Here is a 57,671-nt window from a genome sequence, read left to right on the forward strand (position 1 = left end):
GAAAAAGCTACTGGCCAATATGGTAGATTTGATGATGCTGTAAAATATATCGATCCACGTCAAGAATAGTCAAAAATAGTTTAGAGAGGGGAATTTTTGGTATGGCAAAGTTTGAAGGTTATGAACGTCGTATTGATACAATCACAAAAGCTATGCAAGGTTTTGGGATTGCATCTCTTGAAGAAGCAGAAAAAATCTGTCTTGATAAAGGAATTAATGTTGCAGAAATCGTAAAAGGTATTCAACCAATCTGCTTTGAAAATGCATGTTGGGCATATACTTTAGGTGCTGCAATTGCAATTAAAAAAGGTTGCACAAAAGCTGCTGAAGCTGCAAAAGCTATCGGTGAAGGTTTACAAGCTTTCTGTATTCCTGGTTCCGTTGCTGATAATAGAAAAGTTGGTTTAGGTCATGGAAACTTAGCTTCCATGCTTTTAACTGAAGATACAAAATGTTTTGCTTTCTTAGCAGGTCATGAATCTTTTGCGGCTGCTGAAGGTGCAATTGGTCTAGCTAGAAGTGCAAATAAAGTAAGAAAAGATCCATTACGCGTTATCTTAAATGGTCTTGGTAAAGATGCTGCATTAGTAATTTCTCGTATCAATGGTTTTACTTATGTACAAACTGATTATGATTATTATACTGGTGAATTAAAAATTGTTAACGAAACTGCTTATTCTAATGGTGAAAGAGCAAAAGTTCGTTGCTATGGTGCAAACGATGTACAAGAAGGTGTTGCAATTATGCGTAGTGAAGGTGTAGATATTTCCATCACTGGTAACTCTACAAATCCTACTCGTTTCCAACATCCAGTAGCAGGTACATACAAAAAAGAATGTGTTGAAAATGGTAGAAAATACTTCTCCGTTGCTTCTGGTGGCGGTACTGGTAGAACGCTTCATCCAGATAACATGGCAGCAGGTCCTGCTTCCTATGGTATGACTGATACTTTAGGTAGAATGCATTCCGATGCACAATTTGCAGGCTCTTCTTCCGTACCAGCTCACGTAGAAATGATGGGGTTAATTGGTATGGGGAATAATCCAATGGTTGGCGCAAGTGTTGCTGTAGCAGTTGCAATTGAAGAAGCAAGTAAATAATATTAGTAGAGATAAGCGGTATTCACCCATGTGGTGGATACCGTTATTTTTTTATGTTATAATAGCTCATATTATAGTATTGTGAAGTGTATAGTGGAGGTTATGATGGAAAATTGTAAAAGAGCGGCAGAGAATGGAGACCAAGAAGCTCAATGTCAATTAGCTTATGCATATTACATGGGAAATGGAGTAAAAAAAGATTTAAAAGAATCATTAAATTGGTATGAGAAAGCTGCTATGCAAAATAGTCCTTTAGCATTATGTAAACTTGGTTATATGTATACTAAGGGTGAAGGTTGTAGAAAAGATTATGCAAAAGCGGCCGAGTATTATTTGAAAGCAGCCGAGTTAGGAGAACGAGTTGCGCAAAATAATTTAGCTGTTGCATATGAGTCTGCTAAAGGTGTGAAAAAAGATAACGACGAAGCAATTCGTTGGTATAAAGAATCAGCATCAAATGGTTATGTTTTAGCTGAATATAATTTAGCTGCATTATATGAAGATATGAAAAATTATACGGCGGCAGCGGATTGGTATATTAAAGCCGCAAATAATGGAAATGCAGCGGCACAAGATTCTTTAGGACGATTGTATGAATTCGGTGATGGTGTTGAACAAAATGATGAAGTTGCTATGCACTGGTATAGAATGGCTGCTAAACAAAATTATTTTGGTGCAAATGAAAATTATAAACGCGTTAGTTTTAAATTTACATCCAATGCATCTTCTGATTTTTTTGATAAAATTTTAAACTTTTTCCGTAAAAAAAAATAAAATAGTAAAAAAAGTAAATGGATTTGTGTAAAACTCCTATAATTTGCGAAAATAATTTTATTATCTTTTGGATAATTTTCGTGAATTTTGTAGGAGTTTTTATTCTTTTTGTTTAATTATAAGTACAAGAAAGAAATATATGAAATTAGGCTAATGAAGCAAAAATAGGATAAAAGTACCAGGGGGATTCTCATAAAGTGATTTAATTTATAGAATTTTTATAGGTGATTTTGGTGGAGGAAGATAAATGAAAAAAGTACTTATCGTGGATGATGCTGCATTTGTTCGATTAGCATTGCGAACAATATTGGAAAAGAATGGATATGAAATTGCAGCTGAGGCGAATGATGGAAATATTGCTTTGCGAAGATATCAAGAAGTCAGACCAGATTTTGTTACATTAGATATTACAATGCCGAATATGGATGGAATTACTACTTTAAAAGAGTTGAGGAAGATAGATAAAGATGTTGTTGTGATTATGGTTTCTTCTATGGGACAAGAGGCCATGATTAAAGAGGCTGTTTTACAAGGGGCTAGATATTTTATTGTAAAACCATTTAAAGAAGATTTTGTTATTCAGACAATTGAAAAAATTGTAGGCAGATAATCATTCGTGCTGCAATTTTTTATGATGTAGAAAAAATTTGTGTTTTATTTAGTTTTAGGATAAATATAATAACCATTGGATAGGTTGAAGGAGATGATAAAGTGGGAAATGTACATGAACCGATGATGGAGATGTTCATTTTTGAGACAAATCAGCTTTTAGAACAACTGGAACAATTGACTATTCAAAGTGAGAAAAATGGTGCATTTAACAATGATGAAGTCAATGAAGTCTTTCGCATTATGCATACTATTAAAGGATCATCGGCGATGATGTTAGTAAATGAGGTATCGAATTTATCTCATGCGATTGAAGATATTTTTTATTACATACGCGAGAAAAATCCACCTAATATAGATTGTTCTGGTTTAGCAGATATTATTTTATTAGCTGCTGATTTTATAAAGGGAGAGATTTCAAAAATTGAAGATGGGCATGATGCAGATGGAATTGCAGGCAATTTAGTAGAAGAAACTAAATCTTTTTTAACAAATTTAAAGTCAATAAACGGAGATATATCTGAAAATTCAGAAAAGAAAAAATCTTCCCCAAAACAGCAATATTATATAGGGGCAGATAAAAATATAAAAAGTAATCAGGGATTAAATGTATTTGCTGCTACTATATTTTTTGAATTAGATTGCGAAATGGAAAATATTAGAGGATATGCGGTGTTAAATGCATTACAGGATGTTGTAAGTGAAATTTATTATAAACCAGAAAATATTTTAGAAGATGATGATACGGTTTTGGTAATTCGTACAAATGGTTTTCAGATCTGTTTAACGACTGATAAGTCATATGAGGAAATTGAACAGATATTGAATCAGACTATATTTTTAAGAAAATTAGAATTAAAAAAGCTGGATAGTGTTCAGGAATGTGAATATTGGCTAAAAGAACAAAAAGTTGTAAAAGAAATTGTTATTGAGGACTTGCCAATAAAACCGATTCTTACAGAGAAATCTTTAAAACCTGAAAGCCACGAAGGTATCATTACACAAAGTATGATCAGTGTAAATGTTCAGAAATTGGATCATTTAATGGATTTAGTGGGAGAACTTGTAATTGCTGAAGCAATGGTGACACAAAATCCTGACTTAAAAGATCTTGAGTTGGAGAATTTTTATAAGGCGTCGAGGCAATTGAGAAAGATTAGTGCTGAGCTGCAAGATAGTGTGATGTCAATTCGTATGGTTCCTTTAAATGCTACCTTTCAGAAGATGAATCGTATTGTACGGGATATGTCGAAAAAGCTGGATAAAAAGGTAGAATTAGTTTTAGTCGGGGAAGATACGGAAGTTGATAAAAACGTTATAGAGCATATTTCCGATCCGTTGATGCACCTTATTCGGAACTCAATTGATCATGGCATTGAAATGCCAGAAGAGAGGAGTGCTGTAGGAAAGCCAATAAAAGGGAGAGTAACTCTTGAAGCGCAAAATGCCGGGAATGAAGTTATTATTAACATTATTGATGATGGTAGAGGTCTTAATCGTGAGAAAATTCTTGAGCGGGCAAGAAACAATGGCTTAATAACAAAAACGGAATCAGAGCTTACCGACAAAGAAATTTATTCTTTCATCTTTGCACCTGGTTTTTCTACGAAAGAGAAAGTGACAGAGTTTTCCGGTCGTGGTGTTGGGATGGATGTGGTTGTCCAGAATATTAAAGCGGTTGGTGGGAATATTTTACTGGATAGTATTCAAGGAAAAGGAAGTACTATTACATTAAAGATTCCATTAACTTTAGCAATTGTAGATGGAATGACTGTTGAAGTAGGAAAATCATCTTATACGATACCAATCATGTCAATTCGAGAATCGTTTAGACCAGCTAAAAAACAAATTTTAGTCGATACAAATGGTAATGAGCTTATTATGGTGAGGGGACAATGTTATCCAATTATACGATTACATAAATTTTATGATATTGAGACAAACGTTATTGATTTAACAAAAGGAATTATCGTTATGGTTGAATCTGAACATATGACAATGGCAATATTTGCTGATAATCTTGTAGGAGTTCAGCAAATTGTTGTTAAGCCGGTTCCTAACTATATAAAGAAAATATCTAATATGGCAGGAATTACTGGCTGTACATTACTAGGAGATGGCAGTATCAGTTTAATTTTAGATGTGATTGGTTTAAGTAATAAAATTTAAGAAAAAAGGAGGAGGGATAAGATGGCGGAAAATATAGTTGAACAAATGATTGAAGAGGAAGATACACAAAAAGGAAAATTCCTTACATTTATTATTGGTAATGAATTTTATGGGATTGAAATTGCCGTTGTAACAGAAATTATTGGGATTCAACCAATTACCGAAATCCCAGAAGCTCCAGAATATGTACGCGGTATTGTTAATTTACGTGGTAAGATCATTCCTGTTATGGATATTCGATTAAGATTCAAAAAAGAATTTCGAGAATATAATGATCGAACGTGTATTATTGTTGTTGATGTTAGAGATATATCAATTGGTTTTATTGTGGATGGTGTATCAGAGGTTCTTTCAATTCCAGAAGAAAATATTGTTGAACCACCAGCCATTAAATCTTCACAAAATAAATATATCAAGGGTATTGGTAAAGTTGGTGAAGAGGTTAAATTATTATTAGATTGTGATAAATTAATTGGAGATGATGATAAAGCTAGATTTACAGCATTGGAAGCTTAATTTACTTTTAGACATATATCAAAATTGAAATAAGTATATAATTTTAGAGGAGGCATAAAGATGGGATTTTTGAAGAATATGAAAATTGGAAGTAAAATTATGTGTGCATTGATTGGTGTCACAATTATTATGGCTTGCGTATGTATTTCTGGGATATATCAAATGGATAAGTTAGACGATGAATATAGTGAAATTTATAATAATTATGGTTTAGCAACAGGTGACATCGCAAATATGGCGACGATTTTCAACCAGAGCCGCAGTGTTTTTCGTGATGTTTTTTTATACGATGATGCAAAATCAATTAATGAAAGAATTCATACCTTACAAGAAGTTGATAAAAATTTAGAGAACGCTTATCAAATAGTTCTTTCAAAGGCACAATCGGAAGAAGCAAAAAAAGAACTAGGTGAATTTAAAAACAATTTAGAAAAATATAACTATTTCAGGGATCAGGCTCTTCAAATGGCTTTGCAGAATAAAGATAAAGAAGCTTGGAGTTTTATGGTTAACAGTGGAGCAGTAGAGGCTTCAAATAAAATTAATACAGGTCTTGCATCGCTATATAATTTGGCCAAAGAAAATGGGATGAAGCAAAGTATAGCTGCTAGTGAACGCGCACATCAAACGATGTATATGATGTGGATTGTTATGCTAGTTGTCACAATTGTAGCGATAGTTGCAGGGGTATTATTAGCTCGTACAATAGCTAAACGATTAAATATATTGGTAGATGCATCTGAAAAAATTGCGAATGGGGATTTATCTACGCAACTAAAAATAAAAAATCTAGATGAGATTGGTTCTTTGGCAAAAGCTTTTGAAAAAATGAGGAATCATATGAATATTGCATTAGCTAATATTGATGTAGCTTCGGAACAGGTTGCTGCGGGAGCAAAGAATGTATCGGATGCCAGTATATCTTTATCACAAGGAGCGACAGAACAAGCAAGCTCGGTGGAAGAATTATCGTCATCCTTGGAAGAAATTTCATCCCAAACAAAATTAAATGCAGAACATGCTGATGAAGCGAATAAACTTACGATAAATGCGCAAAAAAATGCAAAAATAGGTAATGAACATATGAAAGCTATGTTAACTTCTATGACGGAGATTAACGGCTCTTCAGCAAATATTTCAAAAATTATTAAAGTAATTGATGAAATTGCATTCCAGACAAATATTTTAGCATTAAATGCAGCGGTTGAAGCTGCACGGGCGGGGCAACATGGAAAGGGATTTGCTGTAGTTGCAGAAGAAGTAAGAAATCTAGCTGCGCGTTCGGCAAAAGCAGCAGAAGAAACTACGGAGATGATTGAAGGGTCTATTGTTAAAGTGAATGAGGGAACAAAAATCGCGAATAAAACAGCGGAAGCTCTTGATGTTATCGTAGAGGCAGTAACAGGTGTCGCTAGCCTTATCGACAATATAGCTCATGCCTCTAACGAACAAAGCATAGCACTTGAACAAATTAATCAGGGTGTACTTCAAGTTTCACAGGTTGTTCAGGCTAATTCGGCAACAGCAGAGGAATCGGCAGCGGCTAGTGAAGAACTTAGTGCACAAGCAAGCTTATTAAAAGACACCATTGGTGAATTTAAGTTTACAAAGAATAGTGTAAAGCAAAATTTTTATGAAGATAAAGTTGAGTTTGATGATAGGAAAAAATCATCATCTGAGATAAAATTAAATGGTAAAAAGAAAAGTGATATCAATCAAATTGCTTTAACTGATGATGAATTTGGAAAGTATTGATTACTAGGAATTATTTGCTCGCATTAGATGATATATCATCTAATGCGAGCAAATTTTAAATTGATAATCGTTGGTAGCGAACGGGTGATAAAATGGGGATATTATCAGAAGAAGATTTTCGGAAATTAACATTATATATAAAGAATAAATTTGGTATTCATTTAGGAAGAGAGAAAAAAACTCTTGTTGAGGGCCGTCTACATAAAGTGCTTTTGAGTTTAGGAATTGATAATGCAAATGATTATTATCAATATTTATTACAGGATAAAACGGGGCAAGCAGATAAAATTTTAGCAAATGCAATTACAACAAATCATACATTTTTTATGCGAGAATCTCAGCATTTTGAGTATTTTTCGGAAGAGGTTTTACCTTATTTTTCAGAAAAACTTTCAGACAATGATTTGCGGACTTGGTGTGCTGCATGCTCAACGGGAGAGGAAGCGTATACATTAGCTATGATCATTCAAGACTTTTTTTCTTTACAAAAACAGTCTTGGGATACAAAATTATTGGCTACGGATTTATCTACTTCTGCTTTGAATGATGCACGCCTTGGAATTTATAATGATGAATCTATCGATATGTTGCCTAAAAGGTGGCGCAAAACTTATTTTAAACAGATAAACGAAAATAATTTTCAAGTAAAAAATTCTTTAAAAAACGAAATTATTTTTAGGCAGTTTAATTTAAATAATCCTCAATTTTTATTTAAAAAAAAGTTTCATATAATTTTTTGCCGTAATGTAATGATTTACTTTGATCGTGTGACAAGAAAAGAACTTGTTAATAAATTTTATCAATGGTTGGAACCGGGAGGATATTTATTTATTGGGCATTCGGAAGTTATTGAACGTGGTGATTTTTCTTTTCAATATGTAATGCCAGCTGTGTATAGAAAGGGATTATGATATGAGAAAAATAAAACTTTTAATTGTAGATGATTCAATTGTTTTTCGTGAGGCATTATCAAAAGCATTATCAAAAGATTTAATGATAGAAGTAGTTGCAACTGCTGTTGATCCATTCGATGCTAGAGATAAAATCCTTCAATATCACCCTGATGTTATGACTTTAGATGTAGAAATGCCAAAGATGAACGGGATAGAATTTTTGCGAAAATTAATCCCTCAGTATCCGATCCCAACAATTGTAATTAGTTCTATAAATGATTGTGTTTTTGAGGCAATACAACTAGGTGCCGTTGATTTCATTAAAAAACCTGACGGAAAGGCGATCCTGACGAATAGAGATTTTTTTAATGATTTGATTACAAAAATAAAGATTGCTGTAAATGCAAAAATTCAGCAAGGAACATTACATAAAAAATCTTTCATTGATTCGTCTATGCCTTCTCATCAAGTACAAAATAAAATTATTGCAATTGGTGCATCTACAGGTGGAACCGTTGCATTGACAGATGTGATTACTGAGCTAAAAGGGAATATACCAGGGATTGTCATCGTACAGCATATCCCTCCGGTTTTTTCAGATATGTTTGCTAAAAGACTTGACTCAATTTGTGAGTTAGAAGTAAAAGAAGCGAAAAATGGAGATGAAGTTTTTCCAGGAAGAGTGCTAATAGCTCCAGGGAATATGCAAATGAGAGTAAAGAAGCGGGGTGCGGAAATTTGCGTAGAGTGTTTTGAAGGGGAAAAAGTCAATGGTCATTGTCCTTCAGTCGATGTTCTTTTTAATTCGGTTGCAGAGATTTATGGTAATAAGGCAATCGGTGTAATTATGACTGGAATGGGTTATGATGGAGCGAAAGGGCTACTCAATATGCGTAAAGCTGGTGCGAGAACGATTGGACAAGATGAGGGAAGTTCAGTTGTTTATGGTATGCCTCGCGTTGCCTATAACATTGGTGCAGTGGAAAAACAAGTGCCTTTAGATCAAATCGCAGAGCAAATTTGTTCTTTTATCTAGTATAGAGAGTAGTGTGATATTATGCTAAAAGAATGTATTGAAGAATCGTATATGCCAATCCATGACGTGTTAGATTGCATCGGTGATGGGATCATTATGACAGATATTCAGAGAAATGTTGTTTATATTAATGGGGCGGCTGCTAAAATTATTAATGTGACTACTGAAGGATCCTATGGGAAAAATTTTACTGAGGTTTGTCCAATTATCAATTTGGATACAGGGGAAATTTTAGATAGTCCGATAAAACGTGCAATTTCTGAAGAAAAGGTTGTGGGGCTTGAAAAAAACTCAGGAATAAAGCGTAATGATGGACAAAAAATTTATTTATCGGCAACGTGTTCGCCAATACGAAGAAATGATAATTCTATTGCTGGTGGTGTGGTAGTATTACGTGATATTACAAGATTGCATAATTTAGAAGAATATGTTGTAGATGAGCGTGAAAATTTAAAATTGATATTTAATTCATCGCCTGTAGGAATGTGCACGCTAAATGAAGCCGGAGCAATTACAAATATCAATCAATCTGCGTTATTAATTATGAATAAAGATCGTAGTTGCATTATGGGAAAACAATTTGGAGATGCATTTTGCTGTATAAATAGTTTAGAATACGGATGCGGAAAATCTTCCGCTTGCAAAGAATGTGCAATTCGTGCAGGTATTGTTAATGTGCTTACGAATGTAAATGCGGTAGAAAATATAGAAACATTGCTTAATTATATAAATGGAGAAATGAAAAAATCCGTTTGGTTAAGAATAAGTATAACTCGAACTAAACAAGGAGAAAATCAGAATATTGTCGTTAGTCTATTAGATACAACAGAAAGAAAAGAGCGAGAATTGGAAATTGCTCGTTCTAGAGATTTTCATATTAAAATTTTATCAAGTTTTCCTGGAATTGTTTGGTGGATTAAAGGTAAGGAATTTATCTATTTAAATGATCAATGCAAAAATTTTTTAGGGTTTGATAGTAAGGGACTTCATCATACAAAATGGATTGATTACATACATCCAAATGATTTAAGTGCTTCTTTTAAAAAATTGAATCAAAAAGATAATTATGAAGCTGAAATTCGGGTGAAAAATTGTCAAGGGATTTATAGATGGTTATGGTGCATAAATCAGAGAGTATATGGTGTAGACGGATTGCCAGCTGGATATGTGGGAATTGGTATCGATATTACGAGTAAAAAAGAGTTTGAAAAAGCAGTACAAGATAGTAGAACTAAATATCATACGTTGTTTATGAATATGCATAGTGGCTTTACTTATAATCGAATTGTAACGAATGAAAAAAATATACCGCTGGATTTTCAATTTATTGAAGTGAATAGCGATTTTTTTAAAATTATGGGGATTGGGAGAAAAAAAATTGTTGGGATGAATTTTTCGGACATTTTCCCAGAGTGTTCGATTAATTATAGTGATTGGATTGCTGAATGCGGGAAAGTTGCATTGGCTGGATGTGGCAGATTTGATAAAGAGTTTTATTGTAGAATGACGAAAAAATGGTTGTATTTATCCGTGTATAGTTTGGAAAAAGGGTTTTTTGCTGCATTATATAGAGATATAACAGAGCAGAAATCGGCTGAGAAGCAATTGAAAAAAGCAAAACTAGCAGCTGAAGAGGCAAATCAAGCTAAGAGTCAATTTTTAGCAAATATGAGCCATGAAATTCGTACACCCATTAATGGAATGGTAGGAATGATTGACTTAACTTTATTAGGAAACTTGAGTGAAGAGCAAAGAGAAAATTTAAAGATAGCAAAATCATGTTCTACCTCCTTGTTAAGAATTATCAATGATATTTTAGATTTTTCAAAAATGGAAGCTGGGAAACTTTTAATGGAAATGATTCGGTTTAATTTGTATGGAGTGATAGAAGATGTTATTAAAGCACATGCAGTTAAGGCTGAAGAAAAAGGCTTAGAATTGTCCTACTTGCTTTCCTCAAATTTGCCTAGATATATTGTTAGTGATCCTACACGCTTAAAACAGATTTTTGATAACCTTATCAGTAATGCGGTTAAATTTACCAGAAAGGGAAGTGTCACTTTAGCTGCAAAAAAAATAGTCGAAGATGGAATTGAAAAATTAAATTTTTCTGTTATAGATACGGGGATTGGAATTGCTGAAAATGATAAGAAAAAGCTTTTTCAATTATTCAGTCAAGTTGATGGGGCAATTACACGCAAGTTTGGCGGGACTGGATTAGGACTCATGATTACTAAACAATTGGTAGAAATGATGGAAGGTGAAATTTTTGTAGAGAGTACGTATGAAAGTGGCAGTAAATTTACCTTTGTTTTGCCTTGTCGGGAAGTTTCAGCTCTTGAAAATTTAGAAATAGAAAAGAATAAAAGTGTAGGTACGTCGAATGAAGGTAGAAAAGAAAAGATAAAAAGAAGAATTTTACTTGTTGAGGATGACCTCGTAAATCAGCTTGTTATAAGTAAGATTTTAAAAGAATTGAATTATGATGTAACCGTTGTTAGCAATGGAAGAGAAGCTATAGAAAACGTGCAGACTGATAAATATGATTGTATTTTAATGGATATACAAATGGCTGAAATGGGTGGCGTGGAAGCAACACAATATATTAGAGCTTATGAAAAGAGGGAAGAGACATATACACCAATTATTGCGCTTACTGCAAATGCTCTAAGTGGCGATAGGGAAAAATATTTGTCCTATGGAATGGATGAATATATAGCAAAGCCAATTCCAATGGATGAGTTGGATGCGAAAATAAAAGAAGTGATAAATACACATTTACAAAAGTATGTTGAGAACGCATCTACGAATATAGACGAAGTAAATATAGACGATTTAATGACATATTGTTTAAGTAAAATTAGTGATAAAACGAATGAGCAACAAATACATGTAAAAAATTTATTGGAATTAGTTAAGGATTTAGAGGTTGAAATTTGTAAAGAGAATATTAACAATATTGAAAGAAAAGCCGAAGTGTTGAGAGATATTTTTCAAGAAAATCATCAAGAAGAAGAAAATGGTATTTTATTTAAAATTCAATTAGCAGCTAGACGGGGAGATTTAGACGAAGCAATGGAACAGTTAAATTTATTGAAAGATATACTAAATATTTTTAATGAATAAAGGGGTGTAGAAAATGAAAATACTATTAGCAGAAGATGATTTGATTAGTCGTAAGGTGATTTCAAAAATGTTGGGACAATACGGCGAGTGTGATATTACAGTGGATGGAATGGAAGCGTTAGATGCTTTTTTATTAGCACTAAAAGAAAAAAATCCATATGATTTAATTTGTCTTGATATTATGATGCCAAAGGTAGATGGAGTAAGAGTTTTGAAAACAATTCGAGCCTTAGAGAAACAGCAAAATATTCCAAGTGAAAAAAAAGCAAAAGTTATTATGACAACAGCTTTATCTGATAAAGAATATGTGAATAAAGCTTTTGAAATTGGCTGCGAAGCATATGCTACAAAGCCTTTAGATGCAGAGAAATTAAAAGAAGTATTGCAAAAATTAGAGCTGATTCATGCATAAAATACTTGAAATTCCTCAAGATAATCGTTAAACTAACAATATGTGTATCTTCATTTATTTTTAAAAGACATGAGTTATAAATGAATAAAAAGATTATTTTACAGAGGAGTATATATGGAAAGTTTAATTGATTTGTTGCTTGAATGGGGAATGCTAGGTTTAATTATTGTAACTTTTACTGAATCTTTTTGTTCACCGATTTTACCAGATGTAATTTTATTGCCTATGGCATTAGCAAATCCTAACATGGCGATTTATTATGGAACAGTAGCCACATTTGTATCTGTTTTAGGTGGTTTTATTGGGTATTGGATTGGACATAAATGGGGTATGCCTGTGGTACATAAAGTTATGCCAGCTAAATACGCATATAAAATTCAGGAGTTTTCAGAAAGTGATAACGTATCATGGACAATTTTTCTAGCAGCTATGTCGCCGATTCCTTATAAATGCGTAAGTATATCCGCAGGGGCTTTTAATGTAAAGTGGTCTGTTTTTATTGTTGCATCAATTTTTGGACGAGCAAAGAGATTCTTTTTAGAAGCTGTTATTATTTATTATTTTGGTGAACCCGCGGTTCGTTATTTTCAAAATAATACAAAAGAAGTTGCAATATATTCATTGCTTCTTGTCCTGGTTTTAGGCGGTGCGATTTACCTTTATAAACGTTATAAAAAAGCAAAAGTTCAGCCAGAATGATAAAAATTTTTGCCAAAGACTGATTGAAAATCAGGGTTTTTTATAAAAAATGCTACATAGTTGTGGCATTTTTTTATGTCATATAGTCAAAAAGTCAAAAAATATTTGACTTTTTGACTTTTAGAGATATAATAATAATCAAAGAAAATTAATGATATTTTTGTAAACGTTGGTAAACAATAAATAAGCAGATAAAATTTTAAGGAGGCTATAGTTATGGCACAAGAAAAATATACGCAAAGAGTAATGGCGGTTTTACAAGATGCACAACAAACTGCAGCATTACATTATAATCAAGAAATTACAACAAGTCATCTTTTGCTTGCATTAGCAAAGGAAAGCGAAGGTCTTCTGTCCACAATTTTTAATGAATGTAATGTAAATGTAGAGTTGTTAAAAGCGCGTATGGAGCAGTTAATTCAAAGAATTCCGTCTGTACGTGGTCAAGATAGTGGTATGCGGATGAGTACATCGATGTATCGTGTAATGGCTTTAGCAGAAAAGTTAGCAACAGAAATGAAAGATGATTATATCAGTACAGAACATTTATTATTAGCGGTTGTTGAAGATGGAGATAGTGATGTTGTAGCCGTATGTAGAGAATTTGGTTTAGTAAAAAATAAAATTCAATCAGCAATAAAAACGCATCGCAAGGATAATGTAACAAGTGATAACCCAGAGGAAGGATATAAAGCTCTTGAGAAATATGGGCGTGACTTAACAGAACAAGCAAGAAAAGGGAAACTTGACCCAGTAATTGGCCGTGATGATGAAATTCGTCGTACGATTGAAATTTTGTCAAGAAGAACAAAAAATAATCCGGTTCTGATCGGGGAACCCGGCGTTGGTAAAACAGCGATTGTTGAAGGACTAGCGCGAAGAATCGTTGCAGGTGATGTGCCGGAATCTTTAAAAAATAAAACGCTGTATTCTCTAGATCTTGGGTCAATGGTAGCAGGAGCTAAATTTCGTGGGGAATTTGAAGAACGTCTAAAAAGTGTATTAACAGAGATTGCAAAATCCGAAGGAAAAATTTTATTATTTATTGATGAAGTTCATACGGTTGTTGGTGCAGGTGCGGCAGAAGGTGCAATGGATGCAGGAAATATTTTAAAACCTATGATGGCGCGTGGAGAATTACGTTGTATTGGTGCAACTACGCTTAATGAATATAGAAAATATATTGAAAAGGATACGGCTCTTGAAAGAAGATTTCAGCCAGTAATGGTTGGACAGCCGTCAGTTGAAGATACAATTTCTATATTGCGTGGTTTAAAAGAACGTTATGAAGTACACCACGGGGTAAGGATTCGTGACACAGCTTTAGTATCAGCAGCAGTTTTATCTGATCGTTATATATCTGATCGTTTTCTACCAGATAAAGCGATAGATTTAGTAGATGAAGCAGCAGCAAAATTGAGAACTGAAATCGAATCTATGCCAAGTCAATTAGATGAAGTTTTGCGTAAAATTATGCAACTTGAAATAGAAGAACAAGCGCTAAAGAAAGAAACGGATGAAGCATCAAAAGAAAAGTTAGCGACAATTGCGGATACGAAAAAAGATTTGCAAGCGCAAGCTGATGAGTTAAAAGCAAAGTGGGAAAGTGAAAAACAAGCGATTTTACGTGTGCGTGGAATCAAAAAGGAAATCGATGCAGTAAAAAGTGAAATGGAAGCTGCTGAACGTGCGTATGATTTAAATCGTCTATCAGAATTAAAATATGGCAAATTATTAGCGCTAGAAAAACAGCTAAAGGAAGAAGAAGAAACTTTAGCCGAAAAAGAAAAAAGCAATCAATTACTTAAAGAAGAAGTTGGAGAAGAAGATATCGCACGTGTTGTCAGTCGTTGGACGGGGATTCCAGTAACGAAAATGTTAACTGGTGAACGCGAAAAGCTTTTGCATTTACAAGATATTTTGCATAAACGCGTCGTGGGGCAGGATGAAGCGGTGCGTGTAGTAAGTGAAGCGATTATTCGCGCGAGAGCAGGAATTAAAGATCCGAATCGTCCAATTGGTTCATTTATTTTCCTGGGCCCTACAGGTGTTGGGAAGACAGAACTTGCCAAAACACTTGCAGAGATTCTCTTCGATGATGAGCGCAATATGATTCGATTAGATATGAGTGAATACATGGAAAAACATTCTGTAGCGCGTTTAATAGGAGCACCTCCAGGGTACGTTGGATATGATGAAGGCGGACAATTAACAGAAGCTGTACGACGTCATCCATATAGTGTCGTATTGCTAGATGAAATTGAGAAGGCACATCATGATGTGTTTAATGTACTGTTACAAATTCTAGACGATGGACATTTAACAGATAGTAAAGGTAGAACAGTTAATTTTAAGAACACGGTAATTATTATGACTTCAAATTTAGGTTCATCTGAAATTTTGCAAAAAGACTTTATTGAAGCTGAAAAATCAGTAATGGAGATTTTAAAGGAATATTTCCGCCCAGAATTTTTAAATCGTTTAGATGATATTATAGTGTTTAAAGCACTTGCGTTAGAACAGGTAAAAGCAATTGCTGCTATTTTATTAGAAAACTTAAATAAACGGTTGGAAAAACAAGTGAAAATTCATTTGAGTTGGGATGAATCGGTTCTAGAGTTCCTTGCTGATCACGGTTATGATGCAGCATATGGTGCGCGTCCACTAAAACGATTATTAAGCCGAGAAGTTGAAACTGCATTAAGTAAAAAAATTATAGCAAATGAAATATCAGAAGGCGATAACGTAACAATACGAGTAGTTGGGGATAGTTTAGAATTTAAATGATTTAATAAAATAAATTTTATATGCTAAGAAAGTATGCACTGGGTGGCAAAAAGCCGCTTAAGTGCATATTTTATTTTATCTGATGAATAAACAAAAGTTAAACTGTCCTATTCTATAACTGATAGTTAAAAGTGCTTAAGTCTTTGGTTAAGTGAAATTGGATTCAAATGGAGAAGGACTCAAATTTTACTTTATTTGATATTGAAAAAATTGGCATATTGTTTTTATCAGAAAGAATAGAAATAAGAATATGGAATAATTACTTTTTAAATGTAATATTTATTTATCAAAAGCTGAAATTTGGAATTATTATTGCAATATTTTTTGAATAAAAAGAGAGTTTTTGTTAAAAGATAACAATCTATAGATTGTTTTTTGCGTAGAGGAGCTGAATGAGATGTGTGGTATAGCTGGGTGGATTGACTGGGAAAATCGTTTGGAGGATCCGGTAAACCAAAAAACTTTGACTGCGATGATTGATACGCTAAAGATGCGTGGTCCGGATGATAGTGGGCGTTATGTTTGTCCAAATATTGCTTTTGGGCATCGGCGCCTTAGTGTTGTTGATCCTGCAAATGGGGCACAACCAATGATTAAACGAAGAAATGGACACGATTTTGTGATTACTTATAATGGTGAGTTATATAACACCAGTGAATTGAGGGCAGAATTAGAGGGATATGGTTACCATTTTGAAACAAATTGTGATACAGAGGTATTATTAACCGCGTATATGGAATTTGGTACGAAATGCGTAGAGAAGTTGAATGGAATTTTCGCTTTTGGAATTTGGGATGCAGCGAAAGAAAGACTTTTTTTAGCGCGTGATCGTATAGGGGTTAAGCCTTTATTTTATGCAATTAGAGATTGTCAATTTATTTTTGGCTCAGAAGTTAAGACTTTGCTTGCAAATCCATTGATAAAGCCGGAAGTTAATATTGAAGGGTTGGCAGAAATTCTGATGGTTGGTCCAGCAAGAACACCAGGAAATGGCGTGTTTAAAAATGTTTTTGAATTAAAACCAGGGCATGCTTTTGTTTATACGGCAACTGGAAGTCGTAATTATCGCTATTGGGCATTAATGAGTCATGTGCATGAAGATAATTTTGAGACAACTGTTCAAAAAGTACGTGAATTACTTATCGATACGGCACAAAGACAGCTTGTTGCCGATGTTGATGTATGTACTTTTTTATCTGGGGGACTGGATTCTAGTGCATTAACTGCATTAGCCGCAATGGAATTTCAAAGGTCTGGTAAAGGCAAGTTAAATACGTACTCGGTAGATTACATCGACAACGATATTTATTTTAAAGCGAGCAGCTTTCAGCCAAATTCTGATGCACCATGGGTAGAAAAAATGGTGAAAGCATGTGATACATGTCATCATAGAATTTTAATTGACAATATTGAATTAGCGAAGAGTTTGCCAAAAGCAACGTTAGCCAGGGATTTCCCAGGTATGGCTGATGTTGATACCTCTTTATATTTGTTTTCTCGTGAGATTAAAAAGGGAGCCACAGTTGCATTATCTGGCGAATGTGCAGATGAGGTTTTTGGTGGATATCCATGGTTCTATCGTGAGGAAATGATAAATTCACATGCTTTCCCATGGTCACCTAAACCTGAAATGCGTTTAGATTGGTTAAATGACAATGTAAAATCACAAATGGATTTAGTTGAATATGTAAAAACTCGTTACGATGATGCAATTAGCGAAGTTCCGCGATTAAAAGGAGAAGATAAAGTTGCTGCACGTATGAGAGAAATTTTTTATTTGAGTTTAACAAGGTGGATGCCGACTTTACTTGATCGCAAAGATAGAATGAGTATGGCTTTTGGATTAGAAGTACGTGTACCATATTGCGACCATCGTTTAGTGGAATATGTTTGGAATATTCCATGGAAAATGAAAAATTATAAAAATCGCGAAAAAGGATTGCTGCGTCAAGCGTTGGCAGGAATTTTACCTGATGATGTTTTATGGCGTAAAAAAAGCCCTTATCCCAAAACTCATCATCCGGAGTATTTAAATATTGTTAGAAATTGGGCGCTGGATATTTTAAATGATGCAAATTCTCCGTTGACTGAATTAATGGATGTTAAAAAATTAAATGAAATTGCTAAACAAGATTTAGCAGCAAGTAATATTCCATGGTTTGGGCAATTAATGGGTGGTGCGCAATTATTTGCCTATTTGATTCAATTAGATACATGGTTAAAAGCTTATAAAATCAAAATTGTATAATAAACCATTTAAAGTGAAAATAATAAACGTATGCAAGTGATTTGCTGCGAAAAGCAAGACTAAAATTTAGATGGAGTTATAACTCCATCTAAGTTTTAGTTACATTTATCCAGAAGTTTAGCTGGTCCTAAATTCTATTTATAACAAAAAAATTTTAGGACGAGTTAGTTGTTGGATAAAAAATTTTTGCTTTATCAAGATTTAATTGATACAGATGATAATTGACAGAATTTTATTTAGTTGAAAAGGAGATGACGATGTTGGGGCAAAATAATTGGTTAAAGTATGTGTTGGTTGCTGTAGTATTGGTTGCAGTTGTCAGTGTTGGAGCAGCTTTATTTGGTATTGGTGGAGCGAATAAACAAGAAGAAGTGCATGAAGAAAAAGTTGACTTTGGAAATGAATTATTTGATTTTGAGGCACACCGAGGTGGTCGTGATGCTAGGCCCGAAAACACCTTATACGCTTATGCTTATGCAATGGAAATGGGTGCGACAACGATTGAATGTGATATGCAGTTAACAAAAGATGATCGTATTGTAATGAGTCATAATCCAATTCTCAATCATAATTTAACTAAAGATGAAAATGGAAAATATGTTGAAGACGGAAAATATGATATTCGCAATATGACATTAGCAGAAATACAAAAGTTTGATGTGGGTACAATGGACCCTAATAGTGGTGAATATTATGAAGGGCATGGCAGAACGCAAGTTAGCGTGCCTGGTGCAAGAATTCCTACATTAGATGAAGTTTTTGAGTTAATTAAAGAATACGGTGATGACAAAGTAATTATAAATGCTGAAACTAAGTCTTATCCTGATCCACTTTCAGGTGCTGCATATGAAAATAATGTTGATCCAATACGTTTTGTAAAAGTCTTTAATGAAGTTGTGAAAAAATACAATATGGAAGACAGAGTTTTACTACAGTCTTTTGATTGGAGAACTTTAATTGAAATGAAGAAAATCAATCCGAAAATTAAGCTTGTTGCCTTATGGCAGGAACAACCATCATGGGGCCCAGATGCATTATCCTTAAGAGCCTATGAAGAAGGTAAATCTCCCTGGCTTGGTGGACTAGATATTGATGATTATAAAGGTAATCCAATTTTAGCTGCTCATGCAATTGGGGTAAATGTAGTTTCTCCATATTTTATGGAATTTTCAAAACAGAATGTTGAGCAGGCGCATGAATTAGGGATGAAGGTAGTTCCTTGGACAGTAAATGATGTAAATGATATGAATATGATGATAAATATGGGCGTTGATGGGATTATTACCGATAAACCTTGGATTTTACGTAATGTACTTGAGAAACGGGGAATTGCGATGAGACAGCCTGTAATAAATGAAGGTAGTATATATCATACTGGAACAGAGCATATTGAAGTTGAAACAAAAAAATTAACGGGTGGAGCAGATGCAGCTGAATAAAATTTTATTTTTAGAGGATGTTATAGATAATTAATGATTTTATAAAGCAATATAGGTTAGGGTCATTGATTTAAATACAATTTTTAATAAAAAGAAGGTATATAATTTTTATTTTAATATTTGTATACCTTCTTTTTGTATATAAAATTGTGACAAAAGTTTTTGTAAATTTGCAAAATAAATAAATAATAAAATTGACTGAACGTTCTGGAAAAAATCCTACGAAAATCAGAAAAAATCCGACTGCTTTCTTATAAAAATTTTTATATGATTTTAAGAAAAGGGTTAGAACTTCTTAAAAGAATCTTAAACGGATGTATTAATTAATCAGTGCAAAAACAAATCATTGAAGTTTTCATTAAGAGAAAGGTTTGCGTATAATTTTAATATTAAAGATAAATGTTAAAGGGGATTTTTATGAAAAATGAAAAAAGATTAGCAAAAATTATTAGCAGTGCATTAATAGCGACATCTCTTTTGGTTGGATTTCATACTGAACAGGCCGTGGAGGCAAAATGTGTGATTGAAGGTTTTGACTTAGAGGCACATCGTGGTGGACGTGCACTTCGCCCAGAAAATACATTAGATGCATTTGCGAATGCATTGGAACTAGGTGTTACTACCTTAGAAATGGATACATATATTTCAAAAGACGGTGTAGTGTTTGTGTCTCATAACCCAAGTACATATTATTATTTGACGAAAAAAGATGGTAAATGGCTAAAGGAAAACGAGGAAAAAGATGTTCGCCTATTAACGATAGAGCAATTGAAAAAATATGATATTGGTGGAATTAATCCTGAGCATAAATATCATGATAATTTTTCAAAACAAATTTCTTTCAAAGATGCCAAATATCCAACTTTAGCTGAAGTTTTTGAGCTGGTAAAAGCATATGGCAATGATAAGGTAACTTTTAATATTGAAACGAAATCATTTCCTGATAAAAATGAAAAGGAATATGCTAATAACACTCCTCCTGATGTTTTTGTGAGAAAATTGCATGATGTTATCACTCAGTATGGAATGCAAGATCGAGTTGTATTACAATCTTTTGATTGGAGAACACTGATAGAGATGAAGCAATATGATAGTGATATTACACTTGCAGCTTTGATTTCTAAAAATCCGAAATTATTGGCGATGGATAAAGTAGCACCTTCCCCTTGGCTAGGTGGATTAGATGCGAAGGCTTTTGATGGAAACTTTGTAAAAGCTGCACATGCAATCGCCGCTGATATTATTTCACCTAATTATGCGCAGGTGACCAAAAAAACTGTAGAAGAAGCACATGCATTAGGAATGAAAATTTTGCCATGGACAGTAAATGATAGAGCGGAAATGGAAAGATTAATAGATTTGGGAGTTGATGGAATCATTAGTGATGATCCAGCGTTACTTCGAGAAGTTTGTATTGAAAATGGGATAGCAGTCCCTGAGCCAAGTAAAAGACCATTAAATAGTCAATATAATAATGATAATAGAAGAATAAATTAAAGTTATATAAGGCAGCCAATAAAAAACTTTTATTGGCTGCCTTATATTATCATAAATTTGTATCAGATTAGCAAAAAGGCTCATTCCATTTATAGTAAGAATAAATCTTACTATAAATGGAATGAAGTAAAAAAATAGATAATTATTTTTTGTTTTTAATACAAATGCAAATATTTCTAAAGAATTTTTTAAACACTTATTTTTCTTGGGTTTATTGACTAGTAGCTAGAAATATAAAGGGGTTGTTTAAAATTTGAAAATTTTTCTTATTATAAAAAAGCGTGGAAAATCAATATTATTGTAGTTTATATCGTAAAAAATATAATAAAATCTCGATAAAAAATGGGGGAATGAAACGATTAAATTGATATAAAAATCCTACAATAACTTCAGATTTTATCTGATTTTATTAATTGGGGAAAATAGTATACTTGAAAAGTGAAAAGGGTCATTTCATTTAGAGAAAAGGAGATGGAGTAAAATGAACAGTAAATTAATGAAACGTATGGTGATTGCAGGTGTTGCAACAGCCGTAATCGGATTTGGTGGCAGCTTGGTAGACCAACAACAAGCTTATGCAAAAGTAAACCTTGATGTATTCGACTTCCAACCACATCGTGGTGGCCGTGATGCTCGTCCGGAAAACACATTATATTCTTATGCATATGCAATGGAAATGGGTGCTACTTCGATTGAATGTGACATGCAATTTACTAAAGATGGCAAAATCGTAATGAGTCATAATCCAGTTTTAAATCATGATATCACGAGAGATAAAAATGGAAATTACGTTGAAAATGGCAAATATGTTATCAGCAAAATGACTGTGAATGAAATTAAAAAATTTGACGTTGGTGTAATGGATCCGAAAGGTGAATATTATGAAGGTCATGGAAAAACTCAAGTTGCTCAACCAGGTGCACAAATACCTACTTTGGAAGAATTATTCCAACTGATTAAAGAGTATGGTGATGACAAAGTTGTAGTTAATGCTGAAACTAAGTTGTGCATAGATCCAGAAGGTGGCGCTGCTTATACAGCTACAAAAGATGTTGATCCAGTTGCTTTTGTAACTGAATTTAACAGATTAGTTAAAAAATATGATATGGAAGATCGTGTAACTCTTCAAACATTTGATTGGAGAACTATTCCTATCATGAAACAAATTAATCCAAATATTACAACTGTAGCATTGTGGTGTGAACAGCCTTCATGGGGGCGTGATTCCGTATGCTTACGTGCATATGAAGAAGGTAAATCTCCATGGTTAGGTGGCTTGGATATTGATGATTATCAAGGTAATCCATATTTAGCAGCAAAAGCAATCGGTGCGGATGTTGTTTCACCTTACTATCCAGAAATTTCCCAAGATGATGTTGCTTTAGCACATTCTTTAGGTATGAAAGTTGTTCCTTGGACAGTAAATAGTAGAGAAGATATGGAAATGTTACTACATATGGGTGTTGATGGCATGATTTCTGATAAGCCTTGGTTATTAAGAACTGTTCTTGAAGAAAAAGGTGTTGAATTAAGAGATCCTGTAGTTAACTTAAAGAGCAAATATCATACAGGTACTAACTATAATCGTGTTCACACTACAAAACTTGCTGGCGGAATGGACGCTGCTTACTAATTAAACTGAATAATTCAGGAAAATAAATGTTTGAATTTATTTTCCTGAATTGGATACTCTACATTTGAACAAATATTAAGGAGGCTTGTAAAAAATGTTTCAAGCTTTTATGAACTTTTTTAAAACGGGTGAGGATAAACCGTTGATTAGTAATGACCCAAATGTTATTGCTAAGACTTTTAACAAAGCCCGTTGGTCAGTCTTTATTTCAATTACATTAGGTTATGCTTTTTACTACGTAACACGCTTAAACTTTTCAGTTGTAAAAAAACCTTTATTGAATTCAGGGGTTATTGATGCACAACAATTAGGTATGATGGGATCGGCATTCTTTATCACTTATGCTATTGGTAAATTTGCAAATAGCTTCTTATGTGATCGATTGAATGTTAAAAAATTCATGGCTGCAGGTCTTTTCTTATCCGGTCTATGTACAACTTTCATGGGATTAACCAGCTCATTTACGTTCTTATTGATACTATATGGTTTAAATGGTTGGTTCCAATCTTTTGGTGCTGGTCCTTCTATTATTGCATTAAACCAATGGTTCTCTAATAAGGAACGTGGTACCTTCTATGGTATTTGGTTTATGAGTCATAATATTGGTGCTGCTGTTACTTATATGGTTACTGCTGTATTGGTTACAAAATACAGTTGGCAAGCAGGTTTCCTTGCTCCTGGTATCATTGTTATGGTTGCTTCTGTGTTCTTATATATGTTCTTATATGATAGACCGGAAACATATGGTTTACCTAACGTTGCGGATTTTAAAGGTGAAGAAGTTACTGGTGCAGTGAAAGATAAAACTGTTAGTGAATTACAAATGATGGTTGTAAAAAGTCCAGCAGTTTGGATTCTTGGCTTATCTAGTGCTTGTTGCTATATCACTCGTTATGCAATTGAGTCTTGGGGGATTGTATATTTAACTGAAGCAAAAGGATATTCAATGCTTGGTGCTTCTGGTTTGTTATCTACAATGCAAATGGCTGGTGTTGTTGGTACAATTCTTGGTGGATTTATTTCTGATAAAGTGTTTAATTCAAGACGTAATGTTCCAGCTTTAATTTTTGGTATTCTTTATGCTGCTTCTACAGCTGCTTTCTTATGGGCTCCTCAATCTGATACAATTGATTTTATCAGCATGGTTTGTTACGGTTTCTCCATGGGTATCTTAGTATGCTTCCTTGGTGGTTTAATGGCTGTTGATATTGCACCTCGTAAAGCTACTGGTGCTGCAATGGGTATGATTGGTTTATTCAGTTATATGGGTGCTGCTCTTCAAGAAAATGTGACTGGTTACTTCATCAATGCACATAAAACAGTTGTTGATGGTAAAACAATTTACGATTTTACTGCAGCAGGTGAATTCTGGGTTGGTGCAGCAGTTGTATCTTGTTTACTAGCATTGCTAGTATGGAATGCAAAACCCAAAAATTAATCTTGGGTTAGTGCGCTGAATATAGCAAAAACCGCAATTTATATTAATTGCGGTTTTTCTTTTTTGTTACAAAATAAAATTGAATATAGAAATTTAAGAGAAAAGAGAAATTTTTTATGACAGGAGATTATAAAATGACAGACTTATCAAAAATTAAGTGTTTTTTATTAGATATGGATGGGACGGTGACAATTGGTAATGAACTTTTACCAGGAGCAGCCGAATTTCTGAAATATCTAAAAGAAAGTGGTCGTGACTATCTGTTTATGACGAATAATTCTTCTAAAAATAGTGATGATTACGTTCAAAAAATGCGAGGCTTGGGTATAGCATGTAATCCAATTGACGTAATGACATCAGGAGAGGCTACTGTTAACTATTTATATAGCTTAAAGCCAAAAGCTAGGGTTTACTTAATGGGAACACCAGAATTGGAAAAACAATTTTTGGACTACAAATTTATTCTTACAGATAAGAATCCAGATTTTGTTGTTTTAGGCTTTGATAAGACATTAACTTACGAAAAACTTGTTATAGGCTGTGATTTAATTCGTGCAGGAGTACCTTACATAGCAACGCATCCTGATTTTAATTGTCCAATGCCGAATGATGCGTATATTCCTGATTGTGGAGCGATGATGGAGTTAATTAAAGCTTCCACAGGAAAAACGCCAAAAGTCATTGGAAAACCTAATCGTGAAATTGTAGAAAGTGTATTCAGAAAAAGATGTCAGTATAAACCGGAAGAATTTGCAATGGTTGGGGATAGATTATATACTGATGTCAAGACTGGTATAAATGCAGGGATTACTTCTATTCTTGTTTTATCTGGTGAAGCTACAATGAAAGATGTTAATGAGTCAGATGTAAAGCCAACTTATATTTTTAAAGGTGTAGGGGAAATCTACGAATATTTAAAAGAAAAAGATGGGATAGACGTAAGTTGTGTAGTTAATTCATAATCTTTTATTTATTTACTTATGTAATTCTTTAATAAAGGTCGTTATAGAATATCCTCCCAGAATAAAGGGTGTAATGATGTTCTATCTGTAGATTATACATAAAAAACAGTATCATAATTTATGATACTGTTTTTTTATTATTTATTCCTCAATCTAAAGTTGGCATATCATTATCATCAGCTGTCAGAATACCATGCTCTAATGCATACTGAACAAGCTCACTTTTTTTTGTCAATCCAAGCTTGACAAAAATTCTAGTCTTATAGGTATCTATAGTTTTTAAGCTTAGAGAAAGCATTTTGCCGATTTCAGATAGCGAATAACCGCGAACAAAAAGCTTTAATACTTCAATTTCTCGTTTGCTAAGAAGAACGTAAGGGTCTTTTTCTTTTGTTTCTTCTGACGTATTATTTAGTAGAGAATTTACCATCAGAAGTGCATGCTGGTTGTTTAAATAAATTTTACCCGCTGCAACAGTTTTAACGGCCGTAAGCAATTCTGTATCGAAAGCGCTTTTTTCAAGATATCCAGAAGCTCCAGCTTCCATAGCAGTTTTGATATATTGTTCCTCACTATGCATTGTTAAAACCAATATATTAATTGGGTTATTATGCTCTTTTAATTCTTTAATCACATCAAGGCCATGAACACCTGGCATAGATAAATCTAGAATGAGGACGTCTGCTGGAATTTTTTCTGTAAGTTCTAAAACTTCATTACCGTTACTTGCTTCGCCGACAACTTCGACGGATTCTTCATTGCTTAATAATAATTTTAATCCAGTGCGGAGAATCGCGTGATCGTCAGCAAGAATAATTTTTGTCTTTTTCATAATATCACTACTCCAATTTTAATGGGATTCTAATTGTTATCGTTGTTCCAATGCCAATTTTAGATTTAAGATTAAATTCACCCTCTAGTAATTCAATGCGCTCTTTCATACCATAAACACCTAAGTGATTATTTTTTTGTGCTTTTTCTAATGTTGCCTTACTAAAACCACGTCCGTTATCACGGACGATAAGTTGAACGTTATTTTGATTTTTACTTAAAATAATATCAATATTTGTTGCTTTAGCGTGTCGGATGATATTATTCGTTGATTCTTGTAGAATACGATATAATGCGGAAGTAATCTTATCAGGAAATTCAAAATCATCTTTCGGTAAACTTACGTTAAAGTAAATGTTATTGTGTGCAACGGTGAGTCCATGAATATATTTTTCCATTGCAGAAATAAGGCCTAAATCGTCAATTGCTGGTGGACGTAAATCTACAGCAAGCTGCTTTAATTCGTTTAATACGTTAACAATAACGTCACGTGCTGCTAAAATTAAGGATTGCTGGGAGGCATCGGATGTTTTTGCTAACAAAATTCGCAAGTAAGCGAGGATTGATGTAATAGATTGTCCAGCGCCATCATGCAGCTCACGAGAGATTCTTTTTCTTTCGTCTTCTTGCGCAGTAAATATTTTGTTAAGGAGTACGGTACGGTTCATTTCTTTTAAGCGTAAAGCTTCTAACAATTTATTATTTTCTTTTTCTTTTTGATCAAGACTTAATGCCATTTCATTAAATGTTTTTGCTAAATTACCAACTTCGTCATTTGTATCATAATCTGTTTGAACAGCATAGTTATTATTTTTAATTTCTTCGGCTGCTTTAGCTAAATCAATAATAGGTTTTATGATAATAGAAGTTAACCAGCCCGTTAGGATAACGGCGGTGAAGGCTAGAGCAAAAATTGTTAAAGAAAATTCTGTTAAGGTTACGGCTAATAAATTATACATGATCTTATTAGACATTCCAACACGAATCGAGCCGACGTTACCGTTTTCTAATGGAACGATAACTTCATAAATCGTTCCTTCTGAACTATTATATTTGGTAACTTGCCTTTTTATAATATTATCAGTTGAAATATGAGCAGGCAACCCTTTAGGTAAACCTTGTTCAAATGTACTACCGATAATTTTACCCGAATAGTCGACAACTAAAATATATCGGACATCCTCATTATTATCTTTAACCTTTTTTATTAGATCAAAGATAGCATAAGCATTTTCTTGTAAAATATCATTTGTCCCAGAAGCTGCAATATAATTTGCAATTTCATAACCCCGCAGTTCGACTTGGCGCTCCATAATATCGCTAGTAATTCCATGCATTAAAATCACCATAATTGTGCTAAGTGTAAGGAGTGTTCCAAGAATGAGAGTATTTATTTTTGTTGATAATTTTTGTTCTCTTAACCAATTCATTATATGCCACCAATTTGATCATAAATTTTTTGCAACGGTTTGTATAGCTCAACGTTTGGAAGAATGAAATTATCAATAAGTAAATTATCTAAAGAATTTCGCATGTCTTCATGTTTGTGCATTGTTAAAAAGATATGTTGGATTGCATCTTTTTGTTCCTTATTTAATTTAGATCGAACAACTACAGGCCCAGTTGGATAAGGTCCGATTATACTAATAATACGAATGTTTTTTGCGAGTTCAGGCTGGATTTTCTGGCTGTAATCAAAAATCATGCTGTCAATACTTGCTGCATCAACAACTTTATTAGCGACAGCCCAAATTGATTTATCGTGGCTGTAGGTATAAAGATAACGGCTAAAATATTGTTCCGGCCGAATATTTCTTTTATTTAAAAGATCAACGATTGCAATATGACCAGAGAAGCTCAAAGGATCAGTGAATGCAAAGCTTTTTCCTTGTAAATCGGCTTCAGTGAAAATATCACTATCTTTATGAACAATGATTTGGGCATGGTAAGATGAAGTTTGCCTGTGATTCACCATTGCGATGATCTCAATATCGGTGAGTCCTCGATATGCAGAATAAGCTCCCGTGGACATGAAGGCAATATCAGCATCTCCATTAGACATAATCATATTTACTTCTTCATAAGTTTTTCTTTGAATTAGAACTGTGGGACGATTTAATTGTTTGGATATGTGATTTGCAACATTTCGGTAATATTCTATTGTAGCATGGGGTGAAATAACGGTTGCAACAGCGATTCTTAACGGACGGCTAGATTCATCATTATACGTATTTGTTGGAGGGGTAGATTGCGTTTTATCAAAATCAATATATGGTGTATTGCTTGGCATGCAGCCAAATAAATTAAAAGTAAGAAGTAAAAAAAGTAAAATTGAAAACTTGTGCAAATAATAAAACCTCCCCAAAAAATAAATAACAAAAGATAAAACATATAAATTTTCCTTTATATGTTTATTTGCAAAATATTTTTGTCATAACTGTATCATTTCGCTATATTTATAGTTAAACCCTTTATTTTATGAAATATTCTTTTTGAGGCTTGCGAAGAAAGAGTCAATGTGATATCATACTTGTAAAGTTGTAAATATAGAAATGCAGTGCAAAGGAATAGTAGTATTTCAGAAGCTTTCAGAGAGTTGTTGGTTGGTGAAAAACAACAGCGATGGAAATATGAACTCGCCTTGAAGGCAGCATGCTGAAATGTATAAGAGTAGGTATTGACGGAGCCTGACCGTTATCAGACAGGGGGATATAAGATTATTTTTATAATCCGTATCTACAGAGTGCATTTGCAAAAGCAAGTGAATTAGAGTGGTAACACGTAAGATTTAAGTCTTTCGTCTCTTAGTATAGAGATGAAAGACTTTTTTATTATACAGTATTGGAAGGGAGAATAAATAAATGGACAAATGTAAAAAATATACTAGAGGGTATTTTATGCCTCCTGTTGTAGATTTAAGCTGGGCAAAGAGAGAATATGTGGATAAAGCACCAATATGGTGTAGTGTAGATTTACGAGATGGAAATCAAGCGTTGATTATTCCGATGAGTTTAGATGAAAAAGTTGAATTCTTTAAATTCTTAGTGAGAGTAGGCTTTAAGGAAATTGAAATTGGTTTTCCAGCTGCATCAGAAACAGAATATGCGTTTACACGCAAATTAATTGAAGAGAATTTAATTCCTGATGATGTTACAATACAGGTGTTGACACAATCAAGGGAGCATATTATAAAAAAGACTTTTGAAGCATTGCGAGGTGCTAAGCAGGCTGTTGTGCATTTATATAACTCTACTTCAGTTGCACAACGTGAGCAGGTTTTTAGAAAGTCGAAGAAAGAAGTTATTGATATTGCATTATTTGGGGCAAATTTACTTAAAAAATATGCAAATGAGTATGAAGGAAACTTTAAATTTGAATATTCCCCTGAAAGTTTTACTGGAACAGAGATTGATTTTGCGTTAGAAATTTGTAATAAAGTGCTGGATGTGTGGCAACCAACACCAAATAATAAGGTGATTATCAATTTACCAGTGACGGTATCTATGTCAATGCCGCATGTTTATGCTAGTCAAATTGCGTATATGTCACAGAATTTAAAATATAGAGAAAATGTAATTGTATCTCTTCATCCACATAATGATCGCGGTTGCGCGGTTGCTGATTCTGAAATGGGGCTTCTTGCTGGAGCAGATCGTATTGAGGGTACTTTGTTTGGTAATGGTGAGAGAACGGGAAATGCGGATATTGTAACGATTGCATTAAATATGTTTTCTCACGGGATTGATCCAAATCTTGATTTTTCGGATATGCCAGCAATTGTTGAATTATATGAACGTATGACCAGAATGAAAGTGTATGCACGTCAGCCGTATTCAGGACAATTGGTATTTGCAGCCTTTTCTGGATCGCATCAGGATGCAATTGCTAAAGGTATGAAATGGCGTGAAGAGGAAGAACGGAGATATTGGTCAGTCCCATACTTACCAATTGATCCGAAAGATATTGGCAGACAATATGATGGGGATGTTATTCGGATTAATAGTCAATCTGGTAAAGGTGGAATTGGATATCTACTCGAGCAGAAATACGGCTTTGTATTGCCAGCGAAGATGCGCGAACATTTTGGTTATGCAGTAAAAAGTGTATCAGATCATCTACATAAGGAATTAATGCCAGAAGAAATCTGCGAAATTTTTAATAAAGAGTATGTAAACATAGAAAATCCAATAAATATTCTTGATTATCATTTTGTTAAAACAGATGGATTTGCGGTTATGGCTAGGATATCTGTGAATGGAAAAGAACAAGAAATTTCAGGGCACGGAAATGGGCGATTAGATGCGGTAAGTAATGCAATAAAAGAAAACTTGCATATTTCTTATAGTGATTTAACTTATACAGAACATGCATTGGACCAAGGGTCTACTTCAAGAGCCGTTGCTTACATTAGCCTAAAGGGTGAAAAGGGCAAAGTTGTATGGGGCGCAGGTATTGATCACGATATTATTACTGCTTCGGTAAAAGCATTATTGAGCGCGATTAACAAAGTAAAACTTGATTCGGGGATTTAGCTGATCCTTGGCTCCACATTATAGAAGATGGAAATCGTAACGGCGGTAACTAAAACCATTGATTTTTTATGAGTTGCTTGTTTCACTAAATGGGCGGGTAAAACAATGAAGAACCTCGAAGACAGATAGTCTTCGAGGTTCTTCATTGTTTTAAGCAATATTTTCTTTGGCTTTTTTTGTTACGAGGATTTTATCTACTCTTGCGCGATCCATATCAATAACTTCAAAAATAAAATTGTTCCATATAAATTTTTCGGCCGGAGATGGGATATAATCCAGATAAGAGGTTACAAAGCCACCCATAGTTTGGTAATGATCTTCATCTTCATCTGGCAATTCATCTAAATCAAAGTATTCTTTAAAGTCATCTATGGATAATAAACCATCAACTAACCAAGACCCATCTTCGCGTGCAATAATTTGGTTTTCTTCTTCATCTTGACCTAAAGAAATGTCGCCAACGATTTCAGAAACAATGTCCTGAATAGTAATAAATCCAATTACGCCACCAAACTCATCGAGAACGATAGCTTCATGAATACTTGCATCTTTTAACGTTTCGAGAACTTTAAAAGATTGCATGGATTTAGGAACAAAAATAGGGGTACGGATGCATTGTTCTAAATTAATTTTTTTACCATCTAGAATATCTAAAAGCAAATCTTTTGTATGAAGAACACCGACGAAATCGTCAAGACTGCCTCTGCCAACAGGAAAGGTAGTATCTTCATTTTCTTTGATAATCTTTAAATTTTCTTCTAAGGATTCTTCTAGATCGAGCCATATCATTTGTGTTCGTGGTGTCATTAAAGCATAAGCATTCTGATCGCCAAGACGAAAGACTTTATCAACCATGTCTTGTTCGGTTTTTTCAAACGTACCTTCTTCTGTACCTTGCTCAATTAAAGTTCGTACTTCATCCTCTGTTACAGTAATCTCTTTTTTTTCTTTCAAACCAAGAAAGGTCAAGATGAAATTACTGATAAATGATAGAATAGCAATAAACGGAGTAGAAACATTAAGGAAAATTTCTAACGGTTTTACCATAAATTTTACAACTGCTTCAGGCTTATTCTCTGCTATCTTTTTGGGAAATAATTCGCCAAAAATTAAAGTAAAGAACATAGTGCTGACAATTGCTGCTGTCCATGAGATGAAGGTAGAATATTCATTTAAGAATGGAATATTCTCGATATAGTATAAAAATGCAGGCATAAGCTCTGCTGTGGTTAAAATACCAATTAAGATACCAATTAAAGTAATACCCAATTGCAATGCTAATAGTAATTTATTCGGTTCATCAATTAAATCTAAAATACGTGTTGCTTTTTTATCGCCGTTATCAGCTTGTTTTTCTAATTTTGTTCGCCGCACCGAAAGTACAGCTTTTTCCGTCATGGCAAAGATTCCGTTGCCAATAATTAAAGATAAAATTATAAATAATCCAAGACTCACTGACGGGGTGTCCAATGAATCCATCACTCTCCTTCTATGCTTTTAGAAAATTTTTCAAAGATTATAAACTATTATATCATATTAATAAAGTTTTCTGAAATAGGCAAATTTGATTGAAAATAAGCAAAAAGTACTTATTATATTAAATATAGAAGGCTGAGCTTAATATACCGTAAGAGCAGTAGCTGATAATTCATCCATGCTTTACTTGGACCAGGTCCCAAGCTGTGGTTGGTAAGTACATTTTTCTGTTACATAAGAACAAGCATCGGATTGTGAGAAAATTTTACAATCAGGGCATGCGTAACGATATTCACAGTCTTTACATTTTGGCATTTTATCTTTATTAAGTGTCCAGCAATTTTGTAAAGGTTCAGCGTTCACGATGTCATGAATTGATTGGTTTTTAATATTGCCGACAATATATTCACGGGAAAAGATACAAGGTAAGGCATTCCCTTGACTTGTGATTGCAATTTTGCCGACTAAACAAGGGTTATAATGCTGCGCTAAGTAAAATTCAGTTTCATTTACATAAAATGGAGGTTGGATAGATGGTTTTTTATAATGAAGCGGTAAAAGATTTTCATTAGCCCCTCGTCCCGCTGGACGGATTACGTCAGGTGGTAAGGACTCAATCCCTAGACTGTTGCAAAATTTCATAATTGCTTCCGCTTGGTTTTCATTGTTACGCATAATGATAGATGCGATTCTCACAGGTATTCGGTGATTGAGTAACTTTTTGATTGCATTGACAGTTTTATTGAAACTTCCTCTGGATTGTGTGATTTCATCATGAAGTTGGGCGTTATCTGCATAAAGGGTAGTTGCAATATGAATGTTGTGTTCAGAGAAGAAACGAATATCATCATCATCAATTAATGTAGCATTTGTAAAAATCTCAATAAAATCAAAATTTTGTTGTTTGGCTTTCAAGACGATTGTCCTCCAATGAGAGTATAATAGAGGTTCACCGCCAATGAGCTGCAATCCTGTCGCACCATTTTCTTTTAGTTCTGTAATTAAACTTAACCAGCGTTGCAAAGGAATCTCATCACTTGTTGATTGTGGAGTGCTTGATGTATAACAATGTAAACATTGATTATTGCATTTGGTTGTAAGTTCTAGCCAAGCGAAATCAAGCCTTGCAGGAACAAAACCATTTTCTTCTTTATTTTCTTCTATTCGGGGGAAAAAATAATATCCACCAAGATTTTTTCTGGTGAGTTCATCAAAGAAAAGTTTTTCTTGCTCATTTTTCTCTAAACTTTCTGCTTCTAAAGTTAGAGTAGTTTCAATAGGAGTTTCTTTACATTTTGATAGAAGTTCAACAGCGCGGTTATTGATTGAATACACTTTATTTGTATGTAAATCGTAAATAGCACCACGTAATGCACCCTTAACTAAATGACAATGTGAATGCAAATAATAATACAAAAGATAACCTCCTTCGAAAAATAAAAGAATCAATGATCACTTTCTTCATCTATATGATTTGTTTTTAGTTTTATGTATCAAACTTTCTTCATTTTGAATGGATTAGAAAACTTTCTTGACAAGGATTATGATTTATTTTATTATGTATAAGGTCATTACAGTGAACTGCGGAAATAGCTCAGTGGTAGAGCATCGCCTTGCCAAGGCGAGGGTCGCGAGTTCGAATCTCGTTTTCCGCTCCATGAAGATTATGCCCAGCAGATTTTGCTGGGCTTATTTTGTATTTACTTGTGTTTGGCGGATAATTATGGTATGATGGGTTGTATGGCGTATTGGGTTCTGCTGATTCGGAATGCTGTGACTGCAATACACTCTTAAGCCAAAAATAAACAAATATTTATATGAAAAAAACGGAGGGCACAGTATAAATGAAACTTACTGCGGAAAGAATAGACAATCATAAAGTTGTTTTAGAAATGGAAGTACCACAAGAAGATGTAAAAAAAGCAATGGATCAAGCAATCGCTAAAATTGCAACTAGAATCAATGTACCAGGCTTCCGTAAAGGTAAAGCTCCACGTAAAGTAATTGAAAACCGTGTTGGTGAACAAGCTATTTTAGATGAAGCTTTTGATATTATTGCTCCAAAAGTATATAATGAAGCTTTAACTAAAGAAAATATTACTCCAGTTGGTCGTCCAGAAATTGAAGTTGTTACTTTAGCGGTTGATAAAGATTTAGTATTTAAAGCGACAGTTGTAGCAAGACCAGAAATTGAGCTTGGTGAATATAAAGGATTAAAAGTTGAAAAAACAGTTGAAGAAGTTAAAGAAGAAGATATACAAAAACAAATTGATGCTATGCTTGAACATAATGCAAAAATGGTTGTAGCTGAAGGCGCTGAATTAAAAGATGGCGATTTTGCTGTGATTGATTTTGAAGGTTTTGTTGATGGTGAAGCTTTTGAAGGTGGAAAAGGTGAAGGCTATCCACTTCAAATTGGTTCTGGTAGCTTTATTCCAGGATTTGAAGAACAACTTGTTGGTGCAAAAGCTGGCGATGAAAGAGATGTAAATGTTGTATTCCCTGCTGAATATCATGCTCCAAATCTTGCTGGTAAATCAGCGTTATTTAAAGTTAAAGTAAATGATGTTAAACGCAAAGAGCTTCCTGAGCTTAATGATGAATTTGTAAAAGGCGCAAGTGCTTTTGCTACAGTAGATGAATTAAAAGCAGATATTAAAGCGAACTTAGAGAAATCAGCAGCAGAAAAAGCTGAAAATTCAATGCGTGCGGAAGCAATTAAGCAAGCAACTGATAATTGTAAAGTTGACCTACCAGAACTTATGATTGAAAACCGTATTGATCATATGATTGAAGAACTAGATATCAATTTACAAAATCGTGGTATGGCTTTAGAACAATATTTAGCATTTACTAAAATGGATTTGGAACAAGTTCGCAACAATTATCGTGAAGCAGCAACAATCAATGTAAAAACTGATATGATGCTTGAAGCTATTGCGAAAAAAGAAGAAATCAAAGTAGAAGCTGTTGACTTACAAGCAGAAGTAGAAGGTATGGCAAAAGCTTATGGCGCTACACCTAAACAAGTCCAAAAAATTATTCAAGAACAAGGTCGTGTAAATGATCTTATTGGCACAGTTTTACGCAAAAAAGCTGCAAAATTAATTATTGACAGCATTGCACAATAAGACATTTGGTTAATTTGATAACCGAGGTGATTTTATGAATTATGTACCTATGGTAGTGGAACAATCTAATCGCGGTGAGCGTGCTTATGATATATATTCACGTTTATTAAAAGACCGTATCGTTTTTATTGGAGGTCCAATTGATGATAATGTAGCGAATGTAGTTATTGCACAATTGCTATTTTTGGAGTCTGAAGATCCAGATAAAGATATTCACTTATACATTAATAGTCCAGGCGGTGTTGTAACTGCAGGCCTAGCAATCTATGATACAATGCAGTACATAAAACCTGATGTATCAACGATCTGCTTGGGGCAGGCAGCTAGCATGGGGTCTTTACTATTAACTGCTGGAGCTAAAGGAAAACGATTTGCACTTCCTTATGCTCGCATTATGATTCATCAACCTTTGGGGGGAGCTCAAGGGCAATCGACTGATATTCAGATTCAAGCAAAAGAAATTCTTCGCCTTCGTGAGATTGGTAATGATATCTTGGTAAAACACACTGGGCAACCACGTGAAAGAATCCAATTGGATACGGAACGTGATTACTTTATGTCTAGTGAACAAGCCAAGGAATATGGATTGATTGATGAAGTGATTGTTCGCCTTAATCAAAAAGCCGATAGCACTAAATAGTGAGGTGATAGTATGTTAAAGTTTGGGGATGAAAAAGGTCAACTAAAATGTTCATTCTGTGGTAAAGTTCAAGAACAGGTGAAGAAATTAGTTGCAGGTCCAGGGGTATATATCTGTGATGAATGTATCGAACTTTGTAACGAAATTATTGAGGAAGAATTTAGCGAAGATGTTGAAGTCGAGCTAAAAGAAGTTCCCAAACCAAAAGCAATACGTGATATTTTGGATCAATATGTTATTGGTCAAGATGATGCGAAAAAAGCTTTAGCAGTTGCAGTATATAATCACTACAAGAGAATTAATTTTGGCAACAAACCAGGTGATGTAGAACTGCAAAAATCAAATATTGTAATGCTTGGACCTACTGGTAGTGGTAAAACATTACTAGCACAAACATTAGCAAAAATATTAAATGTTCCTTTTGCAATTGCTGATGCTACATCGTTAACAGAAGCGGGTTATGTAGGTGAAGATGTAGAAAACATTTTACTAAAATTAATTCAGGCTGCTGATTATGATGTAGAAAGAGCAGAAAAAGGGATTATCTATATTGATGAGATTGATAAGATTGCTCGCAAATCTGAAAATCCATCAATTACGCGCGATGTATCTGGTGAAGGCGTACAGCAGGCGTTATTAAAGATTCTTGAAGGGACAGTTGCTAGTGTTCCACCTCAAGGGGGACGCAAGCATCCGCATCAAGAATTTATCCAAATCAACACGACAAATATTTTATTTATTTGTGGTGGTGCTTTCGATGGAATCGAAAAAGTTATTGAAGCACGTATTGGTAAAAAAACAATGGGATTTGGTGCGGAAGTAAAAAGCAAGGAGAAGAAGAAAGTTGGCGAATTGCTGAAAAAAGTTCTTCCAGAAGACTTGCTTAAAATTGGCTTAATTCCAGAGTTTGTTGGAAGACTGCCGGTAGTGGTTACTTTGGATGCATTGGACGAAGATGCACTAGTAAATATTCTTTTAAAACCGAAAAACGCATTGGTAAAACAATATCAGCGTTTCTTAGAAATGGATAATGTGAAGTTAGAGTTTGAAGATGAAGCTTTAAAACTAATTGCTAAAGAAGCATTAAAGCGCAATACAGGTGCAAGAGGTTTGCGTTCTATTATTGAAGCTGCTATGTGCAATGTCATGTTTGAAGTTCCTTCACGCGATGATGTTGCAAAATGCACGGTAACCAAAGAGGTTATTTCAGAAAAAGCAGAGCCTGTTTTAACGCTAAACGATGCGAAATCAAAAGAAGAATCTGCATAAATAAAGGGAGAGCAAATGCTCTCCCTTTATTTATTTTCGGGGATAAAAATATTCCCTTTGCTCATACTAGAAATGTAGTTAAAAATTCAGATGAATCAAGTTTTGCTTTATGAGTGGATAAGTATGAGGGGGAATTTAGAAAAGTGGATTATGCAATTAATGTTATTACTGTTATACAATTCTTTTTTGCGATAGTGATTGGACTCTATTTTTTTAATCTGTTGAAGTCGCAACAAGGCAATAAAGTCGCTGTTGAAAAGGAATCTAAAAAAGAAATGGAAAAGTTAGCAAACATGCGAGAAATTTCGCTAACAGAACCACTTGCAGAGAAAACACGCCCGCAAAGTTTTGAAGAAGTTATTGGGCAAGAAGAAGGAATAAAAGCCTTAAGAGCAGCTTTATGCGGTGCAAATCCACAACATGTTATCATCTATGGTCCGCCGGGAATTGGTAAAACAGCAGCAGCTAGACTTATTTTGGAAGAGGCAAAAAAATGTCCAGTATCGCCGTTCGGCAAAAAGGCAAAGTTTATTGAAGTCGATGCAACTACAGCAAGATTTGATGAAAGAGGAATTGCAGATCCTTTGATTGGTACGGTGCATGATCCAATTTATCAAGGCGCTGGGGCATTAGGCGTTGCCGGTATTCCACAGCCAAAGCCAGGGGCGGTTACTAAAGCGCATGGTGGAATTTTATTTATAGATGAAATTGGAGAGTTACATCCTTTGCAAATGAACAAGCTACTTAAAGTATTAGAAGATCGTAAAGTTTTTCTTGAAAGTTCCTATTATAACCGAGAAGATGAAAATATACCAAGTCATATTCATGATATTTTTACGAATGGATTACCAGCAGATTTTCGTCTTATTGCGGCAACAACTAGGCAAGCACAAGAAATACCAAGCGCAATTAGATCACGATGTGTCGAAGTATTTTTTAGACAAATATTGCCGGAAGAAATTTCTGTTATAGCACAAAATGCTTTTCGTAAAATACATTTTGAAGTTGAGTCAGAAGCGATAGAAATTATAAAAAAATATGCGATGAATGGACGCGATGCAGTAAATATTGCTCAGATTGCAGCGGGAATTGCAGTGAATGAACGTGGTAGCCTAGTGAAAACTGAAGATGTAGAATGGGTAATTAATTTTGGGCAGTATAGCCCTAGACCTGACAAGAAGATTCCTGTTATTCCGCAAATTGGTGTAGCAAATGGATTAGCGGTCTATGGCACAAATTTGGGGACAATGATGGAGATAGAAGTTTGTGCGATGCCAAATAAAACGCATACAGGACGATTAACTCTTACTGGTGTAGTAGACGAAGAGGAAATCACGACAACGGGGCATAAAATGCGTCGTAAAAGTATGGCAAAGGGATCAGTAGAAAATGTTTTGACTGTACTTACGAATCAATATCATATTGATTTTGCGGATTATGATGTTCATGTAAATTTTCCTGGTGGAACACCTGTAGATGGGCCATCTGCAGGGCTTACCATTGCAATTTCAATCTATTCTGCAATTTATAATCAGCCAATTGATAATAAAGTGGCAATGACAGGAGAAATATCTATCCGTGGTTTTGTAAAACCAGTGGGAGGAGTTAATGCAAAAGTTGCAGCAGCAAAACAAGCCGGGGCGCAAAGAGTTCTAATTCCAAAAGAAAATTGGCAAGTTTTATATGGAAAGATGGATATCGAAGTTATTCCAATTGAACATATTAGTGAAGCTATTCCATATGCAATTTTGGATAAAAATGAAATTACTATAAAAGAAATTCATATGGATAAACCAGATATACTTGCTGCTTCCGGCGTAACAACGCAGAATTAATTTGTTTTTTCCATAAAAATTTTCTTAAGATAGAGTTAATCGGCGGATAAAGTTAGCTAAAAGTGTTTAATTATACAAAATAAGCACTTTTAGCTATTTTTTTTCTAAAAATAGGTGTTAATAGAGGATTTTCAATGGGCGAGTAAGAATATAAGAATATTTGTGACACTTAACGCTGAAACTAATTAAAGTAGTTATAAATAGGAGGTTTTTTATTATGACAACTCGTAAGTTACCGTTATTACCACTGCGTGGAATAATGGTCTTTCCATATATGATTATCCATTTAGACGTTGGACGTGAAAAATCTATTGCTGCGCTAGAAGAGGCAATGGTACAAGATCGTATTATTATGTTAGCAGCACAAAAAGATGCTTCTACTGATAATCCAACACCGGAAGATATTTTTAAGATAGGAACAGTTGCAGAGGTTAAACAGCTGCTAAAATTACCAGGCGGTACGATTCGTGTTCTAGTAGAAGGACTTTACCGTGCAGAAATTACTGAATACGTTACAGATAGTTCTCATTATGAAGTCGAAGTAAAAGAATTCAATGAAGACAGTGAACCCAACTTAGAACTTGAAGCATTAAGCAGAGCGGTCATTCATCAATTTGAGCAATGGGTAAAATTGAGCAAAAAAATTCCACCTGAGACTTTAGTATCTGTTGTTGTAGTAGAAGATTTAGGCAGATTAAGTGATTTGATTGCTAGCCATTTAACTTTAAAAATTGAAGATAAGCAAGAACTATTGAATGCAATTGAAGTGAAAGACAGATTAGAAAAACTGTGCGAAATTCTGAGCAGAGAGATGGAAATTCTTGAATTGGAGAAGAAAATTAGCGGTCGTGTGCGTAAACAGATGGAAAAAACGCAAAAAGAATATTATTTGCGCGAGCAATTAAAAGCAATTCAAAAAGAGCTTGGCGATAAAGATGATAAAGCGGTGGAGATTGCTGAATACCGTAAAAAACTCGAAGATGGAAATTATCCAGAAGAGATTATTGAAAGAGTTAATAAAGAGATTGCTCGTTTAGAGAAAATGTCCTCTAGCTCAGCAGAAACAGGCGTCATTCGAACTTATATTGATTGGCTATTAGCTTTGCCATGGAATGAAGTTACCGAAGATCGACTAGATATTAATGTCGCCGAAGAAGTGTTAAATCAAGACCATTATGGACTTGAAGAAGTAAAAGAACGCATTTTAGAATATTTAGCAATTCGCAAATTAGCGGATAATATGAAAGGTCCAATTCTATGTCTAGTCGGTCCTCCAGGGGTAGGAAAAACATCTTTGGCACGTTCCATTGCACGTGCAATGCAGCGTAAATTTGTTAGGGCTTCCTTAGGTGGTGTACGTGATGAAGCAGAAATTCGTGGACATCGTCGTACTTATGTCGGTGCAATGCCAGGACGAATTATTCAAGGCATGAAAACGTCAGGCTCTAAAAATCCTGTATTCTTGCTTGATGAAATTGATAAGATGAATGCAGATTTTCGTGGTGATCCATCTGCTGCACTGCTAGAAGTTCTTGACCCAGAGCAAAACAATACCTTTAGTGACCATTATGTAGAAGCACCATTTGATTTATCTAAAGTTCTTTGGATTGTAACGGCTAATGGCATTCATAATATTCCAAGACCACTTCGTGATCGTATGGAAATTATCACCTTAGCAGGTTATACGGAAGAAGAAAAAATTCAAATTGCGAAGCGTTATTTAGTGGATAAACAAAGAAAAGAACATGGATTGAGTGAAAAACAATTACAATTGTCTGATGCAACGTTGAAAAAGCTCATTAGTGATTATACGCGAGAAGCTGGGGTACGTAATTTAGAGCGGACAATTGCAAAAGTCTGTCGTAAAGTTGCACGTCAGATTGTGCAAGAAGATAAAAAGTCTGTCAAAGTGACTGTGCAAAATCTTCATGTATTTTTAGGTGCAGCGAAATATCAACATCGTAAGGCAGAAGAAAACCATCAAGTTGGCGTAAGCACTGGACTTGCCTGGACTGAGGTTGGCGGGGACGTATTGCCTACGGAAGTTACGATTATGAAGGGCAAAGGAAATTTAATCTTAACTGGTCAGCTTGGTGATGTAATGAAAGAATCGGCGCAAGCAGGTATTTCCTATATTAGAAGCAGAGCAGAAGAGTTTAATATTCCAGCAGATTTTCATGAAAAGCAAGATATCCATATTCATTTGCCAGAGGGTGCTATTCCAAAAGATGGACCATCTGCTGGGATTACAATGGCAACAGCAGTTATTTCTGCGTTAACTGGACGAAAAGTACGTAGCGATGTTGCAATGACTGGTGAGATTACGTTAAGAGGTCGTGTTTTACCGATCGGCGGATTAAAAGAAAAGGTATTGGCGGCACATCGTATGGGAATTAAGACAATTATTCTTCCAAGAGAGAATAAAAGAGATATGGATGAAATCCCAGCAAATGTGCGTAAACAATTAGAATTTGTATTAGCAGAAAATATGGACGAAGTTTTAAAATGTGCGTTGGTGAGTGAATAATGAAAGAGGAAATAATTATTACACAAGGAAAGTATATTGCATCAGCAGTGCGTGCTGATCAATACCCAGAAGGCGATTTACCAGAGGTTGTCTTTATTGGCCGCTCTAATGTAGGTAAGTCATCCTTAATTAATTCGCTTAGCAGAGTTGGTGGACTTGCTAGAGTTAGTGGCACACCAGGGAAAACACAAACGATTAATTTTTATGAATTAAGTGCGAAAATCCCTACCATAGAAGAACGGAGATCCTTTTTTCTTGTTGATTTACCTGGCTATGGGTATGCAAAAACAGGACAGGCAAATCGAAAAGTATGGGCGAAATTCATTGAAGAATACTTATTAAAATCGCCGCGGCTACAATTTGTTTGCCAATTGATAGATATTCGCCATGATCCAATGAAAAGTGATATTGAAATGTTTAACTGGTTAGTGGAAAATAATTTGCCTGTACTAATCATTGCAACAAAGGCGGATAAGTTAAGTAAAAATGCTGTACAAAAGCAGGTAAAACAAATAAAAAAGGTATTGGGTGTTCCAGAGCTTGATGTATTACCTTACTCTTCTGTAAAAAGTGAAGGGCGTTCAGATTTGCTTGACGTGATTAGTACCGTTTTGGTAGAATAGAATAGGTTGATGATAAAAGACAGTAATTACTGTCTTTTATTTATATAAATATATCTATGAAATGGAAAGATAATAGAGGAGCGGGGAAATTTGTTAACATCGTTTGATAAAGATTTACTGAATTTACTGCAAACAAATTTGCCGTTAAGTTCACATCCATTTGCTGATTTAGCGGAGATTTTAGGAACGGATGAAATGACTGTGATTCATCGATTGCAAGAATTGCAAGCAGATGGATATGTGCGGAGAATAGGTCCATTTTTTGACTCCGCAAAACTGGGATATGCAGGAACGTTAGTAGCGGCTAAAGTAACAAAAGAAAGTATGGATGATGTTGCTCTTGCCATTAATACATATCCAGGTGTGACACACAATTATGAGCGTGAAGGTGAGTTTAACTTATGGTTTACTTTATTGACACCTAATAAAGTAACGCAAACGAAAATTTTAGATGAGATTCGTCAAATTTCTGGAGTTGAAAAGATTATAAGTATGGCTGCTAATCGTAAATATAAGGTTAGCGTTCAGTTTACGTTGAAGTAGGTGAAAGTTTAATGAATGAACTAGATAAAAGAATTATTCGGGCATCACAAGAAGAATTTCCTTTAGTAGCTCAGCCGTATAAAGAAATTGCAGAACGTATCGGAATTACTGAAGAACTTTTGCTAGCAAAGTTAAAAGAATATAAACGGTCGGGAAGAATCCGTAAAGTTGGTGCGGTATTAAGACATCGAGAAGTAGGTTTTGCTGCAAATTCTCTGTGTGTATGGATTGTTCCACAAGAGCGGATTGAAGAAGTTGGAGCTTTGATGGCGATGAATCCGTCTGTATCCCACTGCTATGATAGAGATACAGTGCCAGAATGGCCATATAATATGTATACCATGATTCATGCCCATACACGAAAAGAGTGTGCTGAAATTGCCGATGGAATTGCGGAACAAACGAATTTATCAGATTATATGATGCTGTATTCTGTAAAAGAGTGGAAAAAAACAAGTATGCGCTATTTTTGTGAGTAGTATAAGTTTTATTTGACATATAGGAATTCATTTGCTATACTAACAAAGCTATATATTATGGATGTTAGCCAATGAACTTTATTTAAATATTTAATTGAAATAAATAAAAAAAGTTATTGACAAGAACATTGCAAGTCGCTATAATATATATTGTGGTTGACGGGGCATGGCTCAGTTTGGTAGAGCACCTGGCTTGGGACCAGGGGGTCGCAGGTTCGAATCCTGCTGCTCCGACCATCAATCGCGCCTGTAGCTCAGTTGGATAGAGCAACGGCCTTCTAAGCCGTGTGTCGCACGTTCGAATCGTGCCAGGCGCACCAGTGAATATACCGCTTCCGAGGTTCGGAAGCGTTTTTTATTTTATAAAAGTGTGCAACCGGTGTGCAACGATGTTAAAAAATTAAGGCTGTCCTCATAAATTTGAGGGCAGCCTTTTTCTAGTTTAAAAAAGCATTTGCAATTTTATCAGCAATAATTTGTTTGTTTTCAGGAATTGCATGTCCATAAATATCAAGTGTAGTAGATACTCTAGCATGTCCTAAAGAACGAGATACATCAATAATGGGAACACCAGCGGCCAATAATGTAGTTGCGTAGGTGTGTCTAATTACGTGGAAGTTTCTTCGAGTAAATTGTTGCCAGCCTTTTTGTTTACGACAATCATTTAATATATCATCAAGTTTTTGTTTAATACTCATTGGCTTAGCTTCAAATTTATTCAGATTGAATTCTACATCTATTTGTACACGCTTCCAAAAACGTCTTAAAAAATTTTGTGGCAATAAAGGCGTATGTTTTGAAGTTACAAAAACTAAATCAGGGTAGGGGGCATCCGGATTTTTTAATTTACTTTTTGACCATAATTTCTTATGCTCTTTTAATGCCGAAATTGTTTGAATGGGTACTGTTATTTTGCGTTTACTATTTTTTGTCTTTGGTGGTTCAAAAATAATACCTGCTTTATTACTAACTTGTAAATTCTGATTAACACTAATCTGATTATTTTTCATGTCGATATCTTGCCAGCGTAATCCAAGTAACTCTCCGAGTCTCATTCCGGATGTAAAAGCTAATACTAGAAATGGATAATGCTTTGATGATTTCGCTTGATCTAAAATTAATTCTACTTCTTTAGGTGTAAATATCTCTATTTCTTTACGAATTACTTTAGGGGTATCAACTAATTCTGCCGGATTACTTTGAAGGTACTTATTGATTTGTGCACGATGAAAAGCGGAATTGAGAAGTTGGTGTACTTTCTTAGTTGTTTCACCAGAAAATCCTTCTTCCTGCATTGAATTATAAAGCGTTTGTAAATGGGTAGGCATTACTTTTTGAATAGGAATATGCCATAACATTTCTGTATGAGAAATAAGTGATTCATAGCGTTCATAAGTTCTTTGTCTTACCTTTGGTTTAGCATATGTCTCTACAAATGTTACTAGCCATTGATATAAAGTTAATGCGGATGGCTCTACGTGTTGGTTGCGTCCTATTAATAAACGTTGTTCGTTTAACCAATCTTTTACGATAGATTCATCTTTTGATGATTTAGTCATTCGTTTACCAGCTGGTGTAACAAGCATAGCTCTATACGATTGTTTTTTCTCATCGAAATATATCGTTCCCTCGCCATTAGCTCTTTTTGCCATTTTTTTACCTCCTAAAATTGAATTTTGGAGGTCAATCGTGTTATAATTTAATTGGTTGACAGCCGATTGACCTCATGGTTGATTGGAATACCGCTTAACATTGCAGTGCTAAGCGGTATTTTTTATTGCCTTAATAATAAAATGTGTGTTATACTCTCAAAAGGTGCTACTGAACGTAGGCGGTTAGTTCTCATTCGTATCCCGTGTTTTGCGGAGGAATGGGGGTGATGCCATGAATGATGTAAATTTAACGTTGTTACTTTTCATCATCCTGGTTTTTGCCATAAAAAAAGATTAACCGCCCAGCTACCAACTCGTGCGGTTAATCTTTTTTAACTAAACAATTGGGGAGCTAACCGTTTATCGGTAGCACCTTTTATATGTTTATCATAACACAAATAAATTATACTATCAACCGCATATTATTTTGTTTTATTGCCGTCCTTAGAGGACGGTTTTTTTAATAAACTGGTTTTTCAAATAGTTTAAGTCGTAGATTTATAATTTCTGGTGTGACCATAAAATATTCTGCTAGTTCTCTTGGTGTATCTATACAATCGTGAAATGCATCTAATAAATTATTGTCGGATATAAGATAGTTGGCTGCCCATCTGAGTGCTTTATATTCGGCTTTAGAAATAGAGAGGCGGGCTGAATAATGGTAAAACTGATGGGGGAGACAATTACCTACGCTTGTAAAATGATGTCCTAATTCTTCGGCCATAATAGAACGTTTTTCTGCGATGGATTCTATTGCGGTGCTAAGTCCGATAAGTGGTGGACGTCCTTCTTGGCAAATATATATTCCCATTAATGGTGGTTTCAAATAAAATTCTTCAACGATAATTCCTTCGTTATAAGCTAATTGCAGCATTTTTTCCACTATAGAGCCACCTCAATTATATTTAATGCCGTGTTTTTCAAATATAAACTTCTTAAAATCCTCAATTGATTTGCGGGCTTCTTCTGGAAGTTCATCCATTAGATTATCACTACGATGTGCAGCTATAGTCTCATTTGATGAAATAGCATCTACAACTTTTTCAACTTCCTTCTGTTTGTCGGTAGGGAGTTTTTTTATTTTATCAGTAAGAGTTTCTTCTGAAGATGTTTCTAAATCAACTCCTAATAGCTTAAGAGGTGATATGTTTAATGCATTTGCTAAAAGCGCAATTTTATCTCTTTTCATATTATCTATATCGCCTGATTCCCAGCGTGAAATAGTTGCTTCACTTACGCCAACTTTTTTTGAAACGTCTAGCATAGTTAACCCTAACTCTAAACGTCTTTCTTTTAAATAAGATTTATCCATAAAAGCACCTCATAAAATAATTTATGTATGTATTTTACATCTAAACTTGCGTATTTGCAATAGCATTACCTAAAAATAAATAAAAAACTTACGTAAACGTATTGACAGCCTTTTTTGTATGTGATACGATTTACTTGCGTAAACGTAAGAGAAAAGGTTTAAAATTTGAGGTGGTGGTATTATTGTTTAATAAAAATAAATTTAAAGCTAGTGTAATTGAAGTTGGATTAACAATATGCGATATTGCTAAGTTCTTAAGTATTAATCCAGCAACTCTTTATCGAAAAATGAATGGTACTAGCGATTTCACATTAAATGAAATCCAAATGATAAAAAGTAAGTTGAGTTTAGATATGGAAAAAGTAAAAGAAATTTTTTTTGCTTAACAACTTACGTTTACGCAAGTGGATTTAAGAAAGTGAGGTGAGAGAGGATGGAAATTACTATTTTATGTATTAGCATAGCTTCGCTAATAGCTAATATTGGGGTTATAGGTATTTTAGTAGTTGTTTTTTGTTCTGGTGCAATGATTGATAAAAACAATGAAAAAGAAATTGCCGAACTCAAGCGACAACTTGAAGAACGGCAAAATAGATAAAACATTAATTATTGAAGAAATCATTAGCTTTTTCTATCAAATTCTTTAAAAAATTAAAAATATTTTTCAAATCTTCTTTACTGTCAGGGCTACTTGCATACTGTAACAATTTAGAAATAAATGTTGCAATATTGCAGCATGAACTGATGTTACTTAAATTGATTTTTGATAATTCTTTGCTAGAGCTCTCGGCTGTGACATTAACAGTTAGTTTTTTAAAAGCTTCTTCAATATTATCTTTTTTAAGATTTTCTTTAGAGGCAGATTCCCAATCAATATGTTTAACCGCCTTATTCCAGCAAGCCCATGCTTGAGCAATATTAGAAATTTTAATAGCGGATTGTAAAGCTGGAGTATCAAAGTGTTTATAGCTTTTGTAAGCATTTTGGAATTGGTGAGCAATTATTTCATATTGCTGATAGCTACCAAAAATACTTTCGATAAGCATGTTTTGCTTTTGAGCTACTTCTAAGGCTTGTATATGAGCAGGAGTACATATTTGGTTTAATTGTTTTTGAATATTAATCAATTGTTTTAAGGAATCTTGATTATTCACAGTAATCACCTCCTCTCAGTTACCAATATTCGACAGGAGGTAATAAATTCCTTGTACTGTAACGAACACTTGGCAGTCGGTTGGTTAAAGTGCATTAATTGTAATTGATAGCTAATGTACCGGTAGCAACGGAATGAGTCGAAAGGATAAATTATTATGTCAGAAATATTTGAATCAATTGCTGATTTTTCTAAACGTGTGAATTTACCAGAGAGGTTAATACGTTCATTAGTAAAGCAAGGACAATTGCCACATATGAAACTCGGTAAATGTCATGCAAAAGTACATATTGAAGCTGGTTTAGAATTTTTAAAACTATATTCACAACAAAATGCCAATGAAATTGCAACAAGTATGCCAGTACCTATTAATATTTCAAACATTCCTATGCCAAAAAGTAAAAAGCATAAGGGGAGATTACCAGATAAAGTTCGTCTGGGACTTATTGAGAAAGCGAGGTGAAAACAATGATTACTGTTGATGTTCCGAATTTAACAAAAGTAAGTTTATTAGCTATTTCAAGAGCTTATCAAGAATTAAAAATTGCGGTAATCGTCAATGATGGCATAGTTGCAGGAATTGAGCTTGAAGATGAATCGGAATATTTAAATTGAGGTGAAAACAATGGGTACATTTCTCACAGTTATGGAAATGTGTAACGCTGATTTTCGTACCGTTTACGGTTGTAAAGCAGCGGAAGAATACACGGTATTATTTATTGCGGAATGCTATGAAGAAGTTTTTGGGAAGGAGGAATCAAATGTTTAGAAAAGTGTTAACGCCACGTGGCGAGGACGTATTTTATGCAGTAATTTGTTCAGTAGTAATTGCAGCGATAGTGTTATTTATTTAGTGAGAGGGGGTGAGGAGTTGAAACTTCAAAAAACAACGTTATCAAGAATTATCTCTGAGCAACGTCAAGTCAAGAAAACTTCTTACAAGGAGCTGTCTGATAAATCTGGAGTAAACATACATACGATAAGAGGTTACGGTGTTGGTAGTATTGATAATGTTCTTGGGAAAGTGGCTAAGGTTTTAAAAGCTATGGGTTACAGATTATGTATAGCAAAGGAAGTGAGACGGTGAAAAATACGTTAGGTGATTTAAATAATCATTTATTTGCACAAATTGAACGCTTAGGTGATGAAGAATTAAAAGGTGATCAATTGGCAGAGGAAATCAAAAGAAGTCAAGCTATTACCGGGATTGCAGAGCAAATTATCTCAAATGGAGCTTTAGTATTAAAAGCGAAGTGCGCATATGATGATAATTTATCAGCAGATAAGTCTGATAGACCAAAAATGTTAGAGGGCTGAGTATGTGGCTAAATTATTGACGGTAGAGCAACATAAGTTTCTTCAAAAAAATGTTACAGAATTAGGTAACCAAGATTTAACTAATCTAATTAATGAAAAATTTAATTCGGCATTTACAGTAAATCAAATTAAATCGTATAAGAAAAATCATGGTGTAAAAAGCAATTTAACAGGAAGATTTGAAAAAGGACATATTCCAGTGAATAAAGGTAAGAAATTCCCGGGCATGGTGAATAGAACGACTTTCAAGAAAGGTAGATGTCCACAAAATTATCAACCTATTGGCTCAGAAAGCATGACGAAAGATTGGTACATAAAAGTAAAAATAGCTGACCCAAACAAATGGGAATTTAAGCATGTGTTAATTTGGGAGCAAGCTAACGGAAAAAAACCTAAAGGGACAGCGATAATTTTCACTGATGGTAATAAACGCAACTTTGATTTGAATAACTTAACGCTAATAAGCCGAAAAGAACTTTTAACAATGAACCAAAAAGGGTTGATTAACAGTAATGCTGATATAACAAAGACCGGAATAGCGTTAGCTAAATTACACGTCAAAATAAATGAATGTAAAAAAAAAAGACCGCACTGGCGGCAACCAGCACGGTCTAAACGATTAAATAAAAAATTTACGAGTTGAGTGTAACACATTGAGAGGAGTTTTGCAAATGAAAAATTGCGAACGATTATACAATTTATTTTGTGAGTTTCCGAAAATCTCTAATCCGGAAGCAATGGAAAAATTAAAATGGACTTCACGCCAAGTTATAAAATATAAATATTTACTTAAAAACGCGGATTTATTGGTGTAGATGGTGATGAAATAGTAATTTTACGGGAATATTCCGGTACTGACTTAGAATCAATTAATTTTAAGCAAGAAGCGTACAAGCAGTTATATGACATATGTATTGAGCGTGCTGAAAGTAAGGATATTTCAACCCCGCAATTAATTCAATTAATCCAGGAAATCAGATTGGTATTAAATCAAATTGTATAAGGAGTGTTGTTAGGTATGGAATTAACCAATGAAAATTATTATTCGCCTCAGGCTAATTTAGAGTATATGTCAGTATCACAATATAAAAGTTTTTTAGATTGTGAAGCTGTAACGATGGCAGAATTACGTGGAGAATATACCCGGGGAGACAGTACTGCATTAATTGCTGGTAATTACGTTCATGCATGGAATGAGGGAACGCTTGATACATACAAGGAACAAAATGCAACACATATTTATCAGAAAAATGGTAAGCCACGTGCAGATTTTGTTAAAGCAGATAATATGATTGCAACTTTAGAAGCAGATTCACTTTGTATGGATTTTTTACAAGGTGAGAAAGAAGTATTGCTTATCGAAGAATTCGCAGGTGTGCTATGGAAAGGGAAAATTGATGTACTTAACTATGATTATGGGCGTTTTGTAGATTTAAAAACAACCAGAAGTATTACTGAATTGCAATGGTCAGAAAAATTGGGTCAGAAAGTATCTTTTATTGAAATGTATAACTATATGACGCAAGTAGCCGTTTATGCGGAATTAGAACGTCGTAAAAATGATAGCGAACACTGGTTAACGCCTTATGTGGTAGCAGTAAGCAAAGAAGATACACCAGACCACGCAATCATATCCTTGGCAGATGAAAGACGCATTCAATTAGAACTTACAAGGATTGAGGAAAATATGCCACACATTATCGCAGTTAAGACAGGTAAAAAAGAACCTCATAGATGTGAGAAATGTGAGTATTGTCGCCAGACTAAGAAAGTTAGTAAGCCAATATTTTATACCGATTTGGGAGGATGGATGTATGGACAATCAGCAAAGTAAAGAAAATTTTCACCAGTTATTGTTTAGCGTAAACAGTCCAACTCGTAAATATGAATTAGAAAATTTATATGATTTTCTTGAAAGAACAGATTTTTTCAAAGCTCCGGCAAGCTCAAATTATCATGGGAACTATGAAGGTGGCTTGGTGGAACACAGTTTAAACGTTTATCGAAACTTAAAAATGTTACACAGGTTATATGAAAGTGAAATCCCTTACATTTCTAAAGATTCGATGATTGTTGCTGCATTACTGCATGACGTGTGTAAAATCAATTTTTATAAATCTGGTACGAAAAATATCAAAAATGAAGAAACTGGGCAATGGGAAAAACAATCGTGTTATTTCATTGAAGATCAAGTTCCACTAGGACATGGCGAAAAATCCGTTATTATTTTGCAACAATACATCACACTGACTAGTGATGAAATTTACGCAATTCGTTGGCATATGGGTGGTTTCGATGATACAGCTAAATCGTGGGCAGGTGGACTGGCATTATCGAGTGCAATGGGAAAGTGCCCATTGTTGGCATTATTACATATGGCTGATTTAGCGACAAATTACATTAGTAAGGTGTGAGTAAATATGAACATTTTTGAAAAATTACAGACCATGCGCGTGGCGCTGCAAGCACAGAATCTTAAAAAGAGCGGTAAAAACACGTATTCAAAATACGATTATTACAACTTATCTGATTTTTTACCGCAAGTGAATCAATTAATGGTTGATAACAAGGTGACTTCGGTAATTACCTTCGATAAAGAATTTGCCAAGCTAACTTTAATTGATTGTGAAAAACCAGATGCACGTATTGAGTTTACCTCGCCAATGGCATCGGCGCAACTCAAAGGAGTTCACGAAATACAAAACCTTGGAGCAGTTGAAACATATCAGCGCAGATATTTATATATGGTAGCGTTTGAAATCGTTGAAGCTGATGTATTGGATGCAGTGCAGGGAAAAGAACCAGTACAACAACAATCTGCCAATACAAATCCAAACTGGTGTAGTCCAGTAGGCAGTAATTTATTCGTAGTTGATTGTAAGAATCAACCTAAAGCCGAATTAGAACGACTTTGGAAATTCGTTGGTTGGGATGTTATGCAATTAGATGGATATATCCAAAGTTGGGCAGCGAATAAAAACATTCAGCAAATGAACGACACTACATATACCGCATTACTTAAAGAACAAATGTCTTACTTAAAAAATGAGAGAGGAATGAGTATTGACGATTCAATACCATTTTAAGGAGGAAAAATTATGTCATTAAAAGGTCATGTTTACGGAAGATTAACTAAGGATCCAGAAATCAAACAATCTCAAAACGGTACAAATTATACGCATTTTTCTATTGCTGTAGATAATGGTAAAAATGCAGATGGCAGTGATAAAACAGTTTTTATTAGTATCAAAGCATTCAACAAGCAAGGTGAATTAATTGCGCAATCGTGTAGAAAAGGTCACAGAATTGTTGTTGAGTTAAATAATATTGAGGCTAGTGCGTGGATCAATCAACAATCAGGGCAAGCACAGGCAAGTTTGAATGCCACTCTTGCAACCTTTGATTTTGTAGAAACTAAAGCCGAAACAGGGCAACAACAGCAACAACCACCTGCCCAATACGGACAAGCCCAAGGGTATGGTCAGCCACCACAGCAACAACAATATCCTCCGCAACAACCACAGTATGGACAAGCACCACCACAACAACAGCAGTACAGTCAGCAACCACCTGCCCAACCTCCACAATATGGTCAAGCTCCACCAGCTCAACCACAACAAAATTATAATCAGACTCCATGGTAAAAAAATTATAGGGACGAGCAATCGTCCCTATCTTAAACAGTTGGTGATGAAATGATACAGCTTAGAGATTATCAAGAGCGTGTACTTGATGATATTACATATGAGTTTAATCAAGGTAAAAATAAAATCTGTGCAACAATGCCATGTGGTGCAGGAAAAACTATTTTATCAGGATGGATGGCTAGAGGCACCGCGTTAAAAAATCGCAGAGTAATCTTTATGGTTCATCGGCAAGAATTAATTGAGCAAACGTCAGAAACTTTTACAGCAATGAATATCAATCATGGCATTATTGCAACCGGTGCACCAAAAGATTATGACAAGTTAGTGCAAGTCGCAAGTGTTCAAACGCTTGTAAAACGCTTAAAAGATATTCATCCACCAGACTTTATTATTTGTGATGAATGCCATCATGTAGTAGCTAATACTTATCGGAAAATTATTGATAATTATCCAAACTTAAAAGTATTAGGGGTAACAGCAACGCCAGAGCGATTAGGTGGACATGGTTTAGGTGATGTGTTTGAAAGCCTGGTTATTGGTCCAACCGTAAAAGAATTAATTAGTTGGGGTAACTTATCAGATTATCAATACTATGCACCGCCAGCTAAATTTAACGCCGATGAAGTAAGAGTTAAGTTTGGTGAATTTGTTAAATCGGATTTAGAAGTCCAATTAGATAATAACGCAGTTGTCGGCGATATTATTATGAACTATAAAAAATTAGCTGACGGCATGAGAGCGATTTGTTACTGCGTAAATCGTAAACATTCCGAGCACATAGCAAAGTCATTTAATGACGCAGGAATACCAGCAATTCATGTTGATGGTGAAACTCATAAAAGTGTTCGCACGCAAGCAATTAAAGATTTTCGCGACAATAAAATAAAAATTTTATGTAATGCAGAGTTATTTGGTGAAGGTTTTGACGTACCAGCGATGGAGGCAGTAATTTTGGCCAGACCTACGCAATCACTTACATTATTTATTCAACAGGCAATGAGGGCAATGCGTCCGGATCCAAATAATAAAAATAAAAAAGCGGTCATTATTGACCACGTTGGAAATTGTTTTCGTCACGGTATGCCTGATGAAGATAGGGAATGGACATTAGAGCCTAAGAAGAAAAAACATACTGGTGAACGCACATTAAGTGTAAAAACATGTCCACAATGTTTTTCAGCGCATTACAGTAATACTCGTCAATGTCCATGTTGTGGATTTGTTTATCCAATAGCAGTACGTGAGGAAATGCCAGAGCAAAAAAAAGGCGAGTTAATAAAAATTGAAGAAATTGAAAGAAAAATAAAACGTCAAGAAGTCGGTAAGGCAAGATCAATTAAAGAACTTGAAATGATAGCCATAAAACGAGGATATTCCATGCGTTGGGTATCACGTATGGCGAAAATAAAAGGCATTAGGAGGTTAGGGTAATGTTAGAACACGACATACAAAATAAAATTCGCGTCCATGTATCGCAAAATAAATTAGCTACATTATTTCGTGCAAATGTAGGAAATGCATGGACTGGAAATAATGTTGAGCATAAAAATTATGGCAGCGTATTAATTCATGATGCACGACCATTTACAACAGGCTTACCACAAGGCTTTCCCGATTTATTCGGTCTAAAATCAATTGAAGTAACGCCGGATATGGTTGGTAAAAAAATAGCTGCATTTGTATTTATAGAAGTTAAACAGCCAAAGAAAAAGCCTACCAAAACACAAACACATATGCATGAATTTTTAACTGCACAGGGGGCAATTGGTGGGGTAGCTCATTCAGCCGAAGAAGCAGAAAAGTTACTTAATTATGAATAAAATACTCATACAAAAGATAAAAGAGAGGAGGGAGTAAGTTGGATTTACTTACATTCCTCACGGAAATTTACAAGTATAGTGAAAACAACATATATCTTTGGACGATGCCAGATAAACGCACCTATAATTTTTCGGTTGATCAACTATCTGAAATGACGAATTTAGCAAAAGAGTTAACTACTCAAAATAAAAACGTTTATTTTGGAATATGCCCAACAGAAAAAATATTAGGCGAATATAAGCGTCCTAAAATCAATGACATTTCCGGAGTGAGTGTATTTTGGGCTGATATTGATATCGCTGACGATGCACATAAAGCGCAGAATTTACCGCCAGACGTGCAATCCGCAATCATGTTATTACCAGATGTATTACCACCATCAATAATTGTTCATAGTGGACATGGCATACATGCGTATTGGCTGTTAAATGAAGAATGGCGATTAAACAACGATGAAGAACGGCAGCAGGCATCAAATATTATAAAAAAATTACAAGGGCACATAAGACAAGCAGCACAACTTGAAAACTGGCACGTAGATTCTGTTGCAGACCTTGCAAGAGTTTTGAGATTACCAGAAACACTTAATTTTAAAATTCCTGGTCGTCCAGAAAAATGCCAAGTGATTGAGCATTCAGACATTCGGTACAATGTTAGTGATTTTGAAGTTTTATCTGAAATTACTGAAAATAATCAGCTGATTAATACAGAGCGCGCAACCAGGTTTAAAAGATTACCAACTGACGGACCTGCTGAATATATGATTCAAAATTGCGCATTTATTCAGCACTGTGAAATCAATGCAGAGAGGGTCAGTTACGCTGAATGGCTGGCGATGATTACAAACATCGTTCGTGCAACAAATGGAGTGCAGGCGGTTCACCAACTGTCTGCACTTGATAAAAAACGTTATAACCAAGTTGATACAGATAAAAAAATAGATGAAGTCTGCACAAATATTGATAATCCTCAAAGCTGTCAATACATTCAATCTGCATTAGGTTTTACGGGGTGTCCTTCTGGTGGGTGCGGCATAAATGCTCCATGTGGTTGGTCGTTAGGAAAAGCATCGCAAGCGTTAGCCAAAATCAGAAAAATAACATTGCCTGATGTTGATACGGTTTTTACACCTGAAACACTTGGTTCATTAGCAATATTAGAAAAATCAAATCCTACAGAATACGCAAAATTTAAAGAAAAATGCCGTGGTCGAGTGAATTTAAACAATTTAAATTCAGCGTTAAAACAATACCGTAAAGAACAATCTGGATTTGAAGTAATTGAAGGTGGACAAGCTGGAGCATTACAAGAAGGGCAAAAACTTGGGGATGTAACAACTTGCCAGTATGTGCCTGATACACCGCTTAATTTAGCAATTCCAGCCGGATTTATTTATGGCATGGATGGAATCACTGAATTTAAAAAACAGGGTGAGGGCAATACGTATAATAAAGCAGCAGGTGCGCCAGTTATTATTTCAGAGCGGATATTTAATATGGACACTAAAACCGAAAAGGTGCAGCTAACATTTAAATATTTTAATCAATGGGCCAATGTAATTCGTAAACGTTCGGAAGTATTTTCAGCTAGAAATATCATTGCGCTGACTGACTTTGGGCTTAGCACATCGTCAGAATCAGCAAAGTATTTAGTTAAATATTTGCAGGCATTGGAAACTGCTAATCCTTCAACAATACCGCTAAAATATGCAGTATCTAAAATTGGCTGGCGTGAACATTCCTTGACTGATTTTATTATTCCAAATACAAGTGATTACCGAATCGATTTAGAGGATGAGGGCGAAGTCACAGAGGCATTTAGTGTAAATGGAAGTTTTGAAGAGTGGAAGAAAACAGCAATTGAAATCAGAAAACAACCTTATGCCAGATTTATTCTAGCTGCATCATTTGCAACACCGTTATTAAAAATATTTAAAAATCGTAATTTCATGGTTTATTTTTGGGGCACATCCGGCGGTGGTAAAACAGCTAGTCAAGTATTTGCTTTATCGGTTTGGGGATCACCAAATAAATTAATGAAATCATTTTACGGTACGCAAAATGGTATAGAAAAAGCCCTTGCCTTTTCAAATGATTTCCCGATGGTTATCAATGAAAAACAGGTTATGAATGGCCGGGATAAGCAAGACCTATTTGAGCAGATTGTTTATATGCTGGAAGGTGGGCGCGGTAAGCTAAGAGCCAGCAAAAATGGACTACAAAAAACGTCTACCTGGCGCAGTGTTGGCATGGCCAGCGGTGAAGAACCACTGTCAAAAGAAAATTCAATACAGGGTGTAAAAACAAGATTGCTGGAACTCAATGTTTATCCAGTTGTAAATGATGATGCCTTTGCAAAATCATTATATTCAATAGCTGAAGATAATCACGGACATGCGGGGCCAATATTTATTGATAATGTAATCAAAAATGAATCAATTAATGATTACATGGAAATAGAGCAAGCCCGCCAGGATTTAATAAAAATTTTAAAACAAACATTTTCAGAGCATTTCAGCGTACATATCGATAACGTGGCCTTAGTTGCAATGGGAGATTATTTATCAAGTAAATATATCTTTGGATTATCAGAGCAGCAAGCACAACAAGAATCATATCAGTTGGCTTGTGCAATTATGCAAGAACTACCAACAGAACGTCAAATTTCAGACGTTGAACGTGGTTGGGACTTTGTGCAAAACTGGCTGGCGGCGAATACAGGCAGATTTGAAAAGGCATATAGTGATTTAAAAATAACACCTGCGTTTGGCTTTAAAAAAGATGATTATACTTGCGTTTATCCTGAATACCTTACCAAAGCCTTGCAAGATGCTGGTTTTAGTCCAGATAAATTGCTTAGAGAATTTGCAAATAAAAACAGAATTGCAACTGAAAATGATGGAGAAAAACGAAGGTTTAAAGTATTGGTTCGTTATAATGGTCGTCGAACAAGAGTTATAAAAATAAATGACGCACAGCAAGAAAGTCTTGTTTAGTGGTGCCAGTGGTGACACAGTGGTGACGGTAGTGGTGACAGCCTTAAAGCTATATATAATAAGGGTTTATAAGGTATTAATATATAGTGTCACCACTGTCACCACACATATATCAATATATATAGAAAATACACCTATACCTTTATATTATGTAAACTTAATACCTAGTTAACATAAAGTTAAGGTATAAGGTATATTTTAAAAAAGTATCACACCCTTTTGAATTTAGTGGTGACGGTGGTGCCATATCGTTAAACCCTTTATAAATCAAGGCTTTGAGAGATTAAAAACGTCACCACTAAGAGTGGTGCCACCAAAATAAGGAGGTAAATCATGGAATATTTTAACCAAGTAACACCACCTCAAAATATAATTAATGCTCAAAATACAATAAATGTATTTGTTCAACTATTACAAAAAATCGAAAAACGTGCAATGGATGTTGTAAATGAAAAGTATCCTTACATGATTGACCTTGTGGGGAATAATCCAATCATCATTGATCCATACGCGAATTATTCACCAGATGATACAAAAATTTGGATGGAGATTTTTACAACAGTTCATGAAAATCGTGAGTTATATTCGAGGTTATTTTTTATTCGCGGTGGTGGAACTAAATTAATTCGTAACCAGCAATGGGGATTTATTTTACAGCCAATCATTTCTCCTGACGGGTGGGAAAGTATAGATCAATATAATCACGAGAAACAGTGTTTAAATGATTATAAAGACGATGTTGTGCAGTTATTAAAAATAATTAGTAATATGAAATTTAATTAGGAGCGTGAGAAA

Annotated in this window: 54 protein-coding genes, 3 tRNA genes and 1 other annotated feature (1 of these 58 only partly in view); of the genes, 48 read left to right on the forward strand and 9 right to left on the reverse strand. The window is 34.5% G+C overall.

Features of this window, described 5'->3' with window-relative positions:
- The 19 genes from ACWZFG_RS07285 to ACWZFG_RS07375 all read left to right on the forward strand — a co-directional run.
- Positions 1–69 carry the 3' portion of an iron-sulfur cluster assembly scaffold protein gene (locus tag ACWZFG_RS07285; protein WP_147669762.1) on the forward strand. The gene continues 624 nt to the left of window position 1, outside the view, so only the last 69 of its 693 coding nucleotides appear in the window; its start codon lies beyond the left edge, outside the window; it ends in the stop codon at positions 67–69.
- Between the two features lie 32 nt (positions 70–101).
- Positions 102–1,100 carry a GGGtGRT protein gene (locus tag ACWZFG_RS07290; RefSeq protein ID WP_147669763.1) on the forward strand — a complete coding sequence of 333 codons (999 nt, stop codon included), beginning with the start codon at positions 102–104 and terminating at the stop codon, positions 1,098–1,100.
- 105 nt (positions 1,101–1,205) lie between these two features.
- Positions 1,206–1,874 (forward strand): tetratricopeptide repeat protein, encoded by a 669-nt coding sequence (locus ACWZFG_RS07295; protein WP_177504864.1) that lies wholly within the window; start codon positions 1,206–1,208, stop codon positions 1,872–1,874.
- Positions 1,875–2,121: 247 nt separating this feature from the next.
- Complete coding sequence (locus ACWZFG_RS07300; protein WP_177504865.1) at positions 2,122–2,484, forward strand: response regulator; 363 nt, start codon at positions 2,122–2,124, stop codon at positions 2,482–2,484.
- 101 nt (positions 2,485–2,585) lie between these two features.
- Positions 2,586–4,652 (forward strand): chemotaxis protein CheW, encoded by a 2,067-nt coding sequence (locus ACWZFG_RS07305; RefSeq protein WP_455577301.1) that lies wholly within the window; start codon positions 2,586–2,588, stop codon positions 4,650–4,652.
- Between the two features lie 21 nt (positions 4,653–4,673).
- On the forward strand, positions 4,674–5,168 hold the full coding sequence (locus tag ACWZFG_RS07310; protein ID WP_177504866.1) for a chemotaxis protein CheW: 495 nt from the start codon (positions 4,674–4,676) through the stop codon (positions 5,166–5,168).
- 60 nt (positions 5,169–5,228) lie between these two features.
- Positions 5,229–6,923 (forward strand): methyl-accepting chemotaxis protein, encoded by a 1,695-nt coding sequence (locus ACWZFG_RS07315; protein WP_418626944.1) that lies wholly within the window; start codon positions 5,229–5,231, stop codon positions 6,921–6,923.
- A 92-nt stretch (positions 6,924–7,015) separates the two neighbouring features.
- On the forward strand, positions 7,016–7,834 hold the full coding sequence (locus ACWZFG_RS07320; RefSeq protein ID WP_147669767.1) for a CheR family methyltransferase: 819 nt from the start codon (positions 7,016–7,018) through the stop codon (positions 7,832–7,834).
- A 1-nt stretch (position 7,835) separates the two neighbouring features.
- On the forward strand, positions 7,836–8,852 hold the full coding sequence (locus tag ACWZFG_RS07325; RefSeq protein WP_147669768.1) for a protein-glutamate methylesterase/protein-glutamine glutaminase: 1,017 nt from the start codon (positions 7,836–7,838) through the stop codon (positions 8,850–8,852).
- Between the two features lie 21 nt (positions 8,853–8,873).
- Entirely contained in the window at positions 8,874–11,978 is a 3,105-nt protein-coding gene (locus ACWZFG_RS07330) for a PAS domain S-box protein (RefSeq protein ID WP_177504867.1), read from the forward strand.
- 13 nt (positions 11,979–11,991) lie between these two features.
- The gene (locus ACWZFG_RS07335; RefSeq protein ID WP_177504868.1) at positions 11,992–12,390 is read left to right on the forward strand and encodes a response regulator; all 399 of its coding nucleotides are present in this window, start codon (positions 11,992–11,994) and stop codon (positions 12,388–12,390) included.
- A gap of 114 nt (positions 12,391–12,504) precedes the next feature.
- Positions 12,505–13,089 (forward strand): YqaA family protein, encoded by a 585-nt coding sequence (locus ACWZFG_RS07340; RefSeq protein WP_177504869.1) that lies wholly within the window; start codon positions 12,505–12,507, stop codon positions 13,087–13,089.
- A 216-nt stretch (positions 13,090–13,305) separates the two neighbouring features.
- Positions 13,306–15,876, forward strand: a complete 2,571-nt coding sequence (clpB, locus tag ACWZFG_RS07345; RefSeq protein ID WP_177504870.1) for an ATP-dependent chaperone ClpB — start codon at positions 13,306–13,308, stop codon at positions 15,874–15,876.
- 397 nt (positions 15,877–16,273) lie between these two features.
- Positions 16,274–18,124 carry an asparagine synthase (glutamine-hydrolyzing) gene (gene asnB / locus ACWZFG_RS07350; protein ID WP_177504871.1) on the forward strand — a complete coding sequence of 617 codons (1,851 nt, stop codon included), beginning with the start codon at positions 16,274–16,276 and terminating at the stop codon, positions 18,122–18,124.
- A 257-nt stretch (positions 18,125–18,381) separates the two neighbouring features.
- Positions 18,382–19,563: a glycerophosphodiester phosphodiesterase gene (locus ACWZFG_RS07355; RefSeq protein WP_177504872.1), complete on the forward strand. Its 1,182-nt coding sequence runs from the start codon at positions 18,382–18,384 to the stop codon at positions 19,561–19,563.
- A gap of 417 nt (positions 19,564–19,980) precedes the next feature.
- Positions 19,981–21,060 (forward strand): glycerophosphodiester phosphodiesterase family protein, encoded by a 1,080-nt coding sequence (locus ACWZFG_RS07360; RefSeq protein ID WP_177504873.1) that lies wholly within the window; start codon positions 19,981–19,983, stop codon positions 21,058–21,060.
- Between the two features lie 481 nt (positions 21,061–21,541).
- A complete protein-coding gene (locus tag ACWZFG_RS07365; protein ID WP_177504874.1) occupies positions 21,542–22,693 on the forward strand; it encodes a glycerophosphodiester phosphodiesterase family protein in 1,152 nt (383 codons plus the stop codon).
- Between the two features lie 94 nt (positions 22,694–22,787).
- Positions 22,788–24,131 carry an MFS transporter gene (locus tag ACWZFG_RS07370; RefSeq protein WP_177504875.1) on the forward strand — a complete coding sequence of 448 codons (1,344 nt, stop codon included), beginning with the start codon at positions 22,788–22,790 and terminating at the stop codon, positions 24,129–24,131.
- Between the two features lie 134 nt (positions 24,132–24,265).
- The gene (locus ACWZFG_RS07375; protein WP_177504876.1) at positions 24,266–25,093 is read left to right on the forward strand and encodes an HAD-IIA family hydrolase; all 828 of its coding nucleotides are present in this window, start codon (positions 24,266–24,268) and stop codon (positions 25,091–25,093) included.
- 148 nt (positions 25,094–25,241) lie between these two features.
- Here ACWZFG_RS07375 and ACWZFG_RS07380 read toward each other — a convergent pair whose 3' ends face one another.
- Genes ACWZFG_RS07380 through ACWZFG_RS07390 form a run of 3 tightly spaced genes read right to left on the reverse strand, consistent with a single transcriptional unit; the run spans position 25,242 to position 28,271 of the window.
- Complete coding sequence (locus tag ACWZFG_RS07380) at positions 25,242–25,928, reverse strand: response regulator transcription factor (RefSeq protein WP_147669779.1); 687 nt, start codon at positions 25,926–25,928, stop codon at positions 25,242–25,244.
- Positions 25,929–25,932: 4 nt separating this feature from the next.
- Complete coding sequence (locus tag ACWZFG_RS07385) at positions 25,933–27,354, reverse strand: ATP-binding protein (protein ID WP_177504877.1); 1,422 nt, start codon at positions 27,352–27,354, stop codon at positions 25,933–25,935.
- Positions 27,354–28,271, reverse strand: a complete 918-nt coding sequence (locus ACWZFG_RS07390; protein WP_418627384.1) for a substrate-binding domain-containing protein — start codon at positions 28,269–28,271, stop codon at positions 27,354–27,356. The genes ACWZFG_RS07385 and ACWZFG_RS07390 overlap by 1 nt, the downstream gene beginning before the upstream one ends.
- A gap of 201 nt (positions 28,272–28,472) precedes the next feature.
- Positions 28,473–28,732, forward strand: a binding site (T-box leader).
- 53 nt (positions 28,733–28,785) lie between these two features.
- Between ACWZFG_RS07390 and ACWZFG_RS07395 the strand changes: the two genes are divergently transcribed.
- A complete protein-coding gene (locus ACWZFG_RS07395; protein WP_177504878.1) occupies positions 28,786–30,456 on the forward strand; it encodes a 2-isopropylmalate synthase in 1,671 nt (556 codons plus the stop codon).
- A gap of 150 nt (positions 30,457–30,606) precedes the next feature.
- On the opposite strand, the gene ACWZFG_RS07400 is transcribed toward ACWZFG_RS07395, so the two are convergent.
- Together ACWZFG_RS07400 and ACWZFG_RS07405 are read right to left on the reverse strand one after the other, a co-directional pair.
- Positions 30,607–31,935, reverse strand: a complete 1,329-nt coding sequence (locus tag ACWZFG_RS07400; RefSeq protein WP_177504879.1) for a hemolysin family protein — start codon at positions 31,933–31,935, stop codon at positions 30,607–30,609.
- Between the two features lie 180 nt (positions 31,936–32,115).
- On the reverse strand, positions 32,116–33,348 hold the full coding sequence (locus ACWZFG_RS07405; RefSeq protein ID WP_177504880.1) for a radical SAM protein: 1,233 nt from the start codon (positions 33,346–33,348) through the stop codon (positions 32,116–32,118).
- Between the two features lie 167 nt (positions 33,349–33,515).
- Between ACWZFG_RS07405 and ACWZFG_RS07410 the strand changes: the two genes are divergently transcribed.
- The 11 genes from ACWZFG_RS07410 to ACWZFG_RS07460 all read left to right on the forward strand — a co-directional run bounded on the left by ACWZFG_RS07410 (position 33,516) and on the right by ACWZFG_RS07460 (position 43,299).
- A tRNA-Gly gene (locus tag ACWZFG_RS07410) sits at positions 33,516–33,590 on the forward strand.
- Between the two features lie 186 nt (positions 33,591–33,776).
- On the forward strand, positions 33,777–35,063 hold the full coding sequence (tig, locus tag ACWZFG_RS07415) for a trigger factor (RefSeq protein ID WP_177504881.1): 1,287 nt from the start codon (positions 33,777–33,779) through the stop codon (positions 35,061–35,063).
- Between the two features lie 34 nt (positions 35,064–35,097).
- Positions 35,098–35,703, forward strand: coding sequence for an ATP-dependent Clp endopeptidase proteolytic subunit ClpP (gene clpP, locus ACWZFG_RS07420; protein ID WP_147669785.1), 606 nt, complete (start codon positions 35,098–35,100; stop codon positions 35,701–35,703).
- Positions 35,704–35,715: 12 nt separating this feature from the next.
- On the forward strand, positions 35,716–36,972 hold the full coding sequence (clpX, locus tag ACWZFG_RS07425) for an ATP-dependent Clp protease ATP-binding subunit ClpX (RefSeq protein ID WP_177504882.1): 1,257 nt from the start codon (positions 35,716–35,718) through the stop codon (positions 36,970–36,972).
- Positions 36,973–37,085: 113 nt separating this feature from the next.
- Positions 37,086–38,807: an ATP-dependent protease LonB gene (lonB, locus tag ACWZFG_RS07430; protein ID WP_455577302.1), complete on the forward strand. Its 1,722-nt coding sequence runs from the start codon at positions 37,086–37,088 to the stop codon at positions 38,805–38,807.
- A 217-nt stretch (positions 38,808–39,024) separates the two neighbouring features.
- Positions 39,025–41,334: an endopeptidase La gene (lon, locus tag ACWZFG_RS07435; RefSeq protein ID WP_177504884.1), complete on the forward strand. Its 2,310-nt coding sequence runs from the start codon at positions 39,025–39,027 to the stop codon at positions 41,332–41,334.
- Entirely contained in the window at positions 41,334–41,957 is a 624-nt protein-coding gene (gene yihA, locus ACWZFG_RS07440; RefSeq protein WP_177504885.1) for a ribosome biogenesis GTP-binding protein YihA/YsxC, read from the forward strand. Before lon ends, yihA begins: the two co-directional genes overlap by 1 nt.
- A 90-nt stretch (positions 41,958–42,047) precedes the next feature.
- The gene (ahbA, locus tag ACWZFG_RS07445; protein ID WP_147669790.1) at positions 42,048–42,500 is read left to right on the forward strand and encodes a siroheme decarboxylase subunit alpha; all 453 of its coding nucleotides are present in this window, start codon (positions 42,048–42,050) and stop codon (positions 42,498–42,500) included.
- A gap of 11 nt (positions 42,501–42,511) precedes the next feature.
- Positions 42,512–42,979, forward strand: coding sequence for a siroheme decarboxylase subunit beta (gene ahbB, locus ACWZFG_RS07450; protein ID WP_177504886.1), 468 nt, complete (start codon positions 42,512–42,514; stop codon positions 42,977–42,979).
- A 160-nt stretch (positions 42,980–43,139) separates the two neighbouring features.
- A tRNA-Pro gene (locus ACWZFG_RS07455) sits at positions 43,140–43,216 on the forward strand.
- 6 nt (positions 43,217–43,222) lie between these two features.
- Positions 43,223–43,299, forward strand: a tRNA-Arg gene (locus ACWZFG_RS07460).
- A 117-nt stretch (positions 43,300–43,416) separates the two neighbouring features.
- Here the strand turns inward: ACWZFG_RS07460 and ACWZFG_RS07465 are convergent.
- The 3 genes from ACWZFG_RS07465 to ACWZFG_RS07475 form a co-directional block, all read right to left on the reverse strand.
- Positions 43,417–44,631, reverse strand: coding sequence for a tyrosine-type recombinase/integrase (locus ACWZFG_RS07465; RefSeq protein ID WP_455577303.1), 1,215 nt, complete (start codon positions 44,629–44,631; stop codon positions 43,417–43,419).
- A gap of 460 nt (positions 44,632–45,091) precedes the next feature.
- A complete protein-coding gene (locus tag ACWZFG_RS07470) occupies positions 45,092–45,505 on the reverse strand; it encodes an ImmA/IrrE family metallo-endopeptidase (protein ID WP_455577356.1) in 414 nt (137 codons plus the stop codon).
- A gap of 21 nt (positions 45,506–45,526) precedes the next feature.
- The gene (locus ACWZFG_RS07475) at positions 45,527–45,943 is read right to left on the reverse strand and encodes a helix-turn-helix domain-containing protein (RefSeq protein WP_455577304.1); all 417 of its coding nucleotides are present in this window, start codon (positions 45,941–45,943) and stop codon (positions 45,527–45,529) included.
- A 182-nt stretch (positions 45,944–46,125) separates the two neighbouring features.
- Here ACWZFG_RS07475 and ACWZFG_RS07480 point away from each other — a divergent pair, with 182 nt between their 5' ends.
- Together ACWZFG_RS07480 and ACWZFG_RS07485 are read left to right on the forward strand one after the other, a co-directional pair.
- Positions 46,126–46,329, forward strand: coding sequence for a hypothetical protein (locus ACWZFG_RS07480; RefSeq protein ID WP_455577305.1), 204 nt, complete (start codon positions 46,126–46,128; stop codon positions 46,327–46,329).
- A gap of 47 nt (positions 46,330–46,376) precedes the next feature.
- Positions 46,377–46,541 (forward strand): hypothetical protein, encoded by a 165-nt coding sequence (locus ACWZFG_RS07485; protein ID WP_455577306.1) that lies wholly within the window; start codon positions 46,377–46,379, stop codon positions 46,539–46,541.
- A gap of 4 nt (positions 46,542–46,545) precedes the next feature.
- Here ACWZFG_RS07485 and ACWZFG_RS07490 read toward each other — a convergent pair whose 3' ends face one another.
- Positions 46,546–47,097 (reverse strand): hypothetical protein, encoded by a 552-nt coding sequence (locus ACWZFG_RS07490; RefSeq protein WP_455577307.1) that lies wholly within the window; start codon positions 47,095–47,097, stop codon positions 46,546–46,548.
- Between the two features lie 156 nt (positions 47,098–47,253).
- Here ACWZFG_RS07490 and ACWZFG_RS07495 point away from each other — a divergent pair, with 156 nt between their 5' ends.
- From ACWZFG_RS07495 to ACWZFG_RS07565, 15 genes are all read left to right on the forward strand, one after another.
- On the forward strand, positions 47,254–47,559 hold the full coding sequence (locus ACWZFG_RS07495; protein ID WP_455577308.1) for a hypothetical protein: 306 nt from the start codon (positions 47,254–47,256) through the stop codon (positions 47,557–47,559).
- Positions 47,556–47,711 carry a hypothetical protein gene (locus tag ACWZFG_RS07500; protein ID WP_455577309.1) on the forward strand — a complete coding sequence of 52 codons (156 nt, stop codon included), beginning with the start codon at positions 47,556–47,558 and terminating at the stop codon, positions 47,709–47,711. The genes ACWZFG_RS07495 and ACWZFG_RS07500 overlap by 4 nt, the downstream gene beginning before the upstream one ends.
- 10 nt (positions 47,712–47,721) lie before the next feature.
- Positions 47,722–47,865 carry a hypothetical protein gene (locus ACWZFG_RS07505; protein ID WP_455577310.1) on the forward strand — a complete coding sequence of 48 codons (144 nt, stop codon included), beginning with the start codon at positions 47,722–47,724 and terminating at the stop codon, positions 47,863–47,865.
- A gap of 102 nt (positions 47,866–47,967) precedes the next feature.
- Entirely contained in the window at positions 47,968–48,183 is a 216-nt protein-coding gene (locus tag ACWZFG_RS07510) for a hypothetical protein (protein ID WP_455577311.1), read from the forward strand.
- Positions 48,180–48,413 (forward strand): hypothetical protein, encoded by a 234-nt coding sequence (locus ACWZFG_RS07515; RefSeq protein WP_455577312.1) that lies wholly within the window; start codon positions 48,180–48,182, stop codon positions 48,411–48,413. The genes ACWZFG_RS07510 and ACWZFG_RS07515 overlap by 4 nt, the downstream gene beginning before the upstream one ends.
- A 4-nt stretch (positions 48,414–48,417) precedes the next feature.
- A complete protein-coding gene (locus ACWZFG_RS07520; RefSeq protein WP_455577313.1) occupies positions 48,418–49,056 on the forward strand; it encodes an HNH endonuclease signature motif containing protein in 639 nt (212 codons plus the stop codon).
- Between the two features lie 28 nt (positions 49,057–49,084).
- Complete coding sequence (locus ACWZFG_RS07525) at positions 49,085–49,228, forward strand: hypothetical protein (protein WP_455577314.1); 144 nt, start codon at positions 49,085–49,087, stop codon at positions 49,226–49,228.
- Positions 49,229–49,431: 203 nt separating this feature from the next.
- Positions 49,432–50,247: a PD-(D/E)XK nuclease-like domain-containing protein gene (locus tag ACWZFG_RS07530; RefSeq protein ID WP_455577315.1), complete on the forward strand. Its 816-nt coding sequence runs from the start codon at positions 49,432–49,434 to the stop codon at positions 50,245–50,247.
- Complete coding sequence (locus tag ACWZFG_RS07535) at positions 50,228–50,827, forward strand: HD domain-containing protein (protein ID WP_455577316.1); 600 nt, start codon at positions 50,228–50,230, stop codon at positions 50,825–50,827. Before ACWZFG_RS07530 ends, ACWZFG_RS07535 begins: the two co-directional genes overlap by 20 nt.
- Before the next feature lie 6 nt (positions 50,828–50,833).
- Positions 50,834–51,499: an ERF family protein gene (locus ACWZFG_RS07540; RefSeq protein ID WP_455577317.1), complete on the forward strand. Its 666-nt coding sequence runs from the start codon at positions 50,834–50,836 to the stop codon at positions 51,497–51,499.
- Between the two features lie 12 nt (positions 51,500–51,511).
- A complete protein-coding gene (locus ACWZFG_RS07545) occupies positions 51,512–52,057 on the forward strand; it encodes a single-stranded DNA-binding protein (RefSeq protein ID WP_455577318.1) in 546 nt (181 codons plus the stop codon).
- Positions 52,058–52,108: 51 nt separating this feature from the next.
- Positions 52,109–53,491, forward strand: coding sequence for a DEAD/DEAH box helicase (locus tag ACWZFG_RS07550; RefSeq protein ID WP_455577319.1), 1,383 nt, complete (start codon positions 52,109–52,111; stop codon positions 53,489–53,491).
- On the forward strand, positions 53,491–53,880 hold the full coding sequence (locus tag ACWZFG_RS07555; protein ID WP_455577320.1) for a VRR-NUC domain-containing protein: 390 nt from the start codon (positions 53,491–53,493) through the stop codon (positions 53,878–53,880). The genes ACWZFG_RS07550 and ACWZFG_RS07555 overlap by 1 nt, the downstream gene beginning before the upstream one ends.
- 38 nt (positions 53,881–53,918) lie before the next feature.
- The gene (locus tag ACWZFG_RS07560; protein WP_455577321.1) at positions 53,919–56,876 is read left to right on the forward strand and encodes a DUF927 domain-containing protein; all 2,958 of its coding nucleotides are present in this window, start codon (positions 53,919–53,921) and stop codon (positions 56,874–56,876) included.
- A gap of 333 nt (positions 56,877–57,209) precedes the next feature.
- Positions 57,210–57,659, forward strand: coding sequence for a hypothetical protein (locus tag ACWZFG_RS07565; RefSeq protein WP_455577322.1), 450 nt, complete (start codon positions 57,210–57,212; stop codon positions 57,657–57,659).
- Positions 57,660–57,671: the final 12 nt, after the last annotated feature.

The organism is Anaerosinus sp., from assembly GCF_965318445.1.

What these genes read in the sequence shown, in the direction of transcription:
- ACWZFG_RS07290 (WP_147669763.1), top strand. Translation starts at nt 102, where the DNA reads ATGGCAAAGTTTGAAGGTTATGAACGTCGTATTGATACAATCACAAAA.
- ACWZFG_RS07295 (WP_177504864.1), top strand. Translation starts at nt 1,206, where the DNA reads ATGGAAAATTGTAAAAGAGCGGCAGAGAATGGAGACCAAGAAGCTCAA.
- ACWZFG_RS07300 (WP_177504865.1), top strand. Translation starts at nt 2,122, where the DNA reads ATGAAAAAAGTACTTATCGTGGATGATGCTGCATTTGTTCGATTAGCA.
- ACWZFG_RS07310 (WP_177504866.1), top strand. Translation starts at nt 4,674, where the DNA reads ATGGCGGAAAATATAGTTGAACAAATGATTGAAGAGGAAGATACACAA.
- ACWZFG_RS07315 (WP_418626944.1), top strand. Translation starts at nt 5,229, where the DNA reads ATGGGATTTTTGAAGAATATGAAAATTGGAAGTAAAATTATGTGTGCA.
- ACWZFG_RS07320 (WP_147669767.1), top strand. Translation starts at nt 7,016, where the DNA reads ATGGGGATATTATCAGAAGAAGATTTTCGGAAATTAACATTATATATA.
- ACWZFG_RS07325 (WP_147669768.1), top strand. Translation starts at nt 7,836, where the DNA reads ATGAGAAAAATAAAACTTTTAATTGTAGATGATTCAATTGTTTTTCGT.
- ACWZFG_RS07330 (WP_177504867.1), top strand. Translation starts at nt 8,874, where the DNA reads ATGCTAAAAGAATGTATTGAAGAATCGTATATGCCAATCCATGACGTG.
- ACWZFG_RS07335 (WP_177504868.1), top strand. Translation starts at nt 11,992, where the DNA reads ATGAAAATACTATTAGCAGAAGATGATTTGATTAGTCGTAAGGTGATT.
- ACWZFG_RS07340 (WP_177504869.1), top strand. Translation starts at nt 12,505, where the DNA reads ATGGAAAGTTTAATTGATTTGTTGCTTGAATGGGGAATGCTAGGTTTA.
- clpB (WP_177504870.1), top strand. Translation starts at nt 13,306, where the DNA reads ATGGCACAAGAAAAATATACGCAAAGAGTAATGGCGGTTTTACAAGAT.
- asnB (WP_177504871.1), top strand. Translation starts at nt 16,274, where the DNA reads ATGTGTGGTATAGCTGGGTGGATTGACTGGGAAAATCGTTTGGAGGAT.
- ACWZFG_RS07355 (WP_177504872.1), top strand. Translation starts at nt 18,382, where the DNA reads ATGTTGGGGCAAAATAATTGGTTAAAGTATGTGTTGGTTGCTGTAGTA.
- ACWZFG_RS07360 (WP_177504873.1), top strand. Translation starts at nt 19,981, where the DNA reads ATGAAAAATGAAAAAAGATTAGCAAAAATTATTAGCAGTGCATTAATA.
- ACWZFG_RS07365 (WP_177504874.1), top strand. Translation starts at nt 21,542, where the DNA reads ATGAACAGTAAATTAATGAAACGTATGGTGATTGCAGGTGTTGCAACA.
- ACWZFG_RS07370 (WP_177504875.1), top strand. Translation starts at nt 22,788, where the DNA reads ATGTTTCAAGCTTTTATGAACTTTTTTAAAACGGGTGAGGATAAACCG.
- ACWZFG_RS07375 (WP_177504876.1), top strand. Translation starts at nt 24,266, where the DNA reads ATGACAGACTTATCAAAAATTAAGTGTTTTTTATTAGATATGGATGGG.
- ACWZFG_RS07385 (WP_177504877.1), bottom strand. Translation starts at nt 27,354, where the DNA reads ATGAATTGGTTAAGAGAACAAAAATTATCAACAAAAATAAATACTCTC.
- ACWZFG_RS07395 (WP_177504878.1), top strand. Translation starts at nt 28,786, where the DNA reads ATGGACAAATGTAAAAAATATACTAGAGGGTATTTTATGCCTCCTGTT.
- ACWZFG_RS07400 (WP_177504879.1), bottom strand. Translation starts at nt 31,935, where the DNA reads ATGGATTCATTGGACACCCCGTCAGTGAGTCTTGGATTATTTATAATT.
- tig (WP_177504881.1), top strand. Translation starts at nt 33,777, where the DNA reads ATGAAACTTACTGCGGAAAGAATAGACAATCATAAAGTTGTTTTAGAA.
- clpP (WP_147669785.1), top strand. Translation starts at nt 35,098, where the DNA reads ATGAATTATGTACCTATGGTAGTGGAACAATCTAATCGCGGTGAGCGT.
- clpX (WP_177504882.1), top strand. Translation starts at nt 35,716, where the DNA reads ATGTTAAAGTTTGGGGATGAAAAAGGTCAACTAAAATGTTCATTCTGT.
- lon (WP_177504884.1), top strand. Translation starts at nt 39,025, where the DNA reads ATGACAACTCGTAAGTTACCGTTATTACCACTGCGTGGAATAATGGTC.
- yihA (WP_177504885.1), top strand. Translation starts at nt 41,334, where the DNA reads ATGAAAGAGGAAATAATTATTACACAAGGAAAGTATATTGCATCAGCA.
- ahbB (WP_177504886.1), top strand. Translation starts at nt 42,512, where the DNA reads ATGAATGAACTAGATAAAAGAATTATTCGGGCATCACAAGAAGAATTT.
- ACWZFG_RS07465 (WP_455577303.1), bottom strand. Translation starts at nt 44,631, where the DNA reads ATGGCAAAAAGAGCTAATGGCGAGGGAACGATATATTTCGATGAGAAA.
- ACWZFG_RS07470 (WP_455577356.1), bottom strand. Translation starts at nt 45,505, where the DNA reads ATGCTGCAATTAGCTTATAACGAAGGAATTATCGTTGAAGAATTTTAT.
- ACWZFG_RS07475 (WP_455577304.1), bottom strand. Translation starts at nt 45,943, where the DNA reads ATGGATAAATCTTATTTAAAAGAAAGACGTTTAGAGTTAGGGTTAACT.
- ACWZFG_RS07485 (WP_455577306.1), top strand. Translation starts at nt 46,377, where the DNA reads ATGGAAATTACTATTTTATGTATTAGCATAGCTTCGCTAATAGCTAAT.
- ACWZFG_RS07495 (WP_455577308.1), top strand. Translation starts at nt 47,254, where the DNA reads ATGTCAGAAATATTTGAATCAATTGCTGATTTTTCTAAACGTGTGAAT.
- ACWZFG_RS07505 (WP_455577310.1), top strand. Translation starts at nt 47,722, where the DNA reads ATGGGTACATTTCTCACAGTTATGGAAATGTGTAACGCTGATTTTCGT.
- ACWZFG_RS07525 (WP_455577314.1), top strand. Translation starts at nt 49,085, where the DNA reads ATGAAAAATTGCGAACGATTATACAATTTATTTTGTGAGTTTCCGAAA.
- ACWZFG_RS07530 (WP_455577315.1), top strand. Translation starts at nt 49,432, where the DNA reads ATGGAATTAACCAATGAAAATTATTATTCGCCTCAGGCTAATTTAGAG.
- ACWZFG_RS07535 (WP_455577316.1), top strand. Translation starts at nt 50,228, where the DNA reads ATGGACAATCAGCAAAGTAAAGAAAATTTTCACCAGTTATTGTTTAGC.
- ACWZFG_RS07540 (WP_455577317.1), top strand. Translation starts at nt 50,834, where the DNA reads ATGAACATTTTTGAAAAATTACAGACCATGCGCGTGGCGCTGCAAGCA.
- ACWZFG_RS07545 (WP_455577318.1), top strand. Translation starts at nt 51,512, where the DNA reads ATGTCATTAAAAGGTCATGTTTACGGAAGATTAACTAAGGATCCAGAA.
- ACWZFG_RS07550 (WP_455577319.1), top strand. Translation starts at nt 52,109, where the DNA reads ATGATACAGCTTAGAGATTATCAAGAGCGTGTACTTGATGATATTACA.
- ACWZFG_RS07555 (WP_455577320.1), top strand. Translation starts at nt 53,491, where the DNA reads ATGTTAGAACACGACATACAAAATAAAATTCGCGTCCATGTATCGCAA.
- ACWZFG_RS07565 (WP_455577322.1), top strand. Translation starts at nt 57,210, where the DNA reads ATGGAATATTTTAACCAAGTAACACCACCTCAAAATATAATTAATGCT.